The organism is Pseudomonas sp. OST1909 (genome assembly GCF_015277575.1).
GTDB classification, from domain to species: domain Bacteria; phylum Pseudomonadota; class Gammaproteobacteria; order Pseudomonadales; family Pseudomonadaceae; genus Aquipseudomonas; species Aquipseudomonas synxantha_A.
In genome coordinates, this window is the sequence record NZ_CP063780.1 from 6,099,170 (window position 1) to 6,154,647 (window position 55,478).

General features: G+C 60.3%; 59 protein-coding genes (2 of these 59 running past the window's edge). 33 read left to right on the plus strand and 26 right to left on the minus strand.

Features of this window, described 5'->3' with window-relative positions:
- From gshB to IH404_RS26745, 7 genes are all read left to right on the plus strand, one after another.
- Nucleotides 1-770 carry the 3' portion of a glutathione synthase gene (gene gshB / locus IH404_RS26715; protein ID WP_122735897.1) on the plus strand. It extends 184 nt beyond the left edge of the window, so 770 of the gene's 954 nt are visible here — the last part of the coding sequence; its start codon lies off the left edge, out of view; it ends in the stop codon at nt 768-770.
- Nucleotides 771-847: 77 nt separating this feature from the next.
- Nucleotides 848-1,753, plus strand: a complete 906-nt coding sequence (locus tag IH404_RS26720; protein ID WP_122735896.1) for an energy transducer TonB — start codon at nt 848-850, stop codon at nt 1,751-1,753.
- 151 nt (nt 1,754-1,904) lie between these two features.
- Nucleotides 1,905-2,474 (plus strand): YqgE/AlgH family protein, encoded by a 570-nt coding sequence (locus tag IH404_RS26725; protein WP_122735895.1) that lies wholly within the window; start codon nt 1,905-1,907, stop codon nt 2,472-2,474.
- Entirely contained in the window at nt 2,474-2,911 is a 438-nt protein-coding gene (ruvX, locus tag IH404_RS26730; protein ID WP_005792259.1) for a Holliday junction resolvase RuvX, read from the plus strand. The genes IH404_RS26725 and ruvX overlap by 1 nt, the downstream gene beginning before the upstream one ends.
- 132 nt (nt 2,912-3,043) lie before the next feature.
- Nucleotides 3,044-3,550, plus strand: coding sequence for a bifunctional pyr operon transcriptional regulator/uracil phosphoribosyltransferase PyrR (gene pyrR, locus IH404_RS26735; RefSeq protein WP_194439480.1), 507 nt, complete (start codon nt 3,044-3,046; stop codon nt 3,548-3,550).
- A 24-nt stretch (nt 3,551-3,574) separates the two neighbouring features.
- The gene (locus IH404_RS26740; RefSeq protein ID WP_005792261.1) at nt 3,575-4,579 is read left to right on the plus strand and encodes an aspartate carbamoyltransferase catalytic subunit; all 1,005 of its coding nucleotides are present in this window, start codon (nt 3,575-3,577) and stop codon (nt 4,577-4,579) included.
- Nucleotides 4,576-5,847, plus strand: coding sequence for a dihydroorotase (locus IH404_RS26745; RefSeq protein ID WP_194439481.1), 1,272 nt, complete (start codon nt 4,576-4,578; stop codon nt 5,845-5,847). Before IH404_RS26740 ends, IH404_RS26745 begins: the two co-directional genes overlap by 4 nt.
- A 119-nt stretch (nt 5,848-5,966) precedes the next feature.
- Here IH404_RS26745 and IH404_RS26750 read toward each other — a convergent pair whose 3' ends face one another.
- Nucleotides 5,967-6,395, minus strand: coding sequence for a TM2 domain-containing protein (locus IH404_RS26750; RefSeq protein ID WP_122735893.1), 429 nt, complete (start codon nt 6,393-6,395; stop codon nt 5,967-5,969).
- A gap of 249 nt (nt 6,396-6,644) precedes the next feature.
- Between IH404_RS26750 and IH404_RS26755 the strand changes: the two genes are divergently transcribed.
- Entirely contained in the window at nt 6,645-7,283 is a 639-nt protein-coding gene (locus tag IH404_RS26755; RefSeq protein ID WP_122735892.1) for a C40 family peptidase, read from the plus strand.
- Nucleotides 7,284-7,431: 148 nt separating this feature from the next.
- Here the strand turns inward: IH404_RS26755 and IH404_RS26760 are convergent, their stop codons facing one another.
- Nucleotides 7,432-8,466, minus strand: a complete 1,035-nt coding sequence (locus IH404_RS26760; protein ID WP_122735891.1) for a type IV pilus twitching motility protein PilT — start codon at nt 8,464-8,466, stop codon at nt 7,432-7,434.
- Between the two features lie 57 nt (nt 8,467-8,523).
- Between IH404_RS26760 and IH404_RS26765 the strand changes: the two genes are divergently transcribed.
- The 9 genes from IH404_RS26765 to IH404_RS26805 all read left to right on the plus strand — a co-directional run bounded on the left by IH404_RS26765 (nt 8,524) and on the right by IH404_RS26805 (nt 15,256).
- On the plus strand, nt 8,524-9,219 hold the full coding sequence (locus IH404_RS26765) for a YggS family pyridoxal phosphate-dependent enzyme (protein WP_078822556.1): 696 nt from the start codon (nt 8,524-8,526) through the stop codon (nt 9,217-9,219).
- A gap of 25 nt (nt 9,220-9,244) precedes the next feature.
- Nucleotides 9,245-10,063 carry a pyrroline-5-carboxylate reductase gene (gene proC / locus IH404_RS26770; RefSeq protein WP_194439483.1) on the plus strand — a complete coding sequence of 273 codons (819 nt, stop codon included), beginning with the start codon at nt 9,245-9,247 and terminating at the stop codon, nt 10,061-10,063.
- Between the two features lie 25 nt (nt 10,064-10,088).
- Nucleotides 10,089-10,676, plus strand: coding sequence for a YggT family protein (locus IH404_RS26775; protein ID WP_194439485.1), 588 nt, complete (start codon nt 10,089-10,091; stop codon nt 10,674-10,676).
- Between the two features lie 221 nt (nt 10,677-10,897).
- On the plus strand, nt 10,898-12,037 hold the full coding sequence (locus IH404_RS26780; protein WP_005792271.1) for a homoserine O-acetyltransferase: 1,140 nt from the start codon (nt 10,898-10,900) through the stop codon (nt 12,035-12,037).
- 7 nt (nt 12,038-12,044) lie between these two features.
- The gene (metW, locus tag IH404_RS26785; RefSeq protein WP_005792273.1) at nt 12,045-12,665 is read left to right on the plus strand and encodes a methionine biosynthesis protein MetW; all 621 of its coding nucleotides are present in this window, start codon (nt 12,045-12,047) and stop codon (nt 12,663-12,665) included.
- Between the two features lie 21 nt (nt 12,666-12,686).
- Nucleotides 12,687-13,121 carry a DUF4426 domain-containing protein gene (locus IH404_RS26790; protein WP_005792275.1) on the plus strand — a complete coding sequence of 145 codons (435 nt, stop codon included), beginning with the start codon at nt 12,687-12,689 and terminating at the stop codon, nt 13,119-13,121.
- Nucleotides 13,118-13,714 carry an RdgB/HAM1 family non-canonical purine NTP pyrophosphatase gene (gene rdgB / locus IH404_RS26795; protein WP_005792276.1) on the plus strand — a complete coding sequence of 199 codons (597 nt, stop codon included), beginning with the start codon at nt 13,118-13,120 and terminating at the stop codon, nt 13,712-13,714. The genes IH404_RS26790 and rdgB overlap by 4 nt, the downstream gene beginning before the upstream one ends.
- Complete coding sequence (gene hemW / locus IH404_RS26800; protein ID WP_005792277.1) at nt 13,711-14,913, plus strand: radical SAM family heme chaperone HemW; 1,203 nt, start codon at nt 13,711-13,713, stop codon at nt 14,911-14,913. Before rdgB ends, hemW begins: the two co-directional genes overlap by 4 nt.
- 19 nt (nt 14,914-14,932) lie before the next feature.
- Complete coding sequence (locus tag IH404_RS26805; RefSeq protein WP_005792278.1) at nt 14,933-15,256, plus strand: DUF3392 domain-containing protein; 324 nt, start codon at nt 14,933-14,935, stop codon at nt 15,254-15,256.
- 138 nt (nt 15,257-15,394) lie between these two features.
- On the opposite strand, the gene trmB is transcribed toward IH404_RS26805, so the two are convergent.
- From trmB to IH404_RS26825, 4 genes are all read right to left on the minus strand, one after another.
- Entirely contained in the window at nt 15,395-16,120 is a 726-nt protein-coding gene (gene trmB, locus IH404_RS26810) for a tRNA (guanosine(46)-N7)-methyltransferase TrmB (protein WP_194439487.1), read from the minus strand.
- Between the two features lie 9 nt (nt 16,121-16,129).
- Nucleotides 16,130-16,924 (minus strand): thiazole synthase, encoded by a 795-nt coding sequence (locus IH404_RS26815; protein WP_005792282.1) that lies wholly within the window; start codon nt 16,922-16,924, stop codon nt 16,130-16,132.
- 54 nt (nt 16,925-16,978) lie between these two features.
- Nucleotides 16,979-17,179: a sulfur carrier protein ThiS gene (gene thiS, locus IH404_RS26820; RefSeq protein ID WP_032878918.1), complete on the minus strand. Its 201-nt coding sequence runs from the start codon at nt 17,177-17,179 to the stop codon at nt 16,979-16,981.
- A gap of 79 nt (nt 17,180-17,258) precedes the next feature.
- A complete protein-coding gene (locus IH404_RS26825; protein ID WP_194439489.1) occupies nt 17,259-17,633 on the minus strand; it encodes a DUF423 domain-containing protein in 375 nt (124 codons plus the stop codon).
- Nucleotides 17,634-17,707: 74 nt separating this feature from the next.
- Here IH404_RS26825 and mtgA point away from each other — a divergent pair, with 74 nt between their 5' ends.
- The gene (mtgA, locus tag IH404_RS26830) at nt 17,708-18,430 is read left to right on the plus strand and encodes a monofunctional biosynthetic peptidoglycan transglycosylase (protein WP_122735882.1); all 723 of its coding nucleotides are present in this window, start codon (nt 17,708-17,710) and stop codon (nt 18,428-18,430) included.
- Nucleotides 18,431-18,618: 188 nt separating this feature from the next.
- Here the strand turns inward: mtgA and rpoH are convergent, their stop codons facing one another.
- The 4 genes from rpoH to ftsY form a co-directional block, all read right to left on the minus strand.
- Entirely contained in the window at nt 18,619-19,473 is an 855-nt protein-coding gene (gene rpoH, locus IH404_RS26835) for an RNA polymerase sigma factor RpoH (RefSeq protein WP_005792286.1), read from the minus strand.
- A gap of 130 nt (nt 19,474-19,603) precedes the next feature.
- On the minus strand, nt 19,604-20,626 hold the full coding sequence (gene ftsX, locus IH404_RS26840; RefSeq protein ID WP_005792287.1) for a permease-like cell division protein FtsX: 1,023 nt from the start codon (nt 20,624-20,626) through the stop codon (nt 19,604-19,606).
- Complete coding sequence (ftsE, locus tag IH404_RS26845; RefSeq protein ID WP_003213784.1) at nt 20,623-21,294, minus strand: cell division ATP-binding protein FtsE; 672 nt, start codon at nt 21,292-21,294, stop codon at nt 20,623-20,625. Before ftsE ends, ftsX begins: the two co-directional genes overlap by 4 nt.
- On the minus strand, nt 21,291-22,685 hold the full coding sequence (gene ftsY / locus IH404_RS26850) for a signal recognition particle-docking protein FtsY (protein ID WP_005792288.1): 1,395 nt from the start codon (nt 22,683-22,685) through the stop codon (nt 21,291-21,293). Before ftsY ends, ftsE begins: the two co-directional genes overlap by 4 nt.
- A gap of 338 nt (nt 22,686-23,023) precedes the next feature.
- Between ftsY and IH404_RS26855 the strand changes: the two genes are divergently transcribed.
- Genes IH404_RS26855 through IH404_RS26870 form a run of 4 tightly spaced genes read left to right on the plus strand, consistent with a single transcriptional unit; the run spans nt 23,024 to nt 27,526 of the window.
- Nucleotides 23,024-24,379 carry a pitrilysin family protein gene (locus tag IH404_RS26855; protein ID WP_005792289.1) on the plus strand — a complete coding sequence of 452 codons (1,356 nt, stop codon included), beginning with the start codon at nt 23,024-23,026 and terminating at the stop codon, nt 24,377-24,379.
- Nucleotides 24,372-25,862 carry a pitrilysin family protein gene (locus IH404_RS26860; RefSeq protein ID WP_005792290.1) on the plus strand — a complete coding sequence of 497 codons (1,491 nt, stop codon included), beginning with the start codon at nt 24,372-24,374 and terminating at the stop codon, nt 25,860-25,862. Before IH404_RS26855 ends, IH404_RS26860 begins: the two co-directional genes overlap by 8 nt.
- Nucleotides 25,862-26,479, plus strand: a complete 618-nt coding sequence (rsmD, locus tag IH404_RS26865; RefSeq protein WP_194439491.1) for a 16S rRNA (guanine(966)-N(2))-methyltransferase RsmD — start codon at nt 25,862-25,864, stop codon at nt 26,477-26,479. Before IH404_RS26860 ends, rsmD begins: the two co-directional genes overlap by 1 nt.
- A gap of 51 nt (nt 26,480-26,530) precedes the next feature.
- Nucleotides 26,531-27,526: a hydrolase gene (locus IH404_RS26870; RefSeq protein ID WP_005792292.1), complete on the plus strand. Its 996-nt coding sequence runs from the start codon at nt 26,531-26,533 to the stop codon at nt 27,524-27,526.
- Nucleotides 27,527-27,556: 30 nt separating this feature from the next.
- On the opposite strand, the gene IH404_RS26875 is transcribed toward IH404_RS26870, so the two are convergent.
- Complete coding sequence (locus tag IH404_RS26875; RefSeq protein WP_194439493.1) at nt 27,557-28,411, minus strand: sulfurtransferase; 855 nt, start codon at nt 28,409-28,411, stop codon at nt 27,557-27,559.
- Nucleotides 28,412-28,444: 33 nt separating this feature from the next.
- On the minus strand, nt 28,445-29,116 hold the full coding sequence (locus IH404_RS26880) for a TetR/AcrR family transcriptional regulator (RefSeq protein WP_005792294.1): 672 nt from the start codon (nt 29,114-29,116) through the stop codon (nt 28,445-28,447).
- Nucleotides 29,117-29,262: 146 nt separating this feature from the next.
- Here IH404_RS26880 and IH404_RS26885 point away from each other — a divergent pair, with 146 nt between their 5' ends.
- From IH404_RS26885 to IH404_RS26905, 5 genes are all read left to right on the plus strand, one after another.
- Nucleotides 29,263-30,690, plus strand: a complete 1,428-nt coding sequence (locus tag IH404_RS26885) for a coniferyl aldehyde dehydrogenase (RefSeq protein WP_032878902.1) — start codon at nt 29,263-29,265, stop codon at nt 30,688-30,690.
- Nucleotides 30,691-30,719: 29 nt separating this feature from the next.
- The gene (locus tag IH404_RS26890) at nt 30,720-31,265 is read left to right on the plus strand and encodes a twin-arginine translocation pathway signal protein (protein ID WP_194439495.1); all 546 of its coding nucleotides are present in this window, start codon (nt 30,720-30,722) and stop codon (nt 31,263-31,265) included.
- A 37-nt stretch (nt 31,266-31,302) separates the two neighbouring features.
- Nucleotides 31,303-32,898 (plus strand): GMC family oxidoreductase, encoded by a 1,596-nt coding sequence (locus tag IH404_RS26895; protein WP_005792297.1) that lies wholly within the window; start codon nt 31,303-31,305, stop codon nt 32,896-32,898.
- A gap of 103 nt (nt 32,899-33,001) precedes the next feature.
- A complete protein-coding gene (coaD, locus tag IH404_RS26900) occupies nt 33,002-33,481 on the plus strand; it encodes a pantetheine-phosphate adenylyltransferase (RefSeq protein ID WP_003195136.1) in 480 nt (159 codons plus the stop codon).
- A 102-nt stretch (nt 33,482-33,583) separates the two neighbouring features.
- Nucleotides 33,584-33,835, plus strand: coding sequence for a YfhL family 4Fe-4S dicluster ferredoxin (locus IH404_RS26905; protein WP_003195146.1), 252 nt, complete (start codon nt 33,584-33,586; stop codon nt 33,833-33,835).
- 123 nt (nt 33,836-33,958) lie between these two features.
- Here the strand turns inward: IH404_RS26905 and mutM are convergent, their stop codons facing one another.
- A complete protein-coding gene (gene mutM, locus IH404_RS26910) occupies nt 33,959-34,771 on the minus strand; it encodes a bifunctional DNA-formamidopyrimidine glycosylase/DNA-(apurinic or apyrimidinic site) lyase (protein ID WP_005792299.1) in 813 nt (270 codons plus the stop codon).
- Between the two features lie 21 nt (nt 34,772-34,792).
- Nucleotides 34,793-35,605: an HDOD domain-containing protein gene (locus IH404_RS26915; RefSeq protein WP_194440714.1), complete on the minus strand. Its 813-nt coding sequence runs from the start codon at nt 35,603-35,605 to the stop codon at nt 34,793-34,795.
- A gap of 277 nt (nt 35,606-35,882) precedes the next feature.
- Between IH404_RS26915 and IH404_RS26920 the strand changes: the two genes are divergently transcribed.
- The 3 genes from IH404_RS26920 to ilvD all read left to right on the plus strand — a co-directional run bounded on the left by IH404_RS26920 (nt 35,883) and on the right by ilvD (nt 40,492).
- The gene (locus IH404_RS26920) at nt 35,883-37,079 is read left to right on the plus strand and encodes a class I SAM-dependent rRNA methyltransferase (RefSeq protein WP_005792302.1); all 1,197 of its coding nucleotides are present in this window, start codon (nt 35,883-35,885) and stop codon (nt 37,077-37,079) included.
- Nucleotides 37,080-37,221: 142 nt separating this feature from the next.
- Nucleotides 37,222-38,412 (plus strand): MFS transporter, encoded by a 1,191-nt coding sequence (locus IH404_RS26925; RefSeq protein WP_194439497.1) that lies wholly within the window; start codon nt 37,222-37,224, stop codon nt 38,410-38,412.
- Between the two features lie 238 nt (nt 38,413-38,650).
- The gene (gene ilvD, locus IH404_RS26930) at nt 38,651-40,492 is read left to right on the plus strand and encodes a dihydroxy-acid dehydratase (RefSeq protein WP_005792304.1); all 1,842 of its coding nucleotides are present in this window, start codon (nt 38,651-38,653) and stop codon (nt 40,490-40,492) included.
- Between the two features lie 126 nt (nt 40,493-40,618).
- On the opposite strand, the gene IH404_RS26935 is transcribed toward ilvD, so the two are convergent.
- The 4 genes from IH404_RS26935 to IH404_RS26950 form a co-directional block, all read right to left on the minus strand.
- Nucleotides 40,619-43,066: a TonB-dependent siderophore receptor gene (locus tag IH404_RS26935; protein ID WP_194439499.1), complete on the minus strand. Its 2,448-nt coding sequence runs from the start codon at nt 43,064-43,066 to the stop codon at nt 40,619-40,621.
- Between the two features lie 130 nt (nt 43,067-43,196).
- On the minus strand, nt 43,197-44,153 hold the full coding sequence (locus tag IH404_RS26940) for a FecR family protein (protein WP_194439500.1): 957 nt from the start codon (nt 44,151-44,153) through the stop codon (nt 43,197-43,199).
- Nucleotides 44,150-44,683 (minus strand): RNA polymerase sigma factor, encoded by a 534-nt coding sequence (locus IH404_RS26945; protein ID WP_005792307.1) that lies wholly within the window; start codon nt 44,681-44,683, stop codon nt 44,150-44,152. Before IH404_RS26945 ends, IH404_RS26940 begins: the two co-directional genes overlap by 4 nt.
- Nucleotides 44,684-44,838: 155 nt before the next feature.
- The gene (locus tag IH404_RS26950) at nt 44,839-45,900 is read right to left on the minus strand and encodes a hypothetical protein (protein WP_005792308.1); all 1,062 of its coding nucleotides are present in this window, start codon (nt 45,898-45,900) and stop codon (nt 44,839-44,841) included.
- A gap of 242 nt (nt 45,901-46,142) precedes the next feature.
- Between IH404_RS26950 and IH404_RS26955 the strand changes: the two genes are divergently transcribed.
- A complete protein-coding gene (locus IH404_RS26955) occupies nt 46,143-47,534 on the plus strand; it encodes an L-cystine transporter (protein WP_005792309.1) in 1,392 nt (463 codons plus the stop codon).
- An 85-nt stretch (nt 47,535-47,619) separates the two neighbouring features.
- Here IH404_RS26955 and IH404_RS26960 read toward each other — a convergent pair whose 3' ends face one another.
- On the minus strand, nt 47,620-48,132 hold the full coding sequence (locus IH404_RS26960; protein ID WP_005792310.1) for a dihydrofolate reductase: 513 nt from the start codon (nt 48,130-48,132) through the stop codon (nt 47,620-47,622).
- Nucleotides 48,133-48,201: 69 nt separating this feature from the next.
- On the opposite strand from IH404_RS26960, the gene IH404_RS26965 reads away from it, so the two are divergent.
- Together IH404_RS26965 and IH404_RS26970 are read left to right on the plus strand one after the other, a co-directional pair.
- Complete coding sequence (locus tag IH404_RS26965) at nt 48,202-49,581, plus strand: DUF2868 domain-containing protein (protein ID WP_194439502.1); 1,380 nt, start codon at nt 48,202-48,204, stop codon at nt 49,579-49,581.
- Nucleotides 49,574-50,941 carry a DUF3482 domain-containing protein gene (locus tag IH404_RS26970; RefSeq protein ID WP_194439504.1) on the plus strand — a complete coding sequence of 456 codons (1,368 nt, stop codon included), beginning with the start codon at nt 49,574-49,576 and terminating at the stop codon, nt 50,939-50,941. The genes IH404_RS26965 and IH404_RS26970 overlap by 8 nt, the downstream gene beginning before the upstream one ends.
- Before the next feature lie 41 nt (nt 50,942-50,982).
- Here IH404_RS26970 and IH404_RS26975 read toward each other — a convergent pair whose 3' ends face one another.
- The 7 genes from IH404_RS26975 to IH404_RS27005 all read right to left on the minus strand — a co-directional run.
- On the minus strand, nt 50,983-51,558 hold the full coding sequence (locus tag IH404_RS26975; protein WP_194439505.1) for a hypothetical protein: 576 nt from the start codon (nt 51,556-51,558) through the stop codon (nt 50,983-50,985).
- Nucleotides 51,546-52,139: a hypothetical protein gene (locus IH404_RS26980; RefSeq protein WP_005792314.1), complete on the minus strand. Its 594-nt coding sequence runs from the start codon at nt 52,137-52,139 to the stop codon at nt 51,546-51,548. Before IH404_RS26980 ends, IH404_RS26975 begins: the two co-directional genes overlap by 13 nt.
- Before the next feature lie 316 nt (nt 52,140-52,455).
- Nucleotides 52,456-52,989 (minus strand): hypothetical protein, encoded by a 534-nt coding sequence (locus tag IH404_RS26985; protein ID WP_194439506.1) that lies wholly within the window; start codon nt 52,987-52,989, stop codon nt 52,456-52,458.
- 89 nt (nt 52,990-53,078) lie between these two features.
- Complete coding sequence (locus IH404_RS26990; protein WP_005792317.1) at nt 53,079-53,630, minus strand: hypothetical protein; 552 nt, start codon at nt 53,628-53,630, stop codon at nt 53,079-53,081.
- 2 nt (nt 53,631-53,632) lie between these two features.
- Complete coding sequence (locus IH404_RS26995; protein ID WP_005792318.1) at nt 53,633-54,160, minus strand: hypothetical protein; 528 nt, start codon at nt 54,158-54,160, stop codon at nt 53,633-53,635.
- Nucleotides 54,161-54,253: 93 nt separating this feature from the next.
- Entirely contained in the window at nt 54,254-54,808 is a 555-nt protein-coding gene (locus IH404_RS27000) for a phosphonate degradation HD-domain oxygenase (RefSeq protein ID WP_005792319.1), read from the minus strand.
- Nucleotides 54,808-55,478, minus strand: partial view of a TIGR03364 family FAD-dependent oxidoreductase gene (locus IH404_RS27005; RefSeq protein WP_194439507.1) — the 3' portion only. The gene runs 463 nt beyond the window's last position; only the last 671 of its 1,134 coding nucleotides appear in the window; the start codon falls outside the window, past its right edge; the stop codon is at nt 54,808-54,810. Before IH404_RS27005 ends, IH404_RS27000 begins: the two co-directional genes overlap by 1 nt.

Below are 55,478 nucleotides of genomic sequence, written 5' to 3' on the forward strand. Positions count from 1 at the left end.
CCAACCCCGAGAAATGGTTCGAGCTTTCGGATGAAATCGACAGCCCCCTGAGCGACCTCGATGTGATCCTGATGCGCAAGGATCCGCCGTTCGACATGGAGTTTGTGTACTCCACCTACCTGCTGGAGCAGGCCGAACGCGCCGGCGTGTTGATCGTCAACAAGCCGCAGAGCCTGCGCGACTGCAATGAAAAGCTGTTTGCCACCCTGTTCCCGCAGTGCACGCCGCCGACCGTGGTCAGCCGCCGTGCCGATGTACTGCGTGAATTCGCTGCCAAGCATGGCGATGTGATCCTCAAACCGCTGGACGGCATGGGCGGCACTTCGATCTTCCGCCACCGCGCCGGTGACCCGAACCTGTCGGTGATCCTCGAAACCCTGACTGCGCTGGGCACCCAGCAGATCATGGGCCAGGCTTACCTGCCGGCGATCAAGGACGGCGACAAGCGCATCCTGATGATCGACGGCGAGCCAGTGGACTACTGCCTGGCGCGCATCCCCGCAGCGGGCGAGACCCGTGGCAACCTGGCGGCCGGTGGTCGTGGTGAAGCACGTCCGTTGTCGGACAAGGACCGCTGGATCGCCGCTCAAGTTGGCCCGACCCTGCGGGAAAAAGGTCTGCTGTTTGTCGGACTCGACGTAATTGGTGAGAGCCTCACGGAAATCAACGTCACCAGTCCAACCTGTATTCGCGAGATCGACAATGCATTTGGCACGAACATCGGCGAAATGCTGATGGCCGCCATTGAGCGCAAGCTACAAGCCAAGTGACATAGAACAGCCGGACACACACCAACATTGCGTTATCATGCGCCACCTGTGAAACGCGCGATGTTGGTTTTCTTGTCATGACACTCCCGTCCGAACTGCCCCCAGAACTCACCCATCAAGGCGTGCGCCCGGCTGATCGGCTCGGATTTACCCTGTTTCTCGCCGCACTGATTCACCTCGCCTTGTTGCTGGGCGTGGGCTTCACCATGGTCGAGCCCAAGCAGATCACCAAGACCCTGGAAATCACCCTGGCTACGTTCAAAAGTGAGAAGAAGCCCGAAAAGGCCGACTTTCTTGCCCAGGACAACCAGCAGGGCAGCGGTACGCTCGACAAGAAAGCCGTGCCCAAGACCACTGAAGTGGCGCCGTTCCAGGACAACAAGGTCAATAAGGTCACCCCGCCGCCGGTGCCCAAGCCCGAGGTCAAGCAGGCAACGCCCAAGGCCGCCGTGACCACCGTTGCGCCCAAGCCGCAAAAGGCCCCGACCCAGCGCGAAAAAACCAGGACTGAACCCAAGCCCGAGCCGGTGAAGCCCGCGCCAACCTTCGACAGTTCGACGCTGTCCGACGAAATTTCCAGCCTGGAAGCCGAACTGGCCCACGAACAACAGCTGTACGCCAAGCGCCCGCGCATCTACCGCCTGAACGCCGCGTCGACCATGCGCGACAAAGGCGCCTGGTATAAGGACGAGTGGCGCAAGAAGGTCGAGCGCATCGGCAACCTCAATTACCCGGACGAAGCCCGGCGTCAGCAGATTTATGGCAACTTGCGCTTGCTGGTATCGATCAACCGTGACGGTTCGCTCTATGAAGTGCAGGTGCTGGAGTCCTCCGGCCAACCGCTGCTGGACCAGGCCGCCCAGCGCATCGTGCGTCTGGCCGCGCCTTTTGCGCCGTTCAGCGGCGACTTGAATGACGTGGACCGCCTGGAAATCATCCGCACCTGGAAGTTTGCCAAGGGCGACCGGCTGTCCAGCAACTGACCCGCCCCGCCTACTGTAGGAGCGAGCTTGCTCGCGAAAAACCCCAGGACGACACGTTCATTAAGGCAGCACGCATAATCGTTGACGACCTTCGCGAGCAAGCTCGCTCCTACACTTGTCAGTTCGCCCCTCCAACGCCACACTAGCGGACATGAAAAACGTCAGCCCGACCTACCTCAAGCACCAATTCCTGATCGCCATGCCCCACATGGCCGACCCGAACTTTGCGCAGACCTTGACCTACATCGTCGAGCACACGGCCAATGGTGCCATGGGGCTGGTGGTCAACCGTCCACAGGAGCTGAGCCTGGCCGATATCCTTGAGCAATTGCGCCCGGAACTCGACCCACCGAGCCGCTGCCAGGATGTGCCGATCTATATCGGCGGGCCGGTGCAGACCGATCGCGGCTTTGTGTTGCACCCCACCGGGCCGCAATACCAGGCCACGGTGGATCTTGAGGGCGTGTCACTGTCCACGTCTCAGGACGTGCTGTTCGCGATCGCCGATGGCGTCGGCCCTGAGCAAAGCGTGATTACCCTGGGCTACGCCGGTTGGGAAGCCGGGCAACTGGAAGCCGAACTGGCGAGCAATGCCTGGCTGACCTGCCCGTTCGACGCCGACATCCTGTTCAACACCGCCAGCGAACTGCGCCTTGACGCTGCCGCCGCCAAGCTGCGGGTCAACCTCAGCCTGTTGACCAGCCAGGCGGGGCACGCCTGATGGCCTTGCGTCTGATCCTGGGTTTTGACTACGGCACCAAACAGATCGGCGTAGCGGTCGGCCAGGTTATTACCGGCCAGGCCCGCGAGCTGTGCACCTTGAAGGCCCAGAACGGCATACCGGACTGGAACCAGGTTGAAGCCCTTATCAAAGAGTGGAAGCCCGACGCTGTGGTGGTCGGCCTGCCCCTGAACATGGATGGCACCCCCAGCGACATGTGCCTGCGCGCCGAAAAATTCGCGCGCCGCCTCAATGGCCGCTACAACCTGCCCTTCTATACCCACGATGAGCGCCTGACCACCTTTGAAGCCAAGGGTGAGCGCCGTGACCGCGGCGGGCAGAAGGGCAGTTACCGCGACAACCCCGTGGACGCCATCGCCGCCGCCTTGCTGTTGCAGGGTTGGCTGGATGAAAACACCGCTTTATTTGAATCCTGACCCGCCGCGATCCTGTGGGAGCGGGCTTGCCCGCGAAGAACGTTAACGATACCGCGTGAAGGCTGGATGAACGCGGTACCCATGAGTTTTTCGCGAGCACGCTTGCCCCTACACACTTAAAAAGGAGCCCCCATGAGCCTGCCCAATCCCGCCGAACTGATCAGCCAGATGGCATTACGCCTCAAGGCGCACCTGGAACACCGCGGCATCAGCGAACCGCGCTTAATCGGCATCCGCACCGGCGGCGTCTGGGTAGCCCAGGCGTTACTGGAAGAACTGGGCAGCGATTCGCCCCTGGGTACACTGGACGTGTCCTTCTACCGCGACGACTTCAGCCAGAACGGCCTGCACCCACAGGTGCAACCCTCGGCCCTGCCATTTGAGGTTGAGGGCCAGCACCTGATTCTGATCGATGACGTATTGATGAGCGGCCGTACCATACGCGCCGCCATGAACGAACTGTTCGATTACGGCCGCCCCGCCAGCATTACGTTGGTGTGCCTGCTGGACCTGGATGCTGGCGAATTGCCGATCAGCCCGGATGTCGTGGGCGCAACACTGTCTTTGCAAGCCCGGCAGCGGGTAAAATTGTCCGGTCCCACGCCGCTCGAACTCGAACTGCAAGACCTTGCCCTTTAAACCGCCTTGTACAGAGTCCCCGCGATGACGCCTCTAGATGCCAAGCGCCCGCTGCAGCTCAATGCTCAGGGCCAGTTGCAACATTTCTTGTCCCTCGACGGTTTGCCCCGCGAACTGCTCACCGAAATCCTCGATACCGCCGATTCGTTCCTTGAAGTCGGCGGCCGCGCGGTGAAGAAGGTCCCGCTGCTGCGCGGCAAGACCATCTGCAATGTGTTCTTCGAGAACTCCACCCGCACCCGCACCACCTTTGAACTGGCAGCCCAGCGGCTGTCGGCCGACGTGATCACGCTGAACGTGTCCACCTCGTCGGCGAGCAAGGGCGAGACCCTGCTCGACACCCTGCGCAACCTCGAAGCCATGGCCGCCGACATGTTCGTGGTACGCCACGGCGACTCCGGCGCCGCGCACTTCATCGCCGAGCATGTGTGCCCGCAGGTAGCGGTCATCAACGGCGGCGACGGCCGCCACGCCCACCCGACCCAGGGTATGCTCGACATGCTCACCATCCGTCGGCACAAGGGCGGCTTTGAAAACCTCTCGGTGGCCATCGTCGGCGACATCCTGCACTCCCGTGTAGCACGCTCGAACATGCTGGCCCTCAAAGCCCTGGGCTGCCCGGATATCCGCGTGATCGCGCCGAAGACCCTGCTGCCCATCGGCATCGAACAGTATGGCGTGAAGGTCTACACCGACATGGCCGAGGGCCTCAAGGATGTGGACGTGGTGATCATGCTGCGCCTGCAACGCGAGCGCATGGCCGGTGGCTTGCTGCCCAGCGAAGGCGAGTTCTACCGCCTGTTCGGCCTGACCACCGCACGTTTGGCCGGGGCCAAGCCGGATGCCATCGTGATGCACCCAGGGCCGATCAACCGCGGGGTGGAGATTGAGTCGGCGGTGGCCGATGGCCCGCAGTCGGTGATCTTGAACCAAGTGACCTACGGCATCGCGGTACGCATGGCCGTGCTGTCCATGGCCATGAGCGGGCAGACCGCGCAACGTCAATTCGAGCAGGAGCAGGCCCAGTGAAGCTCAGCATTCTCGGCGCCCGAGTCATCGATCCAGCCAGTGGCCTGGACCAAGTTACCGATCTTTATCTGGACGCCGGCAAGATCATCGCCATTGGCGCCGCACCTGCCGGCTTCAACGCCATCGAAAGCATCGACGCCAAGGGCCTTGTAGCCGCGCCCGGGCTGGTGGACCTGAATGTCGCCCTGCGCGAACCGGGCTACAGCCGCAAAGGCAACATCAACAGCGAAACCCAGGCCGCTGCGGCCGGTGGCGTGACCAGCCTGTGCTGCCCGCCGAACACCAAGCCGGTGCTGGACACTTCGGCGGTGACCGAGCTGATCCTGGACCGCGCCCGTGAAGCCGGCAATTGCAAGGTGTTTCCCGTCGGCGCCTTGAGCAAGGGCCTGGATGGCGAACAACTGGCCGAACTGATCGCCCTGCGCGACGCCGGTTGCGTGGCCTTCAGCAACGGCCTGGAAAGTTTTCGCAGCACCCGCACGCTGTGCCGTGCCCTGGAATACGCGGCCACCTTCGACCTGACGGTGATCTTCCATTCCCAGGACCGCGACCTGGCCGAAGGCGGCCTGGCCCATGAAGGGGCAGTCGCCAGCTTCCTCGGCCTGCCGGGCATCCCGGAAACCGCCGAAACCGTGGCCCTGGCCCGCGACCTGTTGCTGGTGGAGCAAAGCGGCGTACGCGCGCACTTCAGCCAATTGACCAGCGCCCGCGGCGTCGCCCTGATCGCCCAGGCCCAGGCCCGTGGCTTGCCGGTGACGGCGGATGTGGCGTTGTACCAATTGATCCTGACGGATGAGGCGCTGATCGACTTTTCCAGCCTGTATCACGTGCAACCTCCCCTGCGAACCAAGGCCGACCGTGACGGTTTGCGCGCGGCGGTGAAGTCGGGAGTGGTGTCGGCGATTTCCAGCCATCACCAGCCTCACGAGCGTGACGCCAAGCTGGCGCCATTTGGCGCGACCGAGCCGGGTATCAGTAGCGTGGAGTTGTTGTTGCCGCTGGCGATGACATTGGTGGAAGACGGCTTGCTCGACCTGCCGACGCTATTGGCCCGCCTGAGCGCCGGCCCGGCCGACGCCCTGCGCCTGCCGGCGGGCAAGCTTGAAGTCGGTTCGCCAGCGGACCTGGTGCTGTTTGACCTGGGCAGCTCGACGGTGGCCGGGGAGCATTGGTTGTCCAAGGGTGAAAACTGCCCGTTCATTGGCCACAGCCTGCCGGCGACGGTGCGCTACACCTTGATGGATGGGCGGATCAGCTACCAGGCCTGATGCTGGCAAAACTGTAGGAGCGAGCTTGCTCGCGAAAAACGTATAGGCGACGAGGGCAGCCTGTCAGCACTGCGTCATCGTTGACGTTCTTCGCGAGCAAGCTCGCTCCTACAGGTTATTCAGCGGCCGCTGTTGCGCTCGGTATTGCGGATCGAGATCTGCGTATTCAACGTCCAGAAGTCATACAGCACCCCGATCAGGAACAAACCGCCGGTCAGCAGGTAGATCAGGCCGGTGATCCATTTGCCCTGGTACATACGGTGCACACCGAACAGGCCCAGGAACGCCAACAGGATCCACGCGACGTTGTATTCGATAGGCCCAGCGGTAAAACGCAGGTCGGCTTCACGGTCCATGGCCGGGATGAGGAATACGTCGATCAACCAACCAATGCCCAGCAGACCGAAGGTAAAAAACCAGATCGTGCCGGTCACGGGTTTGCCGTAATAAAAGCGATGCGCCCCGGTAAAACCGAAAATCCACAGCAGGTAACCGATCACCTTGCTATGGGTATCTTGCTGCTGACCAACCTGTTGATAGGTGTTCATGGAGTACCTCTTTTGCTTCGATAGATAAATTTTTTCATTTTCTTTGTGACTTTTTTACGAGCGCCCGACGTACGGCAAATGGTATCTTCCTGCCCTCAAAGCCTTATGCCACCTGACTTGTGTAGGACAATTGCGGCAATTCGTCGCGTTTTTCCTGGATTTGACCCCAAGGTTCAGTCGACAAACGGCCTGAGAACGACACAAAAAGCTGTTATAAAGTTGCGCGCAAACCCATAAGAGCCACGCCTAATGCGACCATTTTTCAAGACATGGCTGACCATCTGCCTATTAATGCCACTGGCCGCCCACGCCACCAATCGTGAGCAACGACTTCCGAACGTCAATGGTTTCACCCCTAAAGTCCACAGCACAACCACCAAGGCCAAATCGGTAAAGCTGACCGTCAACCGCCCGACTCAACTGAGCAAGGCACACGGTAAAGCAACGCCCGGCCTGATGGCTGTCAACACCAGGCAAAGCAGCAACGTCCTCAGCCGTGCCGTCAACGTGCTGGGTACTCCTTATCGTTGGGGCGGCAGCAGCCCAAGTAAAGGGTTCGACTGCAGCGGGCTGGTTAAATATGCATTCAACGATGTAAAAGCGGTGGATTTGCCACGCACCTCCAACGCCATGGCTGCCGGCCACGGCTTGAAGGTTGATCGCAAAGACCTGAAGCCGGGCGATCTGTTGTTCTTCAAGTTGAAGAGCCGCCAGGTCAACCACGTTGCCATCTACCTGGGCAACGACCGCTTTATCCACGCGCCGCGTCGTGGCAAGTCGGTGAGCATCGACACGCTGAAAAAGCCGTTCTGGGACAAGAACTACGTGATTGCCAAGCGTGTGCTGCCTAAAGAGCAGAACAGCAACCTGCGGATCGTGCAGCGCTAAGCCAGGCGCCACTGAAGCTCCCCATTTGAAATGCAATCAAATGTGGGAGCTGGCTTGCCTGCGATGACGGTGTGTCAGTTGGCAGAGAGAGCGCCTGACAGCCCGCTATCGCAGGCAAGCCAGCTCCCACATTGAGTATCTGTGCGTTTTAGATATCTGCAGGCACCCTCGCCTTCTCCCGCGCCTCTTCCCGCCTGATCAACCCCGCGCCGACCAACGCCTTCAAACTCATATCCAGCGTCTTCATCCCCAACGCGCCCCCGGTCTGAATTGCCGACACCATCTGCGCCACCTTGTCCTCACGGATCAGATTGCGAATCGCCGGCGTGCCCAGCATGATTTCATGGGCGGCCACACGGCCGCCGCCGACCTTCTTCACCAGTACCTGGGACACCACCGCCTGCAACGACTCCGACAACATCGAGCGGACCATGGCCTTTTCCCCGGCCGGGAAGACGTCCACCAGCCTGTCTACCGTCTTTGCAGCCGATGAAGTGTGCAGGGTGCCAAACACCAGGTGCCCGGTCTCAGCGGCCGTCAAGGCCAGACGGATGGTTTCGAGGTCGCGCAATTCGCCCACCAGGATCACATCCGGGTCTTCCCTCAGGGCCGAGCGCAGCGCCACGCAGAAGCTGTGGGTATCGCGGTGCACCTGGCGCTGGGTGATCAGGGCCAGTTTCGGCCTGTGGATAAATTCGATGGGGTCTTCAAGCGTGAGGATGTGCTGGCGCCGGTGCCGGTTCAGATAATCGATCATCGCCGCCAGCGTGGTGGACTTGCCCGAACCGGTAGGCCCGGTGACCAGCACCAGGCCACGGGGGAACTGCGCCATACGCTGGAACACCTCGCCCAACCCAAGGTCTTCCAGGCTCTGGACCTCGGTCGGGATGGCTCGAAACACCGCGCCTATACCGCGATTCTGGCGGAACACGTTCGCCCGAAAGCGTGCGACTCCCGGCAATTCGAAGGCAAAATCCGTTTCAAGAGATGTTTCGAAATCCTTTTGTTGGTGTTTATTCAACAAAGGGCTCACCAGATCGACCAGTTGCGCTGCGTTCAGCACCGGCTCATCCATCGGCCAGACCTCGCCATCGACTCGCAGCATCGGCGCCAGGCCGGCCGACAAATGCAGGTCACAGGCGCCACGGCTTACGCTGGCCGTCAGCAATTGCGTGATATCCATAGGGCTTTCCATTTCCAGTAGAATGCCGCGGACTCCATATCCACGGGCGCATCTTGAATGTCGACGATAGCAGACAACATTGGCCTGGTTAGCCAGCGCATCCGCGCCGCAGCCGACGCCGTGCAACGTGACGCAAGCAGCATCCACCTGCTGGCCGTGAGCAAGACCAAACCCGCACAAGCCGTGCGCGACGCCTATGCCGCTGGGATGCGCGACTTTGGCGAGAACTACCTGCAGGAAGCCCTGGGCAAACAGGCGGATTTAACCGACTTGCCCTTGAGTTGGCACTTCATCGGCCCCATTCAATCGAACAAGACTCGCGCGATCGCCGAGAACTTCGCTTGGGTGCATTCCGTGGACCGCCTGAAAATCGCACAACGCCTGTCCGAACAACGCCCGGCCGACCTGCCGCCGCTGAATATCTGCATCCAGGTCAATGTCAGTGGCGAGGCCAGCAAATCCGGCTGTACGCCTGCCGACCTGCCGGCCCTGGCCAACGCGATCAGCGCCCTGCCACGCTTGAAGCTGCGCGGCCTGATGGCGATCCCCGAGCCGACTGAAGACCGGGCCGCACAGGATGCGGCGTTTGCCAGCGTACGCGACCTGCAAGCCAGCTTGAACCTGGCGCTGGACACACTTTCCATGGGCATGAGCCATGACCTTGAGTCGGCCATCGCCCAAGGCGCCACCTGGGTGCGGATCGGTACCGCCCTGTTTGGCGCCCGCGACTACGGCCAGCCGCAAAACGGCTGACTTCCCTCGAAAATAAGGACCTGTCATGAGCAACACGCGTATTGCCTTTATCGGCGCCGGTAACATGGCGGCCAGCCTGATCGGTGGCCTGCGGGCCAAGGGCCTGGACGCCGAACAGATCCGCGCCAGCGACCCGGGTGACGAAACCCGCGAGCGCGTCAGCGCCGAACACGGTATCAAGACCTTTGCCGACAACGCCGAAGCCATCCACGGCGTCGATGTGATCGTGCTGGCGGTCAAACCACAAGCCATGAAGGCCGTGTGCGAGAGCCTGCGTCCAAGCCTGCAGCCGCATCAATTGGTGGTGTCCATTGCCGCCGGCATCACCTGTGCCAGCATGAAGACCTGGCTCGGTGACCAGCCGATCGTACGTTGCATGCCCAATACCCCAGCGTTGCTGCGCCAGGGCGTAAGCGGTTTGTACGCCACCGCTGAAGTCAGTGCGCAGCAGCGTGACCAGGCTCAGGAATTGCTGTCTGCGGTAGGCCTTGCCGTATGGCTGGAGCAGGAGCAGCAACTGGATGCGGTCACCGCCGTTTCCGGCAGCGGCCCGGCCTACTTCTTCCTGTTGATCGAGGCCATGACCGCCGCTGGCGTCAAGCTGGGCCTGCCCCACGACGTTGCCGAACAACTGGCTGAGCACACGGCCCTGGGCGCCGCGAAAATGGCTGTCGGCAGCGATGTCGATGCCGCCGAACTGCGCCGTCGGGTAACGTCGCCGGGCGGCACCACGCAAGCCGCCATCGAATCGTTCCAGGCCGGGGGCTTTGAGGCCCTGGTGGAAAAAGCACTGGGTGCCGCGGCACATCGTTCGGCCGAGATGGCTGAGCAACTGGGCAAATAGTCGTCCCTTACCAAGGTAATCAAACATGCTCGGAATCAATGACGCTGCCATTTTCATCATTCAGACCTTGGGCAGCCTGTACCTGCTGATCGTGCTGATGCGCTTTATCCTGCAACTGGTGCGGGCGAACTTCTACAACCCGTTGTGCCAGTTCGTGGTCAAGGCCACCCAACCGCTGCTCAAGCCGCTGCGCCGGGTGATCCCGAGCCTGTTCGGCCTGGACATGTCCTCGCTGGTGCTGGCGTTGCTGCTGCAGATCCTGCTGTTCGTGGTGATCCTGATGCTCAACGGCTATCAGGCGTTCACCGTACTGCTGTTGCCGTGGGGCCTGATCGGTATTTTCTCGCTGTTCCTGAAGATCATTTTCTGGTCGATGATCATCAGCGTGATCCTGTCGTGGGTCGCACCCGGCAGCCGTAGCCCGGGCACCGAACTGGTGGCCCAGATCACCGAACCGGTGCTGGCACCCTTCCGTCGCCTGATCCCGAACCTGGGTGGCCTGGATATCTCGCCGATCTTTGCGTTTATCGTGATTCAGTTGCTGCAGAGCTGGGTGATTCCACGCCTGGCATACTTTGCCTACATGCCCAAAGAGCTGTTCGGCCTGATCTGAATGCCGTAGCCCCTATGGGAGCTGGCTTGTGTGGGAGCTGGCTTGCCTGCGATAGCATCACCTCGGTGTGTCTGAAAACCGCGGTGCCTGCATCGCGGGCAAGCCCGGCTCCCACATAAACCCTTTCCACATTTTGTATCTGCGTACTGGTACAGACCATTGCTTGCCGCTAGGGTCCCCGCTCTTTAGACTTACGCCTCATTTAAACGAGAGCAGGGTCGATGCCAGCTGCCTTTCCCCCCGATTCTGTTGGACTGGTCGTGCCTCAAGTGGCGCACTTCAGCGAACCGCTGGCCCTGGCCTGCGGCCGTTCGTTGCCTGCCTACGACCTGATCTACGAAACCTACGGCCAACTGAACGCCACGGCGAGCAACGCCGTGCTGATCTGCCACGCCCTGTCCGGCCACCATCACGCCGCCGGTTTCCACAGCGTTGACGAGCGCAAACCCGGCTGGTGGGACAGTTGCATCGGCCCCGGCAAGCCCATCGACACCAACAAGTTCTTCGTGGTCAGCCTGAACAACCTCGGCGGCTGCAATGGCTCCACCGGCCCCAGCAGCCTCAACCCGGACACCGGCAAGCCATTCGGCGCGGACTTCCCGGTGTTGACCGTAGAAGACTGGGTACACAGCCAGGCACGCCTGGCCGACCTGCTGGGCATCCACCAGTGGGCCGCGGTAATTGGTGGCAGCCTGGGCGGTATGCAGGCGCTGCAATGGACCATCAGCTACCCCGACCGTGTGCGCCATTGCCTGGCCATCGCCTCGGCGCCCAAGCTGTCGGCGCAGAACATCGCCTTCAACGAAGTGGCGCGCCAGGCCATCCTCACCGACCCCGAGTTCCACGGCGGTTCGTTCCAGGAAGCCGGCGTGATCCCCAAGCGCGGCCTGATGCTGGCGCGGATGGTGGGGCATATCACCTACCTGTCCGATGATTCCATGGGCGAAAAATTCGGCCGTGGCCTCAAGAGCGAGAAGCTCAACTACGACTTCCACAGCGTCGAGTTCCAGGTGGAAAGCTACCTGCGCTATCAGGGCGAAGAGTTTTCCGGACGTTTTGATGCCAACACCTACCTGTTGATGACCAAGGCCCTGGACTACTTCGACCCGGCGGCCAACCACGACGACGACCTGGCGAAAACCTTCGAGCACGCCACGGCCAAGTTCTGCGTGATGTCATTCACTACCGACTGGCGCTTCTCGCCGGCCCGCTCCCGTGAGCTGGTGGATGCCCTTATGGCTGCCAAGAAGGACGTCTGCTACCTGGAGATCGATGCACCGCAAGGCCACGACGCCTTCCTGATTCCGATCCCGCGTTACCTGCAGGCCTTTAGCAACTACATGAATCGAATCGCACTGTGAGAACGCCATGAGAGCCGACCTGGAAATCATCCAAGACTGGATCCCCGCCGGCAGCCGCGTGCTCGACCTGGGCTGCGGCGATGGCGAACTGCTGAGCTGGCTGCGCGACAACAAGCAAGTCACCGGCTACGGCCTGGAAAACGACCCGGACAACATCGCCCAATGCGTGGCCAAGGGCATCAACGTAATCGAGCAGGACCTGGACAAGGGCCTGGGCAACTTCGCCAGCAACAGCTTCGACATCGTGGTGATGACCCAGGCCCTGCAAGCCGTGCACTACCCGGACCGCATCCTCGACGAAATGCTGCGGGTCGGGCGCCAATGCATCATCACCTTCCCCAACTTCGGCCACTGGCGCTGCCGCTGGTACCTGGCCACCAAGGGCCGTATGCCGGTCTCGGATTTCCTGCCGTACACGTGGTACAACACGCCGAACATCCACTTCTGCACCTTCGAAGACTTCGAAGCCCTGTGTGGCGAGCGTGAAGCCAAGGTCATCAACCGCCTTGCCGTCGATCAACAGCACCGCCACGGCTGGGCGAGTAAGCTATGGCCCAATCTACTGGGCGAAATCGGTATTTACCGGGTCAGCAGTCCTGGCCTGACCGACCACAAAGTTGCCGTCTAATCATCTTCAAGAGGGACGTTCATGAGTCGTTTGGCTATTTTTCTATTGACCGCATGCCTGGGCGCCAGCGCCATGGCCGCCGACACTATCGACGCTAATCGCAAAAAAGACTTCGGCGATATCACCGTTCACTACAACACCTTCACCTCCAGCTTCCTGCCACCGGAGACCGCGCAGAATGTTGGCGTGGTGCGCAGCAAGGAGAAGGGCTTGATCAATGTGACCGTGATCAAGGGCGTGGCCCCGGTCGCGGCGCAAGTGACGGGTACCATCAAAGACCTGGGCGGCAAAAGCGAAATCCTGACGTTCAAGCAAATCGAAGAGAAAGGCGGCATCAGCTACCTCGCGCCCTACTCGGTGACCCAGCGCGAATACAAGACGTTTACCATCAACGTTGAAACCGGCGGCAAAGCCCATGGTTTCCAATTCAACCAAGAACTGTTTCCGGCCGAATGATGAACCTTACCCAACTCGTACTGGCCAGCCATAACGCCGGCAAACTCAAAGAACTGCAGGCCATGCTCGGTGAATCCGTGCAACTGCGTTCGATTGGCGAGTTCAGCCAGGTCGAACCGGAAGAAACCGGCTTGTCGTTCGTTGAGAACGCGATCCTCAAGGCCCGCAACGCAGCACGCATCTCCGGCCTGCCGGCCCTGGCGGATGACTCGGGCCTGGCGGTGGACTTTCTCGGCGGCGCGCCCGGCATTTATTCGGCCCGTTACGCTGACGGCAAGGGCGATGCAGCCAATAACGCCAAGCTGCTCGACGCGCTCAAGGACGTGCCCGACGCCGAACGTGGTGCACAGTTCGTCTGCGTGCTGGCCCTGGTGCGACATGCCGATGATCCGCTGCCGATCCTGTGCGAAGGCTTGTGGCACGGGCGCATCCTGCACGCCGCCAGCGGTGAGCATGGCTTCGGTTATGACCCGCTATTCTGGGTGCCGGAGCGCAATGTCTCCAGCGCCGAACTGAGCCCGGCCGACAAGAACCAGATCAGCCACCGCGCCCGCGCCATGGCCTTGCTGCGCCAGCGCCTGGGCTTGAAATGACCCAGAACACCTCTGCGCAGCCGCTGATCCACGGTGGCGCGCAAACACCACGGGCGGCCCTGCCCCATCTGCCGCCCCTGGCGCTATACATCCACATCCCGTGGTGCGTGCGCAAATGCCCGTATTGCGACTTCAACTCCCACACCGCCAGCAAGGTGCTGCCGGAAGAAGAGTATGTAGATGCATTGCTGGCGGATCTGGATCAAGACCTGCACGCCGTTTATGGCCGGGAACTGAGCTCGATTTTCTTCGGTGGCGGCACGCCCAGCCTGTTCAGCGCCGCCGCCTTGGGCCGCTTGCTCAAAGGCGTTGAAGCCCGTATTCGGTTCGCCGCAGATATCGAGATCACCCTGGAAGCCAACCCCGGAACCTTCGAGCAAGAGAAGTTCGTGGCGTACCGCAAACTGGGGATCAATCGCCTGTCCATCGGCATCCAGAGCTTCCAGCAAGAGAAGCTTGAAGCCCTGGGCCGCATCCATAATGGCGATGAAGCCGTGCGCGCCGCTGGCATGGCGCGCCAGGCCGGGTTCGATAACTTCAATCTGGACTTGATGCACGGCCTGCCCAATCAATCCCTCGACGATGCCCTGAGCGACCTGCGCCAGGCCATTGCGTTGAAGCCAACCCACCTGTCCTGGTATCAACTGACCCTGGAACCCAACACCGTCTTCTGGAACCAGCCGCCCGCGCTGCCCGAAGACGATACGCTGTGGGATATCCAGGAAGCCGGCCAGGCGCTGCTCGCCGAACACGGTTACGCGCAATACGAGGTGTCGGCCTATGCCCAACCGGGGCGGCCGGCACGGCATAACCTGAATTACTGGAGCTTTGGCGACTTTATCGGCATCGGCGCCGGCGCCCACGGCAAGCTCAGCCACCCGGACGGGCGCATCGTCCGCACCTGGAAAACCCGCGCACCCAAGGACTACCTCAACCCGGCCAAAAGCTTCCAGGCCGGAGCGAAAGAGCTGACCAACGACGAACTGCCGTTCGAGTTTCTGATGAACGCTCTGCGCCTCACCGAAGGGGTCGATGCCAAGCTCTACGCCGAACGCACCGGCCTTGATCTGGCCAGCCTCGATGAAGGCCGCCGCGAGGCAGAACAAAGTGGATTAATGCAGGTCGAACCGTCACGCCTGGCGGCAACCGACCGCGGGCAACTCTTTCTCAATGACCTGTTGCAGACGTTTTTGAGCTGATCGCTCTTAAGGAAATCGAATGGATCTGGTACTCGACCTGCTCGCCACCGTATCCCGCTGGAGCCGTAGCAACCTGTCGGAAATCTCCCTGGCCCTGGTGGGTTGTTTGCTGGTGCTGTTCGGCGCCGATATCAAGGGCTGGGTCGAAGCACGCCTGGGCAACATTGCCGGCGCCTTGCGCGTACCCTTGATGGCCCTGCTGTGCCTGATCGGCAGCGGTGCGGCGTTGATCTACGCTACGCCGTGGATTGTGCGGGGGCTGAGCCAGTTCAATAACTACAGCCTGGCGCCGGTGCTGATCGTGGTGCTGGTGTTGATTGGGGTAGTGGCAGACCGCCGCTGATCCAGCAGGCACTACAAAACAAATGTGGGAGCTGGCTTGCCTGCGATAGCATCACCTCTGTATCACTGATATACCGAGGTGTCTGTATCGCAGGCAAGCCAGCTCCCACATTTGATTGCATTTCAAGCTGATGACTGTTTAAGCCAACTTCTCGAACTTCAAGTCCCACACCCCATGCCCCAACCGCTCACCACGGCGTTCGAACTTGGTGATCGGCCGCTCGGCCGGGCGTGGCACGCATTTGCCGTCTTCCGCCAGGTTGCGGTAGCCAGGGGCAACGTTCATCACTTCCCGCATGTATTCCGCGTACGGTTCCCAGTCGGTGGCCATGTGCAGGATGCCGCCCACCTTGAGCTTGCTGCGTACCAGCTCCGCGAAGGAGGCCTGGACGATACGGCGCTTGTGGTGACGGGCTTTGTGCCATGGGTCCGGGAAGAACAGCATCAGGCGGTCGAGGCTGTTGTCGGCGATGCAGCGGTTGAGCACTTCAATCGCGTCGCAGTCGTAGACTCGCAGGTTGGTCAGGCCCTGGGTCAGCACGCCATTGAGCAATGCGCCGACACCTGGACGGTGGACTTCCACACCGATGAAATCCTGCTCCGGCGCGGCAGCGGCCATCTCCAGCAGGGAGTGACCCATACCGAATCCGATTTCCAGGGACCGCGGGGCCGAACGACCGAACACCTGGTCGTAATCCACCGGCGCGTCGGCCAGCGGCAACACGTACAGCGGCGTGCCTTGCTCCAGGCCCTTTTGCTGGCCTTCGGTCATACGGCCGGCGCGCATCACAAAACTCTTGATGCGGCGGTGCTTGGACTCGTCGCCCGCTTCCACGGTGTTCGGCGTTTCGTTTGATTCAGTCATCAATGGCTCTTACTTGATCAGACCATCCAGCGGCGAAGAGGCGCTGGCATAGAGTTTTTTCGGCATCCGCCCGGCGAGGTAGGCCAGGCGGCCCGCGACGATGGCGTGGTTCATGGCTTGGGCCATCATGACCGGCTGCTGGGCATGGGCGATGGCCGAGTTCATCAGCACCGCGTCGCAACCCAGCTCCATGGCGATGGTCGCGTCGGAGGCCGTGCCCACACCCGCGTCCACCAGCACCGGGATTTTGGCTTCTTCGAGGATGATCTGCAGGTTGTACGGGTTGCAGATGCCCAGGCCGGAACCGATCAGGCCAGCCAGTGGCATCACGGCGATACAGCCGATTTCTGCCAGCTGCCGGGCGATGATCGGGTCATCGCTGGTGTAGACCATCACGTCGAAGCCTTCCTTGACCAGGGTCTCGGCGGCCTTGAGGGTTTCGATCACGTTGGGGAACAGGGTTTTCTGGTCGGCCAGCACTTCCAGCTTCACCAGGTTGTGGCCGTCCAGCAACTCACGGGCTAGGCGGCAGGTGCGCACGGCTTCGATGGCGTCGTAGCAACCGGCGGTGTTCGGCAGGAAGGTGTAGCGGTCTGGGGACAGCACTTCGAGCAGGTTCGGTTCGCCTTCGATCTGGCCCAGGTTGGTGCGGCGCACGGCGAACGTCACGATTTCGGCACCCGAGGCTTCGATGGCCTGGCGGGTCTCTTCCATGTCGCGGTATTTGCCGGTGCCGACCAGCAAGCGGGACTGGTAGGTACGACCGGCCAGGACGAAAGGCTTGTCGTTACGAACGATGCTCATGGGAAATCCTCTGTTTGGATGAGGTTCTGCAGAATGCGTTACCGCCGTGGCGGGCTAACCGCCACCGATGGCGTGGACCACTTCAACCTGGTCGTTTTCCTTCAGCGAGGTCTCGGCGTGCTGGCTACGCGGGACGATATCCAGGTTGAGCTCCACTGCGACGCGACGCCCGGTCAGGTCCAGGCGGGTCAGCAGGGCCGCGACGGTTTCACCGTCGGGCAGTTCAAAGGGTTCGCCGTTCAACTGAATGCGCATGCCACGGGCCGCCATCGTTTTTAGGGGCCCGCATTCTAGCGCGATTGGGACCTGCCGGTCAGCTCCAAGCGTCAAGCGGTCAAAGCTGCAAGCGCCACACTGCCAGGCCAAGGAAGAACCAGCCAAGCAGGAACGCCAGCCCGCCAAACGGCGTGATGATCCCGAGTTTGCTGATGCCAGTCATCGTCAGCACATACAGGCTGCCCGAGAACAGCAGGATACCGACGGTAAACGAGATACCCGCCCAACTGACCAATCGACCGGGAATATGCGCCGCCAGCAACGCCACGCCGAACAACGCCAGGGCGTGCACCAGTTGGTAGGTCACGCCGGTATGGAAGATCGCCAGGTAGTCGGCGCTCAGGCGGTTTTTCAGGCCGTGGGCGGCGAACGCCCCCAGGGCGACACCGGTAAAACCGAAAAAGGCAGCCAGCATCAGAAAGCTACGCAGCATGGGGAACTCCAGTCAGACTCATCGGGCAGGGTCTGTATAATGGCCCGCTCAACGGGTTCGGCCAAGCCATCTCTATGCTGCGTGTCCTCTTCAAACGCTTTCTCAACGTCGTGAAATGGTTTGCCATCGGCAGTGTGTTGTTGGTTCTGCTGTTTCGTGTGGTGCCGCCCCCGTTCACCGCGCTGATGGTGGAGCGCAAGGTCGAGTCCTGGATCGACGGCGAGCCCATTGACCTGCAACGCAGCTGGGTGCCGTGGGATGAGATCTCCGACGACCTGAAAGTGGCGGTGATGGCCGGTGAAGACCAGCGCTTCCCGCAACATTGGGGCTTTGATTTTGGCGCGATCCAGGCCGCGATCCTGCACAACGAGCGCGGCGGTTCGATTCGCGGCGCCAGTACGCTGAGCCAGCAAGTGTCGAAAAACCTGTTCCTGTGGGCCGGCCGCAGCTATTTGCGCAAGGGCCTGGAGGCATGGTTTACCGGGTTGATCGAGGTGCTGTGGCCCAAGGAGCGGATTCTTGAGGTGTACCTCAACAGCGTGGAATGGGATGAAGGCGTGTTTGGTGCAGAGGCGGCGGCGCGACATCACTTTGGCGTGAGCGCCAAGGGGCTTTCACGGCAACAAGCCAGTTACCTGGCGGCGGTGTTGCCTAATCCAAGGGTGTGGAGTGCCAGTCATCCGACCGCGTATGTGGCCAGACGAGCGGCCTGGATTCGCCAGCAGATGAGTCAATTAGGTGGCAGTGGTTACTTGGCGGAGCTGAACAACTCCCGAAAAGCACCTTGGTCCGACTGACACAATACGGGACCTGTGGGAGCTGGCTTGCCTGCGATGAGGGCAGGTCAGCCAACTCATCTGCAAACTGACACACCGCTATCGCAGGCAAGCCAGCTCCCACAGTGGACTGTGCCGGATTTGAAACTTTCGAACACAAACAAAAATGCCCCGGTCTTTCGATCGGGGCATTTTTTGTTCACAGCGCTTTACGCAGCAATCGACAACTTCAACTTGTTCATCGCGCTTTTCTCAAGCTGACGAATCCGCTCAGCCGACACGTTGTACTTCTGCGCCAGGTCATGCAGCGTGGCTTTCTCTTCCGCCAGCCAGCGCTGGTAGAGAATGTCACGGCTGCGTTCGTCCAGCACTTCCAGCGCTTCGTGCAGGTTGTGGTTGGAATTGTCGCTCCAGTCGGCATCTTCCAGTTGACGCGCCGGGTCGTACCGGTGGTCTTCCAGGTAGTTGGCAGGCGATTGGAAGGCGCTGTCGTCATCCGCTTCGGCGGCTGGGTCGAAGGCCATGTCATGGCCGGTCAGGCGGCTTTCCATCTCGCGCACTTCACGAGGCTCCACACCGAGGCTTTCGGCCACGCGGTGGACTTCTTCGTTGTTCAGCCACGCCAGGCGTTTTTTCTGGCTGCGCAGATTGAAGAACAGCTTGCGCTGGGCCTTGGTGGTCGCCACTTTCACGATGCGCCAGTTGCGCAGGATGAACTCGTGGATTTCCGCCTTGATCCAGTGCACGGCAAACGAAACCAGGCGCACACCCATTTCAGGGTTGAAGCGCTTTACAGCCTTCATCAGGCCAACGTTGCCTTCCTGAATCAGGTCAGCCTGGGCCAGGCCGTAGCCGCTATAGCTACGGGCGATATGTACGACAAAACGCAGGTGGGCGAGCACCATCTGCCGAGCCGCCCCCAAATCCTGCTCATAGTAGAGACTCTCGGCCAGTTCACGCTCCTGCTCGGGTGTCAGCAATGGAATGCTGTTGACCGTGTGCACATAGGCCTCCAGGTTCGCACCCGGGACCAAGGCATAAGCAGGTTGCAAAGAAGTGGTCATACGAAAAAACCTCCGACTCACATAACTCGTGCAGTTCAGCACTGCGAAAATTGACCTGGGAACCGTAGGACAAGTTCCCTAAACCACTGATACGGTCAATACAAACGAAACCACATTAATCTGGCATTAACTACTTCGGCGCCAGTTCACGTAAATGCCGTGCTACCGCAATCCAGGCACCGATATACCCCAACAACACCGCGCCAAGCAAGAGACTCAGACCATCGGCTACCGGCACCCCGGCCAGGGCAAAATCACTGCCATACAAACCGGCCAGCCCGACAACCGCGTCGTTCAACCAATTCAGGCCAAACGCCAGCACGCCCCAGGACAACACCCCGGCACCCAGGCCATAAAGCGCGCCCATGTACAGAAAAGGACGGCGTACATAGCTGTCCGTGCCGCCGACCAGTTTAATCACTTCTATCTCGGTGCGACGGTTTTCAATATGAAGACGAATGGTATTACCTATCACCAAAAGTAATGCAGACACTAATAACACCGTCAGGCCGAACACAAAGCGGTCACCCAGCTTGAGGATCGCGGCCAGGCGCTCTACCCAGACTAGATCAAGTTGGGCCTGTTGCACCTTGGGCATCTCTGCGAGTTTTTGTCGCAGGGCCTCCAGCGCCGGCTTGTCGACCTCATTCGGCGTCACCAGCACCACGCCCGGCAGCGGGTTCTGCGGCAGTTCCTTGAGCGCCTCGCCCAGGCCGGATTGCTGCTGGAACTCTTCAAGGGCTTGATCGCGGCTGATGTATTCGGCATCCGCCACGCCCGGAATGTTCTTGATGTCGTCGCGCAGCGCTTCGCCGTCCTTGCTGCTGGTGTCCAGGTTCAGGTACAGCGATATCTGCGCCGCCCGCTGCCAGGAACCGCCGAGGCGTTCCACATTATTAAGCAGCAGCGACAAGCCCATCGGCAGGCTCAAGGCTACGGCCATGACCAGGCAGGTGAAAAAGCTGCCGATCGGCTGTTTGCCCAGGCGCCGCAGGCTGTCAAGCAGGCTGGCGCGATGGCTTTCGATCCAGGCGTGCAGCAAGGTGCCGAAGTCCGGGCCATCGTCTTCGTCACGCTTTTTCTTCGGCGGTTGCGGATCGGCAGGCTTGGGTGCCACGCGTTCGGATACTTTGGGGCTACGGGTAGCACTCATACGCCAGCCTCCCCATCACCGATCAAGCGGCCGCGTTGCAAGGTCAACATGCGATGGCGCATACGGGCGATCAGGGCCAGGTCGTGGCTGGCGATCAATACGCTGGTGCCCAGCCGATTGATGTCTTCGAACACCCCCATGATCTCGGCCGCCAGGCGCGGGTCGAGGTTACCGGTGGGTTCGTCCGCCAGCAGCAAGGCCGGGCGGTGGACGATGGCGCGGGCAATACCGACGCGCTGTTGCTGGCCGGTGGACAGGTCCCCCGGGTAAAGGTCGGTCTTGTCCGACAAGGCCACGCGCTCCAGCGCCGAATCCACGCGCTTGACGATTTCGGCTTTGGACAGCCCGAGAATCTGCAGCGGCAGCGCGATGTTGTTGAACACCGTGCGATCGAACAGCAGCTGGTGGTTCTGGAATACCACGCCGATCTGGCGGCGTAGAAACGGAATTTGCGCATTGCTGATGGTAGCCAGGTCCTGGCCCGCCAGCAGCAACTTGCCAGTGGTCGGGCGCTCCATGGCGAGTAACAGGCGCAACAGCGTGCTTTTGCCAGCGCCCGAGTGACCGGTGACAAACAAGAACTCGCCGCGACGCACTCGAAAGCTCAGCTCATGCAAGCCCACATGCCCGTTGGCATAGCGTTTACCGACCTGTTCAAATCGAATCATGAACGCTCCCGCTCGGCAAACAGTGCCTGTACAAAGGGTTCGGCTTCAAAGGTGCGCAGGTCGTCGATACCTTCACCGACACCGATATAACGAATCGGCAACCCGAACTGTTTGGCCAGGGCGAAAATCACTCCGCCTTTGGCCGTGCCGTCGAGCTTAGTCAATGCCAGGCCGGTCAGCTGCACCGTCTGGTTGAATTGTTTGGCCTGGCTGATGGCGTTCTGACCAGTACCGGCGTCGAGCACCAGCAAGACTTCATGCGGCGCATCGGCGTCGAGCTTGCTGATCACACGGCGCACTTTCTTCAGCTCTTCCATCAGGTTGTCTTTGGTGTGCAGGCGCCCGGCGGTATCGGCGATCAACACGTCGATATTACGCGCCTTGGCAGCTTGCACGGCATCGAAGATCACCGAAGCGGAATCGGCACCGGTGTGCTGGGCGATCACCGGGATCTTGTTGCGTTCGCCCCATACCTGCAACTGCTCGACGGCGGCGGCACGGAAGGTGTCACCGGCGGCGAGCATGACTTTCTTGCCCTCGCCCTGCAGCTTCTTGGCCAGCTTGCCGATGGTGGTGGTTTTGCCCGCGCCGTTGACGCCGACCACCAGGATCACGAACGGCTTGTTCGGGGTGATCACCAGCGGCGCTTCCACGGGCTTGAGCATTGCAGCCAGTTCGGCCTGCAAGGATTTGTACAACGCATCGGCGTCGGTCAGTTGCTTGCGCGCGACCTTCTGGGTCAGGCTCTGGATGATTACGGCGGTGGCTTCGACCCCCACATCAGCGGTGAGCAGGCGGGTTTCGATGTCTTCCAGCAGTTCATCGTCAATGACCTTCTTGCCCAGAAACAGGCTGGCCATACCTTCGCCGATGCTGGCGCTGGTCTTGCTCAGGCCCTGCTTGAGGCGGGCGAAAAAGCCGCTCTTGCTGGTTTCGGCAGGCGCGACAGGCTCTTCGATCACAGCAGGCGCGGCAACGACAGCAGGCACTTCAACCGGGATTTCGACCGCTGGCGGCGTCTGGACCACTACCTCTACCGGTGGCGCCACCGGAATGGGCGGCGTCACGTGTTCAGCCTGCACATCTTCAACCAGTGCCACCGGCTCTTCGGCTACCGGTAGCGCAAGCCACGGTTTGTGCTCGGGCTCGGGCTCCGGCTCGGGTTCTGCCTCGACCACCGGCTGCAATACCGGCTCCGCGATGGGCAACACCACCGGCGCCGGCGTCTCGGCAACCGGCTCGGCTTCTACTATAGGCTCTGGAATAGGCTCGGCTTGAACCTGTGGCTGTTCGACGACGGTTTCCTGCGGCTTTTTGCGCAGCCATCCGAACAGGCCTTTTTTCTCGCCAGCCGCAGCTGGGCTCTTCTTGTCGTCGTTGGAACCAAACATGGAGGACGGCTATCTCAAAGTAGCGATGCGCCAGGGCGCCTCGGTAAATAAATTCGATGCAGAACAGACTGCTTTAACGCCCGCTTGTTCATGCGCAACATTTTGTAAGGCGTAAATAAGTGCCTTGGCAAATCGTTTCAATATGGGACTGAAGCGATAAAATCGGCGAAACGTGGAAGATTGTCGGGGAAAAACGCCAACTACTCCAACTTTCCTACGACTGAACCCAGGACTAGATGACGACCGCAGTGGCCGTCCCTAAATCGGATCAGTATCCTAGCACCTCCTCGCCCGCCGACGCTAAGACCAAGCGGGCAGCCCAACAGGTTAAAAAACGAATGAATGCTCTAGCCCGCCGCGCCGCAGGCCTGCTGCTCAGCACAGTTTGTCTGCCCCTTTCAGCCTTCGCTGCCGACCCACAACCCACTCATGAATTCACTCTGGATAACGGCCTTAAAGTGGTCGTGCGCGAAGACCATCGCGCGCCAGTGGTGGTTTCCCAGGTCTGGTACAAGGTTGGTTCAAGCTACGAAACCCCAGGCCAGACCGGTTTGTCCCACGCCCTTGAACACATGATGTTCAAAGGCAGCGCCAAGGTCGGCCCCGGCGAAGCCTCGCTGATCCTGCGTGACCTGGGCGCCGAAGAAAACGCGTTCACCAGCGATGACTACACCGCGTATTACCAGGTGCTGGCCCGCGACCGCCTGGGCGTGGCCTTTGAGCTGGAAGCCGACCGCATGGCCAGCCTGCGCCTGCCGGCCGACGAGTTCAGCCGCGAAATCGAGGTAATCAAGGAAGAACGCCGCCTGCGCACCGACGACAACCCGATGTCCAAGGCCTATGAGCGCTTCAAGGCCATGGCCTTCCCGGCCAGCGGCTACCACACGCCGACCATTGGCTGGATGGCTGACCTTGAGCGCATGAAGGTCGAGGAGCTGCGCCACTGGTACCAATCCTGGTATGTGCCCAACAACGCTACCCTGGTAGTGGTCGGCGATGTGACCCCGGACGAGGTGAAAAGCCTGGCCCAGCGGTACTTCGGCCCGATCCCCAAGCGTGATGTGCCACCGGCGAAGATCCCACTGGAGCTGGCCGAACCCGGCGAGCGCCTGCTGACCCTGCGGGTGCAGACCCAACTGCCAAGCGTGTTCCTGGGCTTCAACGTACCGGGCCTGGCCACCGCCGAAGACAAACGCTCGGTGCAAGCCTTGCGCCTGATCTCGGCCCTGTTGGACGGCGGCTACAGTGCACGTATCTCCGAGCAACTGGAACGTGGTGAGGAGCTGGTATCCGCCGCGTCCACCAACTACGACGCCTATACCCGTGGCGATACGTTGTTCATGCTCTCGGCCACGCCCAACCAGCAGAAACAAAAGACCGTCGCCCAAGCCGAAGCCGGCCTGTGGCGCCTGCTTGATGAGTTGAAAGCCAAGCCGCCGACCGCTGAAGAACTGGAGCGCATCCGTGCTCAGGTCATCGCCGGCCTGGTGTACCAGCGCGACTCCATCACCAGCCAGGCCACTGCCATCGGCTCCCTGGAAACCGTCGGCCTGTCCTGGAAGCTGATGGACACCGAACTGGCCGACCTGCAAAGCGTGACGCCAGAAGATATCCAGAAAGCTGCGCGCACCTATTTCACCCGCGAACGTCTGAGCGTCGCCCATGTTTTGCCTGAGGAGACCGCTCATGAGTGATCGTAAAAGCAGCCGCCTGATCCTGCCCAGCCTGATCGCAGTCACCCTGATTGCGGCCAGTGCCGTGTATTTCCTGCGCCCGAGCGAGTCGGTCGCCAGCCAGGCTCTGGAAAAGGCCCAATCGGCCAGCACCCTGCAGTCGCTGGCGGAACTGGACGGCAAGGCGCCAACCAACCGCAAGCTCGATGTGCAAACCTGGACCACCGCCGAAGGCGCCAAGGTACTGTTTGTCGAAGCCCATGAACTGCCGATGTTCGACATGCGCATCCTGTTCGCCGCCGGCAGCAGCCAGGATGGCGACACACCGGGCCTGGCGCTGATGACCAACGCCATGCTCAACGAAGGCGTGCCGGGCAAGGATGTCAGCCAGATCGCCAGTGGTTTTGAGGGCCTCGGCGCCGACTTCGGCAATGGTGCCTACCGCGACATGGCGCTGGTCACCCTGCGCAGCCTGAGCGACAGTGATAAACGCACCGCAGCCCTGGCACTGTTCGACCAGGTTATTGGCCAACCGACGTTCCCGGCAGACTCCCTGGCGCGGATCAAGAACCAGATCCTGGCCGGCTTCGAGTATCAGAAGCAGAACCCCGCCAAGCTGGCGAGCATCGAACTGTTCAAGCGCCTGTACGGCGATCACCCTTACGCGCACCCGAGCGAAGGCACCCCCGAGAGTGTGCCGAAGATCACCCTGGCGCAGTTGAAGGCATTCCACGCCAAAGCCTACGCGGCGGGTAATGCTGTGATTGCGGTGGTCGGCGACCTGACTCGCGCTGAGGCCGAGGCCATGACGGCCAAAGTGTCGGCCTCACTGCCCAAGGGCCCGGCCATGGCCAAGATCGCTCAACCGACCGAGCCAAAAGCCGGCCTGAGCCGTATCGAGTTTCCCTCCAAGCAAACCCACCTGCTGTTTGCGCAATTGGGCATCGACCGCGCCGATCCGGACTACGCAGCTCTGTCCCTGGGCAACCAGATCCTCGGCGGCGGTGGCTTCGGCACCCGCTTGATGAGCGAAGTGCGCGAGAAACGCGGACTGACCTACGGCGTGTACTCCGGTTTCTCGCCGATGCAGGTGCGCGGCCCGTTCATGATCAACCTGCAGACCCGCGCCGAAATGAGCGGCGGCACCCTGCGCCTGGTTGAGGATGTACTGGCTGACTACCTCAAGAACGGCCCCACGCAAAAAGAACTGGACGACGCCAAGCGCGAACTGGCCGGCAGCTTCCCGCTGTCCACCGCCAGCAACGCCGATATCGTCGGGCAGCTGGGCGCCATGGGTTTTTACAACCTGCCGCTGAGCTATCTGGAAGATTTCATGAAACAATCCCAGGCCCTGACCGTAGAGCAGGTCAAGGCTGCAATGAACAAACACTTGAGCGCCGACAAGATGGTCATCGTGACCGCCGGCCCGACGATTGCGCAAAAGCCACTACCGCCCCCCACTGATAAACCTGCCGAGCAGCCGCTCGGGGTTCCGGAGCATTAATGGCCAGTTCATCTCGCCCGAAAAAACCTGTCCACAACGTGCATAACGGTGTGGGCCAACTGCGCATCATTGGCGGTGAATGGGGCAGCCGCAAGCTGAGCTTCCCCGACGTTGTGGGCCTGCGCCCGACGCCGGATCGCGTGCGTGAAACCCTGTTCAACTGGCTCGCGCCATACATCGGCGGGGCCAAGGTGCTGGACCCGTTTGCCGGCAGTGGCGCGCTGTTCCTGGAGGCGCTGTCCCGTGGCGCAGCCCAGGGCCAGGCGTTGGATGCCAGTAATGTGGCGGTGTCCAGCCTCAAGGAACACCTGGGCACGCTGCGTTGCACCACCGGCCAGGTACAGACGGCTGATGCGCTGCGCTACCTGGAAACCCAGGCGGTGACTGAATACGACGTGGTGTTTCTCGACCCGCCGTTCAACCAGAACCTGCTGCCGACTGTGTGTACTTTGCTCGAAGAGCGCCAGTGGCTGGCAGCGGATGCCTGGATCTACACTGAAAGCGAGACCGCGCCGTCTACGCTCGGCCTGCCGGGCAGCTGGCGCCTGCATCGGGAGCAAAAGTCCGGGCGGGTGTATTACGCGTTGTGGCACCGCTTGGTCGAAAACGCCGCTTAACCTGTGGCAGGGGAGCTTGCCACGGCGAGCTCACTGGCTACCGAGAGTTTCATGACCCCCTCTTCCGATTTGTTCAAACCCGCCTTCGGCCTCGGCAACCCGCACCTGCAAACACTGTGGGGGCCGCTGTGGCGCCCGGCGACCCATATCGAACGCCAACGCGAACGTCTATGGCTTGAAGACGGCGACTTCCTCGACCTCGACTGGCATGGTCCCCATGACCTGCACGCACCGTTGGTACTGGTGCTGCATGGGCTGACCGGTTCGTCCAATTCGCCCTATGTGGCCGGCCTGCAACAAGCCCTCGCCGGCCAAGGTTGGGCCAGCGTTGCGCTGAACTGGCGCGGCTGCTCGGGCGAGCCCAACCTTCTGGCGCGCAGTTATCACTCCGGGGCCAGCGAAGACCTGGCCGCGGCGATTGCCCATCTGCGCGCCAAACGGCCACTGGCACCGCTGTATGCCGTGGGGTATTCCCTGGGCGGCAATGTGTTGCTCAAGCACTTGGGCGAAACCGGCGTGACTTCGGGGCTGCAAGGCGCGGCGGCGGTCTCGGTGCCGTTCCGCCTGGACCAATGCGCTGATCGCATCGGGCTGGGGTTTTCGCGGATCTACCAGAAGCACTTCATGCGCGAGATGCTGGCGTACATTCGCGTAAAGCAACGCCAGTTTTTGCAAGATGGACGTGAGGAAGGTCTGAAAACCCTGGAGGCACTGGGCTCCCTGGAGAAGATGCGCACGTTCTGGGACTTCGATGGGCGAGTGACTGCGCCGTTGCATGGCTTCTTGAGTGCTGAGGATTACTATCGCCGCGCCTCCAGCCGCTACTACCTGGGCGATATCCGCACACCAACACTGATCATCCAGGCCGCCGATGATCCGTTTGTGTTTGCTCATAGCCTGCCGGAAGCGAGTGAGCTGTCGGAGTGCACCGAGTTTGAATTGCTGACAAAGGGTGGGCATGTGGGCTTTGTGGAGGGTTCACTGAAACGTCCCGGCTATTACTTGGAACGCCGCATCCCACAGTGGTTACTGACACAACGCAGTTAAAAATGTGGGAGGGTTTACAGGGCCAATTGCTCAGTCGCCTGTTGCAATTTCCCGCGCCGGATCCGTAATCCACTCACTCCACGACCCCGCATACAACTTGCCCAACGGATACCCCGCCAACGCCAGCGCAAACAGGTTATGGCACGCCGTCACCCCCGAACCGCAATACGCCACCAGTTCCTGCGGCGGGCGCCCCTGCAATTGCGCGGCATAGCGTTGCTTGAGTTGCTCGGCCGGCAAGAAACGACCATCACTGCCCAGGTTTTCATTGAATGCCGCGCACTGCGCGCCGGGAATATGCCCGGCAATCGGGTCGATGGGTTCTACTTCGCCACGAAAACGCGGCTGGGCGCGGGCGTCGATCAAGGTCAGGCCGGGCTGACCCAGACTTTTTTGCAAATGCTCGGCATCCAGCACCAGCCGATTATCCGGCGCACCAGTGAAGGTGCCCGGCTCGGTCAGCGGCGCATCCAGGCTCAAGGGGAAACCGGCGCTGTGCCAGGCCTTGAGGCCACCATCGAGAATAAACACCCCATCACGCTTGCCCAGCCAGGCCAGCAGCCACCAGGCACGGGCGGCATAGGCACCGGGGCCGTCGTCATACAGCACCACATCGGTGTCGGCGCTGATGCCCCAAGCTCGCAGCTGTTTGGCGAAGGTGTCCGCCGCAGGCAAAGGATGGCGGCCGGTCAAGCCCTTGGTCACCGGGCCACTCAGATGGCACTCCAGGTCGGCGTATTGCGCGCCCTCGATATGCCCTTCGGCGTAGCTGCACAGGCCGTAATCCGGGTCTTCCAGGGCAAAGCGGCAATCCAGGATCACCAGCCCTGCCGACTTCTGGCGCTCGGCCAATTGCTGGGGGCTGATCAGTTGGGCAAGCGGCATGACTGACTCCTGTGAATACAAAGGGGAAAGGTCTTACTTCACTTCTTCCAGTGCCTGGTTCAGGGGCACGTAAAATTCCTTGAACAACGCATCCACCGCTTCTTTGGCCTGGGGCGTGACAAACCCCGCCTCCAACACCAGCACCTGGTACACCCCGCGCTTGATCGCCTCGGCGCTCAGGTGGGTGGACTTTTCGTTGGTGGTGCACAGGAACCGCACCCAGGAAGTCAGGATGATCCAGGCATTCAGGGTCAGGGCTTCGGTTTGCACCGGGTCCATATTCAGAATGCCGGCATCGACAAACCCCTGGTAAATGGCACCGCCCTGGATCAGGCAACGCTGGGAAAACCGCCGATAGCCCGTGGCCAGTTCCGGATCGCTCTCCAGCAGATGTTCGAGGTCGCGGTGCAGGAAACGATAGCGCCACATGCCCGCCAGTACGGCTTGCAGATAAAAGCGCTTGTCCTCCACCACCATCGTGCGCCCCTGGGGCGGGCGCAGGAAACTGTCCACCAGGGCTTCATATTCGCGAAACAGCACGGCGATGATCGCCTGCTTGTTGGGGAAGTGGTAGTACAGGTTGCCCGGAGAAATCTCCATATGGGCGGCGATATGGTTGGTGCTGACACTGCGCTCGCCCTGCTGGTTAAAAAGCTCCAGGCTGGTTTGCACAATGCGCTCGCTGGTCTTTACTCGTGGTGCCATGGGGGATCAGCTTCCAAACACGGGATGGGGCATCTTACGGCCTATGCTGGCCAGGTTAAATCTGGATGTTACTGCAATGTTATTTGACAATTTAGAGCAATGACTCTAAAAATCCAGGCAGACCTATAACAATCGGGAACTGCGCCATGTCTGCCAACGTTGCCTACCTGCAAGATGCCCAGGCCTTGGACCACCTCCAGGAGCTGTTCGAAGCCCAGCGTCGCGCCTACGCCGCCAACCCGATGCCACCGGCTGCGCAACGCCAACAATGGCTCAAGGCCCTGCGCGATGTGCTCAGCGACGAACGCCAGGCGCTGATCACTGCGATCAGCCAGGACTTCAGCCATCGCAGCGCAGACGAAACCCTGTTCGCCGAATTGATGCCCAGCCTGCATGGCATTCACTATGCCAGCAAACACCTCAAGGGCTGGATGAAACCCTCCCGCCGCGCTGTAGGCATTGCCTTCCAGCCCGCCTCGGCCAAAGTCATTTATCAACCCTTGGGCGTCGTCGGCGTCATCGTGCCGTGGAACTACCCGTTGTATCTGGCTATCGGCCCGCTGGTCGGGGCTTTGGCCGCCGGCAACCGGGTGATGCTCAAGCTCAGCGAGTCCACACCGGCCACCGGCGAACTGCTCAAGGCGCTGCTGGCCAGGATCTTTCCCGAGGACCTGGTGTGCGTGGTGCTGGGCGAAGCCGAAGTGGGCATGGCGTTTTCCAAATTGCGCTTCGATCACCTGCTGTTTACCGGTGCCACCAGCATTGGTAAACACGTGATGCGTGCGGCGGCCGAAAACCTCACGCCGGTCACCCTGGAACTGGGCGGCAAGTCACCAGCCATCGTCTCGGCCGATGTACCGCTCAAGGACGCCGCCGAGCGCATCGCCTTCGGCAAAGCCTTGAATGCCGGGCAAACCTGTGTGGCGCCAGACTATGTGTTGGTGCCGGAGGACCGCGTCGCAGGGTTTGTCGAGGCGTATTCCAAGGCCGTACGTGGGTTTTATCCGACCCTGGCCGACAACCCGGACTACACCGCCATCATCAACGAGCGGCAACTGGCCCGGCTCAATGCCTACGCCAAGGACGCTACCGACAAGGGCGCCACCCTGGTCCCACTGTACGAGCAAGGCCAGGCTCGACGTATGGCCCACAGCCTGCTGCTGAATGTCAGCGACGACATGACAGTCATGCAGGACGAGATTTTCGGCCCGCTCTTGCCCATCGTGCCGTATCGCGGCCTTGACCAAGCCTTTGCCTACATCAACCAGCGTCCACGCCCACTGGCCCTATATTACTTCGGCTACAACAAGAACGAGCAGGAGCGTGTGCTTCACGAAACCCATTCCGGCGGCGTATGCCTGAACGACACCTTGCTGCACGTAGCCCAGGACGACATGCCATTTGGTGGCATCGGCCCGTCGGGCATGGGCCATTACCACGGCCATGAAGGCTTCCTGACATTCAGCAAGGCCAAGGGCGTGCTGGTTAAACAGCGCCTGAACGCGGCGAAGTTGATCTACCCCCCTTACGGCAAATCGATTCAGAAGTTGATCCAGAAGTTGTTTATCCGCTGATAACCGTCACCTTCAGGACGATAAAAACAATGAACCCCAGCCTGAACGATTCACCCGCACTGTCTCGGCGCGGCGTCTTGAAAATCGGCCTGTGCGCCAGCGCTTTCCTCGCCACGGCCGGGATTGGCGCCAGTCTCAGCGGTTGCTCCAGCAGTACGCCGGCCAGCGGCTTCGCGATGTTGCGCGCCAGTGATTTGCCGTTCTTGCGCGCAGTGATCCCAGTGCTGCTGGAGGGTGCGGCCAGCGCCGAGACAGTGGTCGCAGGCATTGAAGACACCCTGAAAAAACTCGACTACAGCCTGCAAAACTTGTCGCCGGAGATGTTCAAGCTCACCCAGCAGTTATTCGACGTGCTGGGCATGGGCATCACCCGCGGCCCGCTGACCGGTATCTGGGGCAGTTGGGAAAATGCCAGCAGCGAGCAGATCCGCAACTTCCTGCACCGCTGGGAAAACAGCTACCTGAACCTGCTGCGCATGGGCCAGGGCTCGCTGCTCAAGTTGGTGATCATGGCCTGGTATTTCCGGCCCGCCTCCTGGGCCCATTGCGGTTATCCCGGCCCGCCGAAGATCTGATTCGCATCCCTCACAATAAAAACCAGAGACGACCCTGATGCCCGTACCCGATCTGTTCCGCGATGGCCTGGCCCGTGGCTGGAAAACCCACAATGGCGCCGCCCTCGACAACGACCTGACCCTGGAAGCCGATGTGGCCATCATCGGCAGCGGTGCCGGTGGTGGCACCACCGCCGAGATTCTCAGCGCCGCTGGCTACAAGGTGTTGCTGATCGAAGAGGGCCCACTCAAGACCAGCAGTGACTTCAAGCTGCTCGAAGACGAAGCCTACGCCAGCCTCTACCAGGAAGGCATCGGCCGCATGAGCAAGGACGGCGCCATCACCATCCTGCAAGGTCGGGCTGTGGGCGGCACCACCTTGATCAACTGGACCTCCAGCTTTCGTACACCCGACGCCACCCTCGCCCACTGGGCCAGCGAATACGCGGTGAAGGGCCACAGCAGCGCCGAGATGGCGCCCTGGTTCGAAAAAATGGAACAGCGCCTGGGCATCGCACCCTGGGCGCTTCCACCGAATGCCAACAACGATGTGATCCGCAAAGGCTGCGAAAAGCTTGGCTACAGCTGGCATGTGATCCCGCGCAATGTGCGCGGCTGCTTCAACCTGGGTTATTGCGGCATGGGTTGCCCGGTGAACGCCAAACAATCGATGCTGGTGACGACCATCCCCTCCACCCTGGAGAAAGGCGGCGAACTGCTGTACCTCGCCCGCGCCGAGCAGCTCAAATACAGCGGCGACACCATCAGCAGCCTGGAATGCGTGGCCATGGACGAGCGCTGCGTGGCGCCGACCGGGCGCAAGATCAGCGTAAAAGCCAGGCATTACGTGCTGTCGGGCGGCGGTATCAATAGCCCGGCCCTGCTGATGCGCTCGGACGCGCCCGACCCGCATTCGCGGCTGGGCAAGCGGACCTTCTTGCACCTGGTCAACTTCTCGGCGGGGCTGTTCGACGAAGTGATCAACCCGTTCTACGGTGCGCCGCAGTCGATTTACTCCGACCATTTCCAATGGCAGGACGGCACTACCGGCAAAATGTCCTACAAGCTCGAAGCGCCACCCTTACACCCAGGATTGGCCAGCACCTTGTTTGGCGGCTACGGCAAACAGAACGCGTTGGACATGAGCCAACTGCCTCACACCCACGCCATGCTCGCCCTGCTGCGCGACGGCTTTCACCCCGACAGCCCGGGCGGCAGCGTGGATTTACGCGGCGATGGCACACCCGTGCTTGATTATCAGGTTTCGCCCTACGCCTGGGACGGCCTGCGCCGGGCCTTCCACAGCATGGCCGAGATTCAGTTCGCGGCAGGGGCCAAATCGGTCAAACCGTTGCATCACGACGCACGGTACGTGAACAGCCTGGCCGAAGCGCGCAGCATGATTGACGGTTTGAACCTGGAGTTGCACCGCACAACCCTTGGCAGTGCCCATGTGATGGGCGGCTGTGCCATGGGCGAAGATCCGAAGCATGCGGTAACCGACAGCCTCGGTCGCCACCACCAACTGCGTAACCTGTCGATTCATGACGGCTCGCTGTTTCCTACCAGCATCGGCGCAAATCCCCAGTTGTCGGTGTATGGATTGAGCGCCCAACTGGCGTCAGCCTTGGCCGAACGTCTGAAAACAGCGTGAAAAACCGTTCGATTCACGGCATTTATCTACGTAAGTCGACTTGGCCGACCGGGATGGCTGCGATACCATCCGGTTCCCCAACGGACTCCGCCAGGACGACGCGATGAACCGAGTGTTGTACCCAGGTACCTTCGACCCGATTACCAAAGGCCATGGCGATCTGGTCGAACGCGCCTCTCGCCTGTTCGACCATGTGATCATCGCGGTCGCAGCCAGCCCCAAGAAAAACCCGCTGTTTCCCCTGGAACAACGTGTGGAGCTGGCGCAAGAGGTCACCAAGCACCTGCCGAATGTGGAAGTGGTGGGTTTTTCCACCCTGCTGGCACATTTCGCCAAGGAGCAGAACGCCAATGTGTTCTTGCGTGGCTTGCGGGCGGTGTCGGATTTCGAATACGAATTCCAGCTGGCCAACATGAACCGCCAACTGGCGCCGGACGTGGAAAGCCTGTTCCTCACGCCGTCGGAGCGTTATTCGTTCATTTCCTCGACGTTAGTTCGTGAAATTGCTGCTTTGGGCGGAGATATCACCAAGTTCGTGCATCCTGCCGTGGCTGACGCACTGACATTGCGCTTCAAGAAGTAAGACCGCTCAATCGGTGCCTGCTCGCACTGCGGGCGCCAATGCGGCACAATTGCGCGCATTAGTTTTCAGATGCCTTGGCAGAGTGCCCTGGCAGGAGTTTCCATGTCCCTGATCATCACCGACGATTGCATCAACTGCGACGTCTGCGAACCCGAGTGCCCGAACGCCGCCATTTCCCAAGGCGAAGAGATCTACGTGATCGACCCCAACCTGTGCACCCAGTGCGTCGGCCACTACGACGAACCGCAGTGCCAGCAGGTTTGCCCGGTTGATTGCATTCCGCTGGATGAAGCGCACCCAGAGACTGAAGAGCAGTTGATGGAGAAGTACCGCAAGATTACCGGTAAGGCCTAAGCCTTTTCATTGCCCGTAATGGCCTCATCGCAGGCAAGCCAGCTCCCACACTTGGATATGTGAATACATTCAAATGTGGGAGCTGGCTTGCCTGCGATAGCGATCTCAGCCCTCACCCAGCAATCAGCTCTGGCACTTGGGGCAAAACACACTCGCCCGCTGCCCCAGCACCACATTGCGCAACTCGCTCCCGCAGACCTTGCACGCCTCGCCGCCACGGCCATACACGAACAGTTCCTGCTGGAAATACCCCGGCTGCCCATCACCGCCGATAAAGTCGCGCAGCGTGGTGCCGCCCCGCTCGATAGCGGCGGCCAGCACCCGCTTGATCTCAATCGCCAATTTCAAATAGCGCCCGCGTGAAATACCACCAGCGGCGCGACGCGGATCAATCCCCGCCGCAAACAACGCCTCTGTCGCATAGATATTGCCCACGCCCACCACCACCGCGTTGTCCATGATGAACGGCTTCACCGCCATGGACTTGCCGCGTGACAGCTGGAACAAACGCTCACCATCAAACAGCTCGGTCAACGGCTCCGGGCCCAGACGCAGCAGCAGTTCGTGGTTGTGCGGATCCTGGCTCCAGAGCATCGCGCCGAAACGCCGAGGGTCGGTGTAGCGCAGGGCCATCCCCGACTCCAACTCGATATCCACATGTTCATGCTTGGCCGCGGGCATACCGACCTCAACCAGACGCAGGTTGCCCGACATACCCAAGTGACTGATCAAGGTGCCCACTTCAGCATTGATCAACAGGTACTTGGCCCGCCGCTCCACCAGCACGATGCGCTGGCCAGACAGGCGCACATCCAGGTCTTCCGGGATCGGCCAGCGCAGGCGCCGCTCACGCACCACCACGCGGCTGACGCGTTGGCCTTCCAGGTGCGGGGCAATGCCGCGTCGGGTGGTTTCGACTTCAGGTAACTCGGGCATGTGTACCTCTTGAATGACGGTTCAGTGCGCGCCCAGTTCGCGGATCGACAACTTCAGGCTTTCGAAGTCGTAATCCGACAGGCCCACGTAATCCAGCACCAGGTGCCCGATTGCATTCCACTCATGGTCCACCGCCTGGTTCCCCAGTACGCGAAACGACGAACAGATATGCTCGGCCATCTTCAAGATAGCCAGCAGGTTCTTGAGCTGCGGGTTGCGCGACGACTCATCGCTGAAAATCGCCAGGGCGTTGTGGTGATTGGCGATGGCGTCGGTGACATGCTCCGGCAGGCGCCAGGACTTGGCGGTGTAGTAGCCGACCACTGCGTGGTTGGTGTGGAACGCGTTGTTTTCGGTATCGACCACGCGGCAATCCGGGCCGGCGTTGGCGTAAGCCTGTTCCAGCACAGACATGTAGTTGGGAAAACGCTTGAGCATCAACGGTACGCCGCAATCGTGGAACAGGCCCAAGGCATAGGCTTCGTCGACGGTTTGCGAGCCGGTGCGCTTGGCCAGCGTGAGGCAGGTCATCGCCACATCCTGGGCGGTGTCCCAGAAACGGTTGAGGGTAACGATGGTGTCGTCGCTCATCTCGCCCTTGATCGACTGCGCGTTGATCAAGTTGATGATCGAGCGGCTGCCCAACAGGTTTACCGCACGCTGGATCGATGCAATTTTGTTGCTCAGGCCGTAATACGGCGAATTGACGATCTTCAGCAGCGCACCAGACAAGCCCGGGTCCTGGGAGATCAACCGTGCGATCACTTCCAGGTCCGGGTCGGGCATGTACTGCTCCATCTGCAAATCCACCATGATTTGCGGTTGGGGCGGCACGCTGATGCCTTGCAGGGCCTGTTGAATCTGCTCGGCGGAAAGCTCTTGGGACATAAATACACACTCTGGACTAGGCGCGAATTCTACCCCTTATGCAGCCGTGACCGACACCCAAAAACCCAAGTGAAACCCGATCGAATGTGGGAGCTGGCTTGCCTGCGATAGCATCACCACCGTACGTCTGATACACCGCACCGCCCGCATCGCAGGCAAGCCAGCTCCCACATGAAAGAGTGCGCAAAGGGTATACTCCCGCTCTTTTTTCCGGAGCGACGTCATGTCCCTGCCAAGCCTGCGTCTCAAAGCCAACGCCGATCGTCGTTTGCGCAACGGCCACCTGTGGGTCTACAGCAATGAAATCGACGTGGCCGCCACCCCACTTCACGGCTTCCAGGCAGGCGATCAGGCTATCCTGGAAGCAGCCGGCGGCAAGACCCTGGGCATCGTGGCCATGAGCCCGAACAACCTGATCTGCGCCCGCCTGCTGTCGCGCGACATCAAGTTGCCGCTGGACAAGTCACTGCTGGTGCACCGCCTCAACGTCGCGCTGTCCCTGCGTGATCGCCTGTTCGACAAGCCGTTCTACCGCCTGGTCTACGGTGATTCCGACCTGCTGCCGGGCCTGGTGGTCGACCGTTTCGGCGACATCCTGGTGGTGCAGATCGCTTCGGCGACCATGGAAGCGCATAAAGAAGACGTGATCGCGGCCCTCACCCAGGTGCTCAAGCCCAGCGGCATTCTGTTCAAGAACGACTCCGCCGCACGCGACGCCGAGGGCCTCAACCGCTACGTCGAAACGGTTTTCGGCCTGGTGCCGGAGTGGGTGGCGCTGGAAGAGAACGGCGTGAAATTCGAAGCCCCGGTGATCCAGGGCCAGAAAACCGGCTGGTTCTACGACCACCGCATGAACCGCGCCCGCCTGGCCCCGTATGCCAAAGGCAAGCGCGTGCTCGACCTGTACAGCTACATCGGCGGCTGGGGCGTGCAAGCTGCAGCCTTTGGCGCCAGTGAAGTGTTCTGCGTCGACGCTTCGGCCTTCGCCCTCGACGGCGTAGAGCGCAACGCCGCGCTGAACGGCTTTGCCGAGAAGATGACCTGCATCGAAGGCGACGTGTTCGAGGCCCTCAAGGAACTGAAAGCCAGCGAAGAACGCTTCGACGTGATCGTCGCCGACCCGCCGGCTTTCATCAAACGCAAAAAAGACATGAAAAACGGCGAAGGCGCCTACCGCCGCCTCAACGAGCAAGCCATGCGCCTGCTCAGCAAGGACGGAATCCTGGTCAGCGCTTCGTGCTCGATGCACCTGCCGGAAGACGATCTGCAAAACATCCTGCTGACCAGCGCCCGTCACCTGGACCGCAATATCCAGATGCTCGAACGCGGCGGCCAGGGCCCGGACCACCCGGTGCATCCGGCGATTGTCGAGACTCGGTATATCAAGAGCATTACTTGTCGCTTGCTGCCTAATAGCTGACAGCGGGATGCTCCCCGTAGGAACAGTCAACGACTGATCCTACGGGCCTTTCAGATGTTTCCCACTGCCACTTCCATTGACTTCCCTTGCCGCCAAACCGACTCTCTTCCCCCCAGCAAGGAAGGATAGAGCGGTCCGGTTGATGCCTATTAGTACAGCCACATCGAACAAGTCATATTTCATCGTACTGTTGATGACCATGACCCTGCTCGCCGTCTTCCCCCTCGACGTAGTCCTGCCGTCCTTTCCCGCCCTCTCCAATCACTTTGGCCACACGCCTTCAGAAATCGCCCAGTCCGTCAGCATTTTTGCCATTGGCCTGGCCGTCTCGTTGCTGCTGATAGGCCCGTTGTCTGACATGTTCGGCCGCAAAAAACTGCTGCTGGCAGGTATTGCCTTATCGGCGCTGGGTGCAGCCGGTTGTTTGCTGGCCCCGGATTTCAATTGGTTTATCGGCTTTCGCGTGGTTCAGGCCGTAGGGTGCGGGGCGTTTGCCCTGTCGCAGGCGCTTATCCAGGACTTGTTTACAGGACGGGAGCTGCAACGGATTCGAATCTGGATGACCACCGCCGGCGGAGTGTTCATCTCAAGCTCGCCACTGATGGGCACCTGGCTGCAAATTTATGGCGGATGGCAGGCGAGTTTTTACGTGTTTATCGTGTTAGCCACAGTGGTGTGGCTCTGGTCCGCACGCCTGCTGCACGACTCGCGCAGCAGCCATCGCCCTTCACCGCTACAGTTCTTCAACGGCTATTGGCTGCTGTTTTCCGACCTCCGTTTCGTCAGCTATTGGTTGATTTCCGCCCTGGCCTTTGCCTGCCATTTCTCGTTTATCGTGATGTCGCCCCTGATCTTCATGGAGCGCTTGAACCTGTCGACGTATCAATTCGCCTGGGCATTGCTGCTATATGGCGCGGCCTACGTCTGCGGCGGAGTGATTGCCAGTATCCTGCATCGCAAAATGGACGCCGACCGGCAAATCAACACTGGCCTGTTGCTGATCACTGTTTCAGGTCTGGTCATGCTCTGGCTGGCCTGGCAGTTCGGCCTGTCGGCCGCCACGGTGCTGATCCCGATGTTGATCTGCACAACCGGCACCACCATCTGTCGACCCATTGCCAACTCCAAGGCCATGAGCCTCTACCCGCAACTGGCTGGCACGGCGACCTCTGCCGGTAGCTTGCTGATTTTCATGTGCGGCGGCCTGATCAGCCTGGTGATCAACCTGGCCACCGCCAACCTGACCACCGCGCTAGCCCTGTGCTTTCTAATCCTGAGTGCCGCCGGGCTCGCCCTGAATGCGCTGATCAAGCAGCGCCCACATGTCCTGTAGCGGCTATCTTCAAGGTTACGGCCATTCCCTCCAGCCGCCAGCGGTGTAGAATCGGCCCTATTCATCGCCAGTCATCCCCCGGCGGGTTTATGAGCTCGAGGCCCAAGCAAGCGGCGATCCCGCGATGCGAGTGGCAACTTCCGGACACACGGCCATTTTTCGGGTGTTCCAGTCGTCAATTAGAAGCTCACTCCCCTTTGCACCTGATTAATAAGTGATTAGCCGCCCGGAGTGCTCCATGCCAGATTACCGCTCGAAAACATCCACCCACGGCCGCAACATGGCCGGCGCCCGCGCACTGTGGCGTGCCACGGGGATGAAGGATGACGACTTCAAGAAGCCGATCATCGCGATTGCCAACTCCTTTACCCAGTTCGTACCGGGCCACGTCCACCTCAAGGACCTGGGCCAACTGGTCGCCCGCGAGATCGAACGCGCCGGCGGTGTAGCGAAAGAATTCAACACCATCGCCGTGGACGACGGCATCGCCATGGGCCATGACGGCATGCTGTATTCCCTGCCGAGCCGCGAGATCATCGCCGACTCCGTGGAGTACATGGTCAACGCCCACTGCGCCGACGCCATCGTGTGCATCTCCAACTGCGACAAGATCACCCCCGGCATGTTGATGGCTGCCTTGCGCCTGAACATTCCGGTGATCTTCGTCTCCGGCGGCCCGATGGAAGCCGGCAAGACCAAGCTCGCCTCCCACGGCCTCGACCTGGTTGACGCCATGGTGATCGCCGCCGATTCCAGCGCTTCTGACGAGAAGGTCGCGGAATACGAGCGCAGCGCTTGCCCGACCTGCGGTTCGTGCTCCGGCATGTTCACCGCCAACTCGATGAACTGCCTGGTCGAAGCCTTAGGTCTCGCCTTGCCGGGTAACGGTTCCACACTGGCCACCCACAGCGACCGCGAGCAACTGTTCCTGCAGGCCGGCCGCACCATCGTCGAGCTGTGCAAACGCTATTACACCGAGAACGATGAGTCGGTGCTGCCGCGCAACATCGCCAACTTCAAGGCGTTCGAGAACGCCATGACCCTGGACATCGCCATGGGCGGTTCCACCAATACCATCCTGCATTTGCTGGCCGCCGCCCAGGAAGCCGAGATCGACTTCGACCTGCGCGATATCGACCGCCTGTCCCGCCACGTGCCGCAACTGTGCAAGGTCGCGCCGAACATCCAGAAGTACCACATGGAAGACGTGCACCGCGCCGGCGGGATCTTCTCGATCCTCGGCTCCCTGGCCCGCGGCGGCCTGCTGCACACCGACCTGCCGACCGTGCACAGCAAGTCCATCGCCGAAGGCATCGCCAAATGGGACATCACCCAGACTGACGACGAAGCCGTGCACACCTTCTTCAAGGCTGGCCCGGCCGGTATCCCGACCCAGACCGCGTTCAGCCAGTCGACCCGTTGGGACACCCTGGACGCCGACCGCGAAAACGGCTGCATCCGTAGTGTCGAGCACGCCTACTCGCAAGAAGGTGGCCTGGCCGTGCTGTACGGCAACATCGCTCTCGATGGCTGCGTGGTGAAAACCGCCGGAGTGGATGAGTCCATCCACGTCTTCGAAGGCCGCGCCAAGATCTACGAAAGCCAGGACAGCTCGGTACGCGGCATCCTCGCTGACGAAGTCAAGGAAGGCGACATCGTGATCATCCGCTACGAAGGCCCCAAAGGCGGCCCGGGTATGCAGGAGATGCTCTACCCCACGTCCTACCTGAAATCCAAAGGTCTGGGCAAAGCCTGCGCGCTGCTGACCGACGGGCGTTTCTCCGGCGGGACTTCGGGCCTGTCCATCGGCCACGCTTCCCCGGAAGCCGCTGCCGGTGGCGCGATTGGCCTGGTGCAGGATGGCGACAAGGTGCTGATCGACATTCCGAACCGCTCGATCAACCTGTTGATCAGCGATGAAGAACTGGCGGCACGCCGGGTTGAGCAAGACAAAAAGGGTTGGAAGCCGGTAGAAAAACGCCCGCGAAAAGTCACTACCGCGTTGAAGGCTTACGCATTGTTGGCCACCAGTGCCGACAAAGGTGCTGTACGTAACAAGGCGATGCTCGACGGCCTGTAAGCCCCGCGCATCAAAATGCCCCGCCAGGTGCGGGGCATTTTTTTGCCTGGAGATAGCCCCAAGCACAATGATGATCAAAATGTGGGAGGGGGCTTACTCCCTCCCACAGAAGTGATGCGTCAGGCTTTAGAACTGTGGGGTGTAGGTCATGCTGAACATCACGTTACGCGGGTCGCCATAGTAGTTACTGCCCCACGTCGCGTTATACGCAGGGATGTAGTACTTCTTGTCGAACATATTGTTCAGGTTCGCCGCCACGGTGAATTCCTGGTTGATCTTGTAGGCCACCCGCGAATCCCACAGTGCATTGCCGGGTACGCTGAAGTTGCGGTCGTAGGCTTCGGTGCTGCTTTGTGCGGTTACGCCGGCACCGACACTGAACTGCTGCCAATCGCCCGGCAACTGGTAGTCACCCCAGACCTTGAGCAGGTGCTTGGGTGTCCAGGTGCTGAAGATCTTGCCTTCGTAAGTGTCGTCTTTGAGGAATTTGGTGGTGTTGTAGGTGTAGCTGGAGACCAGTTGCAAACCCGGCAGCACTTCGCCGCTCAAAGTGGCTTCGAAGCCTTGGCTGCGAACCTTGCCCGAGGCGAGCGAGCAGTACCAGCCGCCGCAGACTTTGCCGCCTTGCAGGTCTTGAGCCGCACGGTTTTCCTGGTCATAACGGAAGATGGCGAACGAGGTATTCAGACGACCGTCCGCCAGTTCACCCTTCAGGCCCAGTTCGTAGTTCTGGCCTTCGATGGGCTTGAGCACGGTCAAAGACGTGGTCAGGTTGGTCTGGGGTTCGAACGCGTCAGCGTAGCTGGCGTAGGCCGACCATTGGTCATTGAGGGCGTAGACCAGGCCGGCGTACGGGGTAACGTGACCATTGCTCTGCGTGGTGCTGCGGGTTGGGTCGCCATACACACCCCGGGAACCGCTCTCGTCGGTGTAGCCATAGTCATACCAACTGGTACGTGCACCGAGAATCAAGGTCAGTGGGTCCACAACCTTGACGCGCCAAGTGCCATAAACCCCTTTCTGGCGAATGTCATACCAACTTTTCGTAGCATTTCCCGCCTGGAAAAGCTGGTTTTTGTCGCGCTGTGGACGGTTGTGATCGATGTTGAAAATGTCCGCGCCGGCCGTCGCTGCTCGCGCCCACTGGTCGTTGGTGGTGAGTTTGGAATAGTTGGCGCCCAGCACCATCTCCTGTTGCAAGCCCAAACCTTCAAACTTGCCGTTCACATACACATCCACCCCACGGCTCTTGGTATTGAAGTCGGTGACCCAGTCCACATAACGCACATTGCCGGCGGTGCCGGGGTTGGGAATCTCATCCCAGGTCGCCTGGTAGGTCGCGTCGTTGTGTTCATCCATGGCCACGAGGGCAGCTTTCACCTTCCAGTCATCGTTGAAGCGATGCTCGATATCGGCAAACACCTGGGTCTGGTTATTGACGTTGCGGTTCCAGCTGGCGCCGACAAAAGTCGAGCGCGGCAGGCCGATATCGCTGCCATTGGCGTAACGGGGCAGTGACATGAAGTTGGGGCGCGAGTGGCCTTTCTGGTTGCTGACCCCCACACCGACGGTGGTGTCTGGCGTGAAGTCGTAGTCCACGGCGGCATACACCGTCTGATTCCAGCCACCGGCATAGTCAACGAACGAGTCCGTCGTGTCGTAATCCGCCACAAACCGGCCGCGCAGGGTGCCTTCGGCATTGAGCGGGCCACCGGCATCGACCTGGGTGCCGTAGTGGTCCCAGGAGCCGGCTTTTGCGGTGATCGTCACGGTCGGGTCCTGCTGGCCACGCTTGCGCACCAGGTTCATGGTGCCGCCCGGGCTGTTGGCGCCTTGCAGCAAGGCGGCCGGGCCGCGCAGGGTTTCTACACGGTCATAGATGGCCATGTTTTCAGTGAGGTAGCTGCCCAACGCATAGGTGTTACGCGGGATGCCCACGCCATCGTATTGCAGGGTGCCGACCTCAAAGCCACGGGAGAAAATGAACATACCGGGCCCAGGGGATTTGGTCGCTGTCAGGCCGGGGGTGCGCTTGACCACTTCGGACAGCTTGGTGGTGTTCTGGTCATCCATCTGCTTGCGTGTCATGACGCTGACCGATTGCGGGATGTCCTTGAGCTTCTGTTCGCCTTTGCCAAGGGTCACCGCGCCCGTGGTGTAAGAGCCGCTACCCTCGGTGGTGGCGCCCAGGCGTTCGGCGCTGATGGTGGTGGCGCCGACTTCGATGGCCGAACCGCTGGCCACGCGCTTTTCCAGGGTGACCGTATCGGCATTGATAAACGCCGCGCTCAATCCCGTGCCGCCAAGCAGTTGCGCGAGCGCTTCGCGCTGACCGAGATTGCCTTTCACACCTGGCGATATCACCCTCTGGGTCAACTCACCCGACACCAGCACCTGAACGCGCGTCACCGCCGAAAACGCCGCCAACGCGCCGTCCAGGCTTTGCCCCGGAATATCAAAACGGTACGTCTGGGCTTGCGTAGTCTCGGCGGCCTGCAAATACGTCGATGCAGTGCCACAGGCCATGGAAATGGCCAGTGCCAGCAAGGGCCGTGCGGCGAATCGGTGTGCCATGGATGGTGCTCCCCGGTGCAAAAGTCTGTGATCGGCGCCGCACTACTTGAGAGTGCTTACTATTTACGCCTCAGTGATCAAGGACGAGCGCTTGCGGGGAAACCCTGAAAGTTTTTTCAAAAAAATGTGCTTACGACGCCTTTCCTTCACGCAACACCAGTAAATACGGGGTGTAGTGCTCAGCGCGCAGGTTGAGGGTGTATTCCAATGCCTTGATCACAGCGTCGGGTTTGTCGATTTCAAACACCCCCGACACCACTCGATTGCGCAGCGCATCCCCAAGTACCAGGGTTTTGCCTGGCCAGTAACGGTTCAACTCACTGACCACGTCCGACAGCGGTTGCTGACGAAACACCAACTGTCGCTGGCGCCAGGCAAACCCGCTGGCCGGGTCGAAACCGTGGACTTCAGCCAGGCGTTGGTCCTGGTACTCCACCGCCCGTCCCGGCTCCAGATACACCGGTGTGCCACTGCCGGAACTGACCTGCACCTTGCCCTGCGCCACCTGCACGAGGGTTTGCGCATCGCGTCGCGCCACACTGAAGCGGGTGCCGACCACCTTCACCCAGCCGTCGCCGGACTGCACCACGAACGGTCGCGCCGGGTCCTTGGCCACCTCGAAGAAACCTTCGCCACGCAACAGCCGCACCTGGCGCTCGCCCGCACTCATGCGCACCTGTATGGCACTGTCGGTATTGAGCTGCAGGTGGGAGCCATCGGCCAGCTCGATGCTGCGTGACTCGCCGGTGCCGGTGGCATAGTCCGCACGCATGCGGTCAAGCCAAGGTGTGTTCTGCACAGTCAGGCCCACCGCCAGCAGCACGGCCGCGGCGCAGGCCCAGCGCGACCAGCGCCGTGCGGGCTTGCGCCAGGCAGCCTGTTCGGCGCGACGAACGACCCGCGCCGGTTCATGCAAGCCACCGAGCATCGCCTGCACTTCCTGCCAGGCGGCATCCTGGGCATCACCCTGCTCCAGCCAGATGGCAAAAGCCTGCAGTTCGCCAGGCGTGACATCCTCGGCCTGCAGGCGGAAATACCAGGCGGATGCTTCGTCGAACAGTTCGTCGGCTGTGGGGGTAGCGGTCATGACCGACGTCCTTGTTCATCGCAGGCAAGCCGCTTCTTGATAAAGCCACGGCATTCAATCAAGGCGCGACGCAATTGGTATTCCACACTGCGCGGGCTGATCGACAGGCGTTCGCCGATCTCGCGATAGGAGAGTTCGTCGACATGATAGAGCAGGAAGATCTGTCGAGTCGCTTCAGGCAACGCCAAAATCGCGTCCTGCATCAACTGTTGCTGTTGATAGGCAGCCAATTGCTCATCGATACCCGGGTTGCTGCACGGCAATTCTTCGCTGGGCTCGCCGGCATCCAGGCGTTCGCGGCGAATGGCCTGGCGCTGGTGATCGCGCACCAGGTTGCTGGCGATGGTGAAGAGGAACGCCGGGAGATTGTCGATTTTATCGCCACAGTCCATGCGAGCCAGGCGCAGGAACGACTCCTGAGTCAGGTCGGCGGCCACTTGGGCACTGCCGGTGCGGCGAGTGACGAAGGCTTCGAGGGCTTTCTTCTGCTCCGCGAACAGGCGCGCGATCTGCGAATTCCAGGAGAGCACGGCACTACCTTGAGAAGAACGTGGGGTTCAGGAGGTGTGCACGCTAGCAGAGGATGAGATTTAATCGCAATAGCGATTGGTTTCCAGCTAAAAGCTGCAAGCTACAAGAAAACGCAAATCCGCTTCTTCTTGCAGCTTGCACCTAACAACTGCCCTTATTGAATCTCCTCCGGCTTGACGATCACCCAGTTCTTGTCCGCCGTCACCGGCAACCCTTCCTTGGCTTGAGCCGCCGCGTGCTTGGCGATCATGCCGTTAAGCTGGGTCATGTACTTGTCTTTACGGTTGATCCACAAATGGATGCCCCCCTTGGCCACGTCCACATCGTGGAACAGCATGTAACCGTCGCTGGTGGGTGTATCACCGCCGACGATCACCGGTTTTTTCCACTCGTCGATATAGGTGAGAATCGCCGCGTGCTTGCCGGCCATCCAGGTCGCCGGGGTCCACAGGTAGGGCGTCAGCTCCAGGCCGAGGTTGGCCTTCTCGTCATATTTACCCGCGGTGATCTGCTTGCGTGCGGTGGTCAACTCGCCGGTCTTGCGGTCCTTGAGCATCGTGGTCACGCCGATGACGTTCTCGGGCTTTACGTTGTAGCCGTACTTCGGATCGGCCGCGACCATGCGCACCAGTTCCTCGGACGCGGCGGTCATCACATACACCTCGATGCCGTTTTCCATCAGTTTGTTGTAGAGCTCGGCCTGGCCAGTGAAGACTTTCGGCGGCTGTATCTCGGTTTTTTTCACCACGTCGCCTTCAAAATAGCTGACCGGTACGGGCTTGCCGGAGGCCATCAGCTCGTCGACCTGCACCTTGAGTTCCTTGAGGGTGAAGCCGGAAAAAATCTGCGCAACCCAGGGGTAGCAGACCATGTCGTCGACTTCGCACAGGCGGTAGTAGTAGCTGAACAGACTTTCCTTATGGTCGGCGGTGTCTTTGAAGGGGATAAGCTTGAGCGATGGGTCCATGGTTTCGCGGGTGATCAGACCCTTGTTTTCCATGTACGGCAGCAGCGACTCTTCAAGGTCGTAGCGGTAGCTGGTGTTGTCCATGTCGAACACCGCATAGTTACCCTTGTTGGCGTTGGCGGCGATCATTTCGTTGAGTTGCTTGGCGGCCGGTGCCGGCCAGTGTTTCAACTCGGTGGCGGCAAACGCCTGGCTGGCGAGTCCGAGGCAAAAGGCTGCGGATAAGAGTAGTTTCGGCGCGAGCTTCATAGGCGTTGTCTCCCTCAAGTGAAAGACATCGACGCTAACAAATCCCTGTGACACTTATCACCCGAGCGCGACGGCTTTGGTTCTGATTCCGCCACGGCCATGCGCACTAGCGTCAGACGCTTATTCCAAAAACGACAGTCACCATTCCATATTGGTATTAAATCAATATATTTCAAGCTGTTAGGCTTCCCGGTTCGCAATCGCAGGCTCACGCGATTGGCTGCCTTCTCAACGGAGCTTCAATGAATCTGCCCCTGATTCTCAATTTATTGGTGTTCGTGGCCCTCTTGCTGGGCCTGGCACAAACCCGTCGGACTAACTGGAGCCTGGCCAAGAAGGTCCTGTTCGCCCTGGTCTTGGGCGTGCTGTTCGGTGCGGCTTTGCACACCATCTATGGCGACGGCAATCCAGTGCTCAAAGCCTCCATCGGCTGGTTTGATCTGGTCGGCAATGGCTATGTGCAGTTGCTGCAAATGATCGTGATCCCGCTGGTGTTCGCTTCGATCCTCAGTGCCGTGGCGCGCCTGCATAACGCCTCATCCCTGGGCAAGATCAGCTTCCTGACCATCGGCACGCTGTTGTTTACCACGGCCATTGCGGCGCTGATCGGCATCGGCCTGACCAACCTGTTCGGCCTCACCGCCGAGGGCCTGGTGGCCGGCACCCAGGAAATGGCGCGCCTGCAAGTGATCCAGAGTGATTACGCAGGCAAGGTCGCCGACCTGAATATCCCGCAGTTGCTGCTGTCGTTCGTGCCGGCCAACCCATTCGCCGACCTGGCCCGGGCCAAGCCGACGTCGATCATCAGCGTGGTGATTTTTGCCGCGTTCCTCGGGGTGGCCGCGCTGCAACTGCTCAAGGATGATGTGGAAAAGGGCCAGAAGGTCATCAACGCCATCGACACCCTGCAAGCCTGGGTGATGCGCCTGGTGCGCCTGGTGATGAAGCTGACCCCGTACGGCGTGTTGGCGCTGATGACCAAGGTGGTTGCCGGTTCCAACCTGCAAGACATCATCAAGCTGGGCAGTTTCGTGGTGGTGTCGTACTTGGCCCTGGGCCTGATGTTTGTGGTGCACGGCCTGCTGCTATCGTTGGCCGGGATCAACCCGCTGCGCTTTTTCCGCAAGGTGTGGCCGGTACTGACCTTTGCCTTCACCAGCCGCTCCAGCGCCGCCTCGATCCCCTTGAGTATTGAAGCGCAGACCCGCCGCCTGGGTATCCCCCAGTCGATCGCCGGTTTCGCCGCTTCGTTTGGCGCGACCATCGGCCAGAACGGTTGCGCTGGTCTTTACCCGGCGATGTTGGCGGTGATGGTCGCACCGACCGTAGGCATCAACCCGTTGGATCCGCTGTGGATCGCGACGCTGGTGGCGATTGTGACCTTGAGTTCGGCGGGCGTTGCCGGCGTAGGCGGCGGTGCGACCTTCGCCGCGCTGATCGTACTGCCGGCCATGGGCTTGCCAGTATCGCTGGTGGCGTTGCTGATTTCGGTGGAACCACTGATCGACATGGGCCGTACGGCGTTGAACGTCAATGGTTCGATGACGGCGGGGGCGATTACCAGCCAGATCATGGGGCAGACGGATAAAAAGCTGTTGAATGCCGATGAGCATGCCGAGTTAGCGCAGGTCTGATAGACCGCTATCGCAGGCAAGCCAGCTCCCACATTTGAATGTATTCACACATCAAAATGTGGGAGCTGGCTTGCCTGCGATGCTTTTAGGCTTTTTCCCACACTTCGAAGTTGTAGGCCGGTTTATCACCTTCGGCCGGATTTTCGACATTCGACACCAGCTTCCACTGGTTCCTATCAAACTCTGGAAACCACGCATCCCCTTCCGGGCTCAGCGCCACGCGCGTCAGGTACAGGCGATCGGCCTGCTGCAGTCCCTGCGCATACAACTGCGCGCCGCCGATCAACATCAGCTCGTCCACGCCTTGGGCCTTGGCCCACTCCTCGGCACGCTCCACCGCTGCTTCCAATGACGGAAAAACTTGCGCACCTTCAAGCGTCAGATCGGTCTGACGGCTGACCACTATGTTCAAGCGCCCTGGCAGCGGTCGACCCAGGGAATCCCAGGTCTTGCGCCCCATGATGATCGGCTTGCCGAGCGTGGTGGCCTTGAAATACTTGAAATCCCCCGGCAAATGCCAGGGCATGCTGTTGTCGACGCCGATCACGCGGTTTTCACCGAGGGCTGCGATCAGGCTTAAAGGGAGAGTTTTTTTCATGGCGACGAGAATACCAGAGCCGCGAGTCAGCGGTTATGCTCCACCTTCACTGAAACAACAGGATGGCGCGTGACTGCACTGACTCCTCTGCACACACTCTGGCTGACAGAAGCCGTGCGCCTGCGTGAAGAACACGCCGGCCCCCTGGAAGACCTGGAAGCCAACCGCCTGGCCCGCACGGCCGGGGGCGACCTGTCGACGCGTATTACCCAACGCGCCTTGCACCTGGCCGAGCGCGATGGCCTGACCGGTGCCCTCACGCGCTGGCTGCAAGGCGCGCGCCTGGCGCTGGTATTACTGGCGGTCGTGGCCGTGATCAGTGGCGCCGGTCTGGCGTTCGCGGCGCTGGGCAATGGCCTGACGCCGGTGAACGTGTTCTGGGCCCTGGGCAGCCTGCTCGGGTTGAACCTGATCCTGCTGGTCAGTTGGGCCCTGGGGCTGCTGTTTGCTGGCGAACACAGCGCCAGCCTTGGGCGCCTGTGGTTATGGCTCAGCGAGAAACTGGCGCGTGACGCCAAAGCCGCACAATTGGCGCCAGCGTTGCTGCTGTTGTTGCAACGGCAAAAACTCAATCGCTGGGCGGTGGGTGTGCTGGTCAACAGCCTGTGGCTGCTGGCCTTGCTCAGCGCCATGGTGATCCTGCTGACCCTGCTCGCCACCCGTCGTTACGGCTTTGTGTGGGAAACCACCATTCTCGGCGCCGACACGTTTGTCGCCGTGACCCAGGCCCTCGGCAGCCTGCCCGCTTTGCTGGGTTTCAATGTGCCAACCGTCGACATGATCCGCGCCAGCGGTGATTCAGCCCTGAATATCGAAAACGCCCGCCAAGCCTGGGCCGCCTGGCTGGTGGGCGTATTGCTGGTCTACGGCCTGCTGCCCCGGTTGATCCTCGCCCTGTTCTGCCTGTGGCGCTGGAAAATCGGGCGTGCGGCGTTGCGCCTGGACCTCAACCTGCAAGGCTACACCCAACTGCGCGAACGCCTGATGCCCAGCAGCGAACGGCTTGGGGTCAACGATGCCGCGCCCGAACAGCTGCACCACGTCAGCGGCGGCGTCAGCGAGATGGACAGCGACGGCGCCTTACTGGTGGCCATCGAACTCGACGATCAACACCCGTGGCCACCCAAGCTGCCCAGCAACGTTAAGAACGCCGGCATCCTCGACAGCCGTGAATCGCGAAACAAGCTGCTGGAACAACTCAGCCGTTTCCCGCCCGCACGTCTGGTCATCGTCTGCGACCCGCGCCGCTCGCCGGACCGTGGCAGCCTGGCGTTGATCGCCGAACTGGCGCGCAGCGCCACCGCCACCCGCGTATGGCTGCTGCAAGCGCCGCCCGGCCAGGCGCTGGACGCCGAACGCCTGGGTGACTGGCACACCGCACTGCAACAACTTGAGCTGCCCTTTGCCGATTGCGCACCACTGAACTGGCTGGAGACCGGGCATGACTAAACCGCTGAAACTCGCCGTGGTCGGCCACACCAATGTCGGCAAGACCTCACTGCTGCGCACCCTCACCCGTGACGTGGGCTTCGGCGAAGTCTCCCATCGCCCCAGCACCACGCGGCATGTCGAAGGCGCGCGCTTGTCGGTGGATGGCGAAGCCTTGCTGGAGCTGTACGACACGCCCGGCCTGGAAGACGCCATCGCCCTGCTCGACTATCTGGAGCGCCTGGATCGCCCCGGTGAACGCCTGGACGGTCCCGCTCGCCTGGCGCGTTTTCTGGAGGGCAGCGAAGCACGCCAGCGGTTCGAACAGGAAGCCAAGGTGTTGCGCCAATTGCTGGCCTCGGACGCCGGCCTGTATGTGATCGACGCCCGCGAGCCAGTACTGGCCAAGTACCGCGATGAGCTGCAAGTGCTGGCCAGTTGCGGCAAACCCTTGTTGCCGGTGCTCAACTTCGTCACCAGCAGCGACCAGCGCGAGCCGGACTGGCGCGAAGCCCTGGCCCGCCTCGGCCTGCACGCGCTGGTGCGCTTCGACAGCGTGGCGCCGCCGGAAGACGGTGAACGTCGCCTGTATGAAAGCCTGGCCCTGCTGCTGGAAAACTCCCGCCCGCAGTTGGAATGCCTGATCCTCGATCAAGAGGCCCAACGCCAGGCCCGCCAGCAAAGCGCCGCACGCTTGATCGCCGAACTGCTGATCGACTGCGCGGCCTGCCGTCGCAGCGTCGTCACCGAAGATGAGCAGCAAGCCATCGGCGATCTGCGCAAAGCGGTGCGCCAACGAGAACAAAAGTGTGTTGAAGCCCTGCTCAAACTGTTCGGCTTTCGCCCACAGGATGCCGCCGCCAGTGATCTACCGTTGCTTGATGGTCGCTGGGGCGATGACTTGTTCAACCCCGAAACCCTCAAGCAACTTGGCGTGCGGGTCGGTGGCGGAATCGCCGCCGGTGCCGCTGCCGGTGCTGGCGTGGATCTCTTGGTCGGCGGCCTGACCCTCGGCGCCGCGGCCCTGGCCGGCGCTATCGCCGGTGGCGCCCTGCAAACCGCACGCAGCTATGGCAGCCGCCTGCTGGGCAAGATCAAAGGCCAACGCGAGCTGACCGTCGACGACAGCGTGCTGCGCCTGCTCGCCTTGCGCCAACGTCAGTTGCTCAAGGCCCTTAGTCTGCGCGGGCATGCGGCGATGCATAGCATCAAGGTCGACACGCCCCAGGACAAAACCTGGCGCGAGGGCAAGCTGCCCGACGCACTGCACAAGGCCCGCGCCTATCCGCAATGGTCATCCCTCAACACTCAGCCAAAGTTAAACCAGGCTGAACGTCAGGAGCAGCTTCAAGCATTGGCGCAGGCACTCAAGGATCAATAATAGTGAATGCCCATTGAGTGGAGAGACGCCTGACTCAATGCTCAAGAGGCTGGGATATCCAAGACCTTGACCTCAAAGGCTTCAGGCTCGTGCCAGCTGAACAACAAATAGAGCTCCGCCAACTGGTGGACCAAACCCCGATCAAGATCATCGATCACACCGTCATGATTGACATCGAAATGAATGTTCCATTCGAGCACTTGGTCGTTATCAAAGTCATAAGCGGCATTCCACGCGACCAACGTATGAGGTTCGTTGATCCCGGCCTCCTCCTGCACGTGCAGGCGCACAGTGTCGGGCGTACCGTCCTTGTAGAAATCTTCGGAGAAGATTTTCAGATAGCGCGTGGAAGCCGTCCCAGGATTAAACCAGTTGAGCTTCAAATAGGCAGAGGCAAACCTGTCCAACAACAGTTTATCGAGCCGGCTTTCCCGACCGTCATTCGTCACGTCCCCTCTGCTGTAGTCGATTTTTCCGTCAGTTGGGAAGTCGTAGGCAATGGCTTGTTTGACCAGGCTGTGCTGAATACCCTGCGTGCTCTGGTAGAACTGAAGCACTACAGTATCCGCCCGGCCAGCCCCTGTATGGTCCTGTGCGAAAACTTTTAAATAGCGCATTGATCGACGCCTTGTTCAAATTTATTCAAACTCGGATGAGCGTGGTCATACCATTTGAACGCAAGGAAATTGATGCACATGGATCGGATCAACGCTGTGTCGTCTTTGTCAGCGACGCCGTTTCTGTCCACATCGCCAGCGGTAAATGACTCCAAGACACCGTTATGGTCGGTATCGTATCCGGCGGCCTGGTAAACAAGTACCGGTTTACGCAGAGGGCTGTGGCGGCGATCCAGGAAGTTTAACTGCACGCCGTGGGGAAGACCGTTGGCTTCGTCTTGTATCGCCATCACCATGAGCGTACGTCGCCAACTTTCACCCTTGTTAAACCAGTTCAGTCTCAGGAACGTATTGGCAAATGCCTTGAGCAACCAATAATCAACGACATCACTTTTACCGTCAAAGTTTATGTCGCCGGAACACTGAAAATCCACGATCTCATCGGCGTCAATATCCGTTGCGACAGCCTCATGATGCAACTCGTCAATGCCTGTGGAGTGACGTTGATAAAAATGCACAATGACCGTGTCGGCCACGCCATTGCCGCAACGGTCTTGGGCGGTCGCTTTCAAATAACGCATTACGTACTCTCGTTTTAATAGCTGAAGAACCACAGAGAGTAATACTACTTACGTCCGCACCTCTAGCCGTCGACTCCCTATTTTTCGTATGAGTTTGCACTGGCTGTTATCAGTAGACGCAGGTCAACCGCTGTTATTTTTTACCATTTGAACGCAAGAAAACTGCTGCGCAGGGAACGGATCAGTTCTTTGTCGGCCTGATCGACCACACCGTTTTTGTCGATCTCGGTATGGGTCAGCCGTTTCAAAGATCCGCCCCCTATCCAGTGCTCAACGCCTACCGCCAAACGTTAAAAAGAGCAACAATCACTGATGGCTAACACCAATTAAACTTGGTGTACAACTTGACCATGTGCTGCAGAGCGTCTCGATCTACCGTATCAAACAGGCCGTCGGGAAACTCTTCTTCATCCAGTCGCATCACCCCACGTTCAGTGTAGTCGCAAGCGGAGACGCTCATTACAAGTTTATTCTTGCCAATCATTGGTTTCTCACTCTGATAGAAATCCAATCGAATTTCAACAGGATTGGTTGCCTTATCGAAGCGGCTCACATAGAAATTTATCGATCGGTTTGACATTGCCGGTCGGCTGAGCCAACTCAGTTTCAATACACTGTTAGCAAAGTCCTTAAGCAGCTCCCTGTCCTGCTGGCCTGAGACAATACCATTACCGTCAATATCTCCAGTGACTTGATAGTCAACCAAACCGTCAGCCGTGATATCAACGGCTGTAGCTTTACGCATCACTTCATCGGGTAGTTTTGGATTACGCTGAATAAAAAATAGACTCACAGTATCTGCCTGGGCATTGGAACTCTGGTCCTTCACAACAACTTTCAAATAACGCACTCGCACTGCTCCTTTTATTTAGCGTTGCGCCTTACTTAAGGTCGCACCATCAACAATTCCAAACGCTTTAACTCAATGCTTAGCCAGGTTCAAACACTAGACTTGTTGTTGTACCACTGCATTGCCAGAAAAGATGTGCCCAGCGCCCGGATCCATTCCTTATCGGTTGTGTCGGCGATACCGTTCCTATCGATATCACTGTTAGTAAAGGTCTCAAGCACACCATTACCGTCAGCGTCATAAGCAGCGGCATTGCACGTCAGGCTCTCCTTGCGAATACCGCCCAACATATCGTTGAGCTGCAACTTAATAGCATTAGGTTTGCCTTGCTTATCATAATGATCCACATACAGGGTCAAGGTACGTTGAGCGCTATCCCCTTTATTAAACCAGCCAAACTTTATAAACGTATTCGCAAATGCCTTGAGCAATTGTTTATCTCGAATAGTGCGCTGCCCATCACGATTGATATCGCCGGCGCACTGCACATCGATAACAGAGTCGCCGTCCATATCTACGGCCAGGGCCTCATGACTCAATTCATCCGGCTCGCCATCTCGACGCTCAAAAAAGTGCAATATAACGGTGTCGACCTTTCCATTACCGCTTCGGTCTTGGGCGGTAGCTTTTAAGTAGCGCATGGTCACTCCTTCGTTTCATACCACTCAAACGCCAGGAAGCTTTTGCACAACGTCCTGAGCAAGGCCTTGTCAGCCTTGTCGGCAACCCCGTTGTGATCGATATCACTATGGGTAAACGTCTCCAGCACTCCGTCGCTGTCGATGTCATAACCCATGGCGGTGGAGACCAGCAAAGCTTTCCCCCCAGACGCCTTGCTCTCTCGGAACTCCAGCGTCACCGAGGCTGGCCACCCCGCCTCGCCAAAATCATCCACGTACAGGACGAGCGAGCGCTGCCAATAGCTTGCCGTATTGAACCAATTGAGCTTCAAGAAGTTGTCGGCGAACGTCGCGATCCGTCGCTTATCCAGGTCCAGCGCACCGGCCTTGCTATGTCCTCCCCACTTCGCACCCAGGGTCATTTCCTGGCCGACGATATCGTAGATCAGCTCATCGGGGCGACCGGGCCGCTGCTGATAAAAGTGCAAAATGACCGTATCGGCATGACCGTTGCCGTGGAGGTCCTGGGCAATGGCTTTTAAGTAATGCATCCGTACTGCTTCCTTTAATTGAAGAAGCAAGCACCTTAATGAGCTGACAACAGGTACTCTAGGCGGCGTATCTGCGTATTGCGTGAGACCCCTCTACGTAGCCAGTAGCCTCGCAGCCTTGGACTTGAGTATTTGCAAGTCCAACACCGGCACCTGCGTTTCCTTGGCTTGCTCGTCCCAGTGGCGCATGCGCAGGCTGATCTGGCACAGCGGATCCTGCTCAAATATCTGGGCCTCCTCGGCCGTCATCACGCCGCCCTGATATCCCAGGGTACGCCGGCTGGCCTCACTCAAGCCCGCGTAATAGCCCGGCTGGCTGAAGGTCAGGTAACGCTTGGCCGGTACGTGATATTCCACCAACTTGGCCATGCGTTCGCTAAAGCCTGCACGGCGCAAGTAATCCGCGCCCAGCCGCTCATGGCTGACCACGCCATAACCGCCCATGTTCTCGGCGCCCTGGCCGCAGAGATGGCCGATGTCGTGGAAGAACGCCGCCAGCACCACCTCATCATCAAAACCTTCGGCCATGGCCAACTGCGCGGCCTGGGACATGTGCTCGATCTGCGACACCGGTTCGCCGATGTAATCGGCCGTGCCATGTTGTTCGTACAAGCCAAACACTTGGGCAATCGCCTGTTCCGGGCTCATCACGTCTCTCCCCACAAGGTACTGATATTTCGCTCGGCCATCGCCGGCCCAACGCTCATGCCCACGCCGGTATGCATCAACGCGGCGCTGACACCGGGTGCCGCCTGCACAAACGAGAACGGCCCGGGCCCGCGAGCGCCGTAGACGCCTTGCCAGCGTTCGACCACCTGGATTTTGCAGCCCAGGGTCTGTTCGGCCAGCTCGATCATCCAGTCATCTACCTGCTCGGCATTGAAGGGCGACGGGTCGCTGTCGTAATGGTGGGAGTCACCGATGATCAGTTCGCCATGGGGTGTAGGGCTGATCAACAGGTGAATGCCGTGTTCCTGCAGATGCGGCGTTTCACGCAGGATCTGCGCCTGGACTGCAGCGGCCTCCGGCAGGTCGGCGAAAGCGCCGTAATGCACGCAACTCAAGCCGGTGAGCAGGGCGTGTTGCAGGTTCAGGTTCAGCACCGGCCGCGCACGCAGCATTTGCAGGCGGCAGGTCTGCGGGTTGAGCGGGGCGATGGATTCGGCCAACAGGGTCTGATAGTCGTGGCCGGAGCAGACGATGATCTGCTCGCCGCGAAAGCTGCCGGCCGTGCTGTGCAATTGGCCCGGTTCGACGTCGCGTACCAGCGTGGAGAAGTGAAATTCCACACTCAGGTGCTGGCTCAGGTAATGGATCA

Bases quoted from the DNA above. Each gene is read 5' to 3' on its own strand.
- IH404_RS26720 (WP_122735896.1), top strand. From the start codon at position 848: ATGACACTCCCGTCCGAACTGCCCCCAGAACTCACCCATCAAGGCGTG.
- IH404_RS26725 (WP_122735895.1), top strand. From the start codon at position 1,905: ATGAAAAACGTCAGCCCGACCTACCTCAAGCACCAATTCCTGATCGCC.
- ruvX (WP_005792259.1), top strand. From the start codon at position 2,474: ATGGCCTTGCGTCTGATCCTGGGTTTTGACTACGGCACCAAACAGATC.
- pyrR (WP_194439480.1), top strand. From the start codon at position 3,044: ATGAGCCTGCCCAATCCCGCCGAACTGATCAGCCAGATGGCATTACGC.
- IH404_RS26740 (WP_005792261.1), top strand. From the start codon at position 3,575: ATGACGCCTCTAGATGCCAAGCGCCCGCTGCAGCTCAATGCTCAGGGC.
- IH404_RS26750 (WP_122735893.1), bottom strand. From the start codon at position 6,395: ATGAACACCTATCAACAGGTTGGTCAGCAGCAAGATACCCATAGCAAG.
- IH404_RS26755 (WP_122735892.1), top strand. From the start codon at position 6,645: ATGCGACCATTTTTCAAGACATGGCTGACCATCTGCCTATTAATGCCA.
- IH404_RS26760 (WP_122735891.1), bottom strand. From the start codon at position 8,466: ATGGATATCACGCAATTGCTGACGGCCAGCGTAAGCCGTGGCGCCTGT.
- IH404_RS26765 (WP_078822556.1), top strand. From the start codon at position 8,524: ATGTCGACGATAGCAGACAACATTGGCCTGGTTAGCCAGCGCATCCGC.
- proC (WP_194439483.1), top strand. From the start codon at position 9,245: ATGAGCAACACGCGTATTGCCTTTATCGGCGCCGGTAACATGGCGGCC.
- IH404_RS26775 (WP_194439485.1), top strand. From the start codon at position 10,089: ATGCTCGGAATCAATGACGCTGCCATTTTCATCATTCAGACCTTGGGC.
- IH404_RS26780 (WP_005792271.1), top strand. From the start codon at position 10,898: ATGCCAGCTGCCTTTCCCCCCGATTCTGTTGGACTGGTCGTGCCTCAA.
- metW (WP_005792273.1), top strand. From the start codon at position 12,045: ATGAGAGCCGACCTGGAAATCATCCAAGACTGGATCCCCGCCGGCAGC.
- IH404_RS26790 (WP_005792275.1), top strand. From the start codon at position 12,687: ATGAGTCGTTTGGCTATTTTTCTATTGACCGCATGCCTGGGCGCCAGC.
- rdgB (WP_005792276.1), top strand. From the start codon at position 13,118: ATGATGAACCTTACCCAACTCGTACTGGCCAGCCATAACGCCGGCAAA.
- hemW (WP_005792277.1), top strand. From the start codon at position 13,711: ATGACCCAGAACACCTCTGCGCAGCCGCTGATCCACGGTGGCGCGCAA.
- IH404_RS26805 (WP_005792278.1), top strand. From the start codon at position 14,933: ATGGATCTGGTACTCGACCTGCTCGCCACCGTATCCCGCTGGAGCCGT.
- trmB (WP_194439487.1), bottom strand. From the start codon at position 16,120: ATGACTGAATCAAACGAAACGCCGAACACCGTGGAAGCGGGCGACGAG.
- IH404_RS26815 (WP_005792282.1), bottom strand. From the start codon at position 16,924: ATGAGCATCGTTCGTAACGACAAGCCTTTCGTCCTGGCCGGTCGTACC.
- thiS (WP_032878918.1), bottom strand. From the start codon at position 17,179: ATGCGCATTCAGTTGAACGGCGAACCCTTTGAACTGCCCGACGGTGAA.
- IH404_RS26825 (WP_194439489.1), bottom strand. From the start codon at position 17,633: ATGCTGCGTAGCTTTCTGATGCTGGCTGCCTTTTTCGGTTTTACCGGT.
- mtgA (WP_122735882.1), top strand. From the start codon at position 17,708: ATGCTGCGTGTCCTCTTCAAACGCTTTCTCAACGTCGTGAAATGGTTT.
- rpoH (WP_005792286.1), bottom strand. From the start codon at position 19,473: ATGACCACTTCTTTGCAACCTGCTTATGCCTTGGTCCCGGGTGCGAAC.
- ftsX (WP_005792287.1), bottom strand. From the start codon at position 20,626: ATGAGTGCTACCCGTAGCCCCAAAGTATCCGAACGCGTGGCACCCAAG.
- ftsE (WP_003213784.1), bottom strand. From the start codon at position 21,294: ATGATTCGATTTGAACAGGTCGGTAAACGCTATGCCAACGGGCATGTG.
- ftsY (WP_005792288.1), bottom strand. From the start codon at position 22,685: ATGTTTGGTTCCAACGACGACAAGAAGAGCCCAGCTGCGGCTGGCGAG.
- IH404_RS26855 (WP_005792289.1), top strand. From the start codon at position 23,024: ATGAATGCTCTAGCCCGCCGCGCCGCAGGCCTGCTGCTCAGCACAGTT.
- IH404_RS26860 (WP_005792290.1), top strand. From the start codon at position 24,372: ATGAGTGATCGTAAAAGCAGCCGCCTGATCCTGCCCAGCCTGATCGCA.
- rsmD (WP_194439491.1), top strand. From the start codon at position 25,862: ATGGCCAGTTCATCTCGCCCGAAAAAACCTGTCCACAACGTGCATAAC.
- IH404_RS26870 (WP_005792292.1), top strand. From the start codon at position 26,531: ATGACCCCCTCTTCCGATTTGTTCAAACCCGCCTTCGGCCTCGGCAAC.
- IH404_RS26875 (WP_194439493.1), bottom strand. From the start codon at position 28,411: ATGCCGCTTGCCCAACTGATCAGCCCCCAGCAATTGGCCGAGCGCCAG.
- IH404_RS26880 (WP_005792294.1), bottom strand. From the start codon at position 29,116: ATGGCACCACGAGTAAAGACCAGCGAGCGCATTGTGCAAACCAGCCTG.
- IH404_RS26885 (WP_032878902.1), top strand. From the start codon at position 29,263: ATGTCTGCCAACGTTGCCTACCTGCAAGATGCCCAGGCCTTGGACCAC.
- IH404_RS26890 (WP_194439495.1), top strand. From the start codon at position 30,720: ATGAACCCCAGCCTGAACGATTCACCCGCACTGTCTCGGCGCGGCGTC.
- IH404_RS26895 (WP_005792297.1), top strand. From the start codon at position 31,303: ATGCCCGTACCCGATCTGTTCCGCGATGGCCTGGCCCGTGGCTGGAAA.
- coaD (WP_003195136.1), top strand. From the start codon at position 33,002: ATGAACCGAGTGTTGTACCCAGGTACCTTCGACCCGATTACCAAAGGC.
- IH404_RS26905 (WP_003195146.1), top strand. From the start codon at position 33,584: ATGTCCCTGATCATCACCGACGATTGCATCAACTGCGACGTCTGCGAA.
- mutM (WP_005792299.1), bottom strand. From the start codon at position 34,771: ATGCCCGAGTTACCTGAAGTCGAAACCACCCGACGCGGCATTGCCCCG.
- IH404_RS26920 (WP_005792302.1), top strand. From the start codon at position 35,883: ATGTCCCTGCCAAGCCTGCGTCTCAAAGCCAACGCCGATCGTCGTTTG.
- IH404_RS26925 (WP_194439497.1), top strand. From the start codon at position 37,222: ATGCCTATTAGTACAGCCACATCGAACAAGTCATATTTCATCGTACTG.
- ilvD (WP_005792304.1), top strand. From the start codon at position 38,651: ATGCCAGATTACCGCTCGAAAACATCCACCCACGGCCGCAACATGGCC.
- IH404_RS26935 (WP_194439499.1), bottom strand. From the start codon at position 43,066: ATGGCACACCGATTCGCCGCACGGCCCTTGCTGGCACTGGCCATTTCC.
- IH404_RS26940 (WP_194439500.1), bottom strand. From the start codon at position 44,153: ATGACCGCTACCCCCACAGCCGACGAACTGTTCGACGAAGCATCCGCC.
- IH404_RS26950 (WP_005792308.1), bottom strand. From the start codon at position 45,900: ATGAAGCTCGCGCCGAAACTACTCTTATCCGCAGCCTTTTGCCTCGGA.
- IH404_RS26955 (WP_005792309.1), top strand. From the start codon at position 46,143: ATGAATCTGCCCCTGATTCTCAATTTATTGGTGTTCGTGGCCCTCTTG.
- IH404_RS26960 (WP_005792310.1), bottom strand. From the start codon at position 48,132: ATGAAAAAAACTCTCCCTTTAAGCCTGATCGCAGCCCTCGGTGAAAAC.
- IH404_RS26970 (WP_194439504.1), top strand. From the start codon at position 49,574: ATGACTAAACCGCTGAAACTCGCCGTGGTCGGCCACACCAATGTCGGC.
- IH404_RS26975 (WP_194439505.1), bottom strand. From the start codon at position 51,558: ATGCGCTATTTAAAAGTTTTCGCACAGGACCATACAGGGGCTGGCCGG.
- IH404_RS26980 (WP_005792314.1), bottom strand. From the start codon at position 52,139: ATGCGTTATTTGAAAGCGACCGCCCAAGACCGTTGCGGCAATGGCGTG.
- IH404_RS26990 (WP_005792317.1), bottom strand. From the start codon at position 53,630: ATGCGCTACTTAAAAGCTACCGCCCAAGACCGAAGCGGTAATGGAAAG.
- IH404_RS26995 (WP_005792318.1), bottom strand. From the start codon at position 54,160: ATGCATTACTTAAAAGCCATTGCCCAGGACCTCCACGGCAACGGTCAT.
- IH404_RS27000 (WP_005792319.1), bottom strand. From the start codon at position 54,808: ATGAGCCCGGAACAGGCGATTGCCCAAGTGTTTGGCTTGTACGAACAA.